This window comes from Undibacterium sp. JH2W (assembly GCF_049340425.1).
Lineage (GTDB): Bacteria > Pseudomonadota > Gammaproteobacteria > Burkholderiales > Burkholderiaceae_D > Undibacterium.
On the sequence record NZ_JBMPOT010000005.1, the window covers coordinates 1 to 56421 of the forward strand.

The window sequence follows — 56421 nt, forward strand, 5'->3', positions numbered from 1 at the left end:
GTTGGTATTGCTTACTGCTGTTTTTATGTACGACTTGGTTTGTTTGTTGCCTGGTACTAATCTTGTTACTGCTAAATTTTTTACTACTGAATTTTCTTGGGTAGAGCAGACAACATTACTTTGTCAGTCTGCTCTTGCCTGAGTCTCTTTATTACTCCAACTTCCAGACATACTGCACTTTCGCCCAGGTCTGCTGTGGCTTGCCATCAACGGTACCTGGTTTGTTTTTGCAGGAACCTGACATCAATTGGGAGCGAACTGCATTGTCGAGACCACGGAAGCCGCTGGATTTGTCGATCTTGACGTCAGCGACCGAGCCATCTGCACCGATCAATACAGACAGGGCGACGGTACCGGTTTCTTCATTACGCAACGAGGCGCGTGGGTATTCCGGTTTGCAGCCACCGACGTTGAAGTCGATCACGCCTGGTACTGTCACAGGGCCAGTGGCCTTGGCTTCGACGGGCGGCGCTGTGGTGGGCGGGGCCTTGGTGAAGACAGGATTGTCTGGCTTGACATTCGACACTGCCGAGATGGTAGGCTGCTGTTGTGCCGGTTGCTGTACCTGGACTTCCGGTGGCGGAATGAACGGTGGTGGCGGTGCCAGCAGTTTTGGTGGCGGTGGTGGTGGCGTGTCTGGTGGCGGTGGCGGTGGCTTCACCTCTTCCACGATCTTGGTTTCCAGTGGCTTGATGACCACTTCCATGGCCTTGCGTGCCAGGCCTGATACCAGGGCCCATACGACAAGTATGTGAAATAATATGACCAGCCCCAAACCGATAAATTTCTTTCCCGGCTCTTGCTGGCGATTTGAAAAATCCATTCCCGCTCCTGTTATTTTATTTTTAAATCCTGGCACTTGCATGCAGTTGACAGCCGACCTTTTCAAGAAAGAACAAGACGGCAGCACTTCGCCTGGTCTTGCGTGATAACTTGGTTTATAAGATATCATCCGCTTTCTAGTGTCTTTTCTTTTGATGCAAAGTTTGTACAAGTTCAGCACATCAACTCGCGAAGACCAGCATGCAATGCCACTTCGTAAAATGCTACACCAATACCATGAATGATAGAGAAAACTCTGCTTTCGCCTCACTTTAGAGTCCTTAAAACTGGTTGTCAAGCGGTATCTATGTGGTATTAATTAAATTCTCTTGAACTGAGAACCACATACGACTCAGAACATCATCACAGCTCTTTATAAACAACTCTGAAATACAGTTTTTTTGTGTTTTTTTACAACTGGTCTTATCTCTTTTTTCCATCAAATCCAGCGATGAGAATGAGGCTTGTAGTCGCAGAAGATATGTGAAATACTTTACTCAGATAACGACCATTTTCATTGAGAAAAATTTCAATTGCAGATGTTCAGGCAAGTCCGGTTTATGTGGGACTTTTTTTCTTATTCGGCTTACCATTGGCAAATAATATGAGAATAAAAAACATTGCGATTATTGGTGGCGGCACAGCGGGTTGGTTAGCTGCAAATCATCTGGCAGTAGAGCTGCGTGCTGAAACTGACATCATCATTACTGTCATTGAATCGCCAGAAATTGGTATTATCGGCGTCGGCGAAGGCACAGTCCCCCATATCAGGAAGTCACTGATGAAATTTGGCATTCCTGAAGCCGAGTTGCTGGCCACCTGCGATACCACATTCAAGAAAGGGATCAAGTTTGTTGACTGGATGACGCCCTCTGCTTCCAACCCGGAAAATAGCTATTACCACCCCTTCTCTTCACCCTACCCCGGAGGCACAGATGTCACTCCTCTGTATCTGAAGAATTCCGAAAGCATGCATTTCTCTGATGTCGCTGAGATGCCTGCGCTTGCAGAGGCAATGAGATCGCCAAAAAGAATTTCTTCCGCAGAATATGAAGGCGTAGTCAATTACGCCTACCATTTTAATGCAGTCAAGTTCGGGCAACTATTGGCAAGCAATGCCAGAGAAAAACTCCGGGTCAAGCATAAATCTGCCACGATAGTCGATGCGCATTTAAATGAACATGACGAAGTTGCTTACCTGATCACCAAAGAAGGTGAGCAATTACATTATGATTTTTATGTCGATTGCTCGGGCTTTCATTCTTTACTCATGGGGAAATTATTCAACACCCCTTTCATTGACAAGTCTGCGCAAATCTTGACGGATACCGCACTTGCAGTGCAAATCCCTACCGAAATCAAGACGGAAATTCCGCCGTACACTTTAGCCAAAGCACATGCTGCCGGCTGGATGTGGGATATCCCGCTCACTAACCGGCGTGGTGTAGGTTTTGTCTATTCAAGTGCGCATATGACAGAAGACAAGGCCATTGAAAACCTGTCCAGCTATTTGCGGCTTGATACAGATAAATTTTCACCTCGCAAGATCCCCATGCGCATGGGTTACAGGGAGAAATTCTGGCAAAAGAATGTGGTGGCCCTGGGCCTGGCACAAGGCTTTGTTGAACCTTTGGAGGCAACCTCTATCTTTGTGACCGACTTCTCTGCCGAACTGTTTGCACGTAATTTCTCGGTCGATAAAGAGACCATGTCGGTAGCTGCTGACTATTGCAATAAGGTGGTGTCATACACCTGGGAACGCGTCATGGATTTTGTGCAAATGCATTATTGCATTTCTGATCGTCAGGATTCCGAATTTTGGCGTTTGAATACCAATGAAGTAAAGCGTTCGGATATTCTGACTGAGAGACTCGCTATGTGGAAAGTCAATCCACCGAAAAAATCTGATTTTTTCAGTCGCTTTGACCTATTCGATGTTGATAATTTTCTCTTTGTGCTCTACGGCATGAAGTACAAAACCAGGATAAAAAATATGACGCAGTATGAAGAAAATTACTTCAAGCGTGAAATTGAAAATACCAAAATGGGGGCGCATAAATTATCAGGGGAATTATTGGGCCATAGGGAATGGCTGGAAAAATTTATGTCAGCCTATACTCATTCTTTGAGGAAATAAGATGGACCATGCATTGGATGCGGCATTTGCTGTGCGCATGCCACCCGACATTCGTAGTGTGACGATAGGTGAACATCAGGCAATTATCATTGATAATTTTTTGCAAGACCCAGGTGCGATGAAAGATGTAGGTATCAATAGCAGCTTTAACCCTTACCCCAATTTTGATAAAAAGAAAGGCTATCCAGGTATTCGTGCCCAGGCCCCTGCTGAGTATTCAAGCTGTATTACCGAATTTCTGGAACCTCTTATCAAACTCAATTTTTCTGTCCCGGAAGAGCTGGCCTTGCGTAAGAGTATGTGTGCATTTTCACTGACCACCATGCAAGCAGATGAGCTCAGCCCCCTGCAAAGGACGCCCCACTTTGATGCCAGCAGTCCGCACCACATGGCAGTATTACTTTATCTTTGCGATGAAAGACATGGTGGTACTGGTTTCTATAGACACAAGGCGACGGGCTTGCAACAAATCACCGAAGCTACGCGCGAACATTATCTCGATGTTTATTACGAAGAAATCAATGCCATACGACCACCCCTGAGGTACTTTGATGATTCCAATGAGCATTTCAGTTTTTTGGGAATGATACCCGCCAAATTCAATCGACTAGTGATTTACCGCGGCAGCTTATTGCACACCGCCTGCATTAATCCGGCTATCAGCATTAATGACAATCCAGCCACTGGCCGATTGACAGTGAATACTTTTTACGATTTTTGAGCCAGGCGCTCAAGACATGGCGTACGCATTGATTTGATCAATACAAGCCCTGAAAAAAAATCTGCCCAGTCTATAAAATTGGGCAGATTTTTTCATATGACCAGTATAAAAAATGAAAAAGCCTGGCATCAGCCAGGCTTTTTCACCAGAACTCAGATCAAAATTCAGATCAGAATTTTGCGGACAGGCTCAACCTGTATGTAGTTTCCCCAAGGAAAGACCAAGCTGGGTAGCCGCCTTGCAATGGCGTTTTTACAGTAGTGTTAAATGCTGCTGCGCCATACTGTACGTCGTCTTGTTTCAGCAAGTTGATGGCTTCAAACTGCAATCTGAATTGCTTGTTGATATTCCAACCAAAACTTGCATCCAGTGTGCCATATGGATCATGCATACGGTTGCCGTAGTAACCTGTTTCACGAACCATATACTTAGAACGCCAGTTATAAGCCAGACGTGCAGAGTAATCAGCATTTTCCCAGTAACCGACCAGATTGACATTATGTTTGGACGAGAGTGTGAAAACATTCAGTCTGTCTTGATAGCTGATCGCTGGTGCAGTTGCATTTGCCAATGTGTAGTTGGCAACAACACCAAAGCCATTGTCAAAAGCGTGGTTGATCTGCGCTTCTATACCATCGATCTTGCCACCGCCAGCATTGATATAACGATTCACTGTCCAGCTGTCTTTACCAGTATCCGGGCTAACTACGCCTATACTTTGATTCACCTTGGTATCGCTAGTGATGAAATTATTGATGTCTTTATGGAAGTACATCAAGGAAATCAGGTTGCCTTTACCGTAGTAATATTCCACGCCCAAGTCAAACTGTGTTGATTTCATCGGTTTCAAACCAGCAGAACCGAAGTTGATCGTTTCGTTACCTGCTACCGTATCTTTGTAACCGATTTGTGTAGACAGGAACATGTTTTCATAGTTAGGACGTGTCACCGCTTGCGAAGCTGTTGCGCGCAAAATCACATTAGGTTGCAGGTCATAAGCAATATTCAAACTTGGTAATACATCGCTGTAGCTGGCACTATCAGTCACCAAAGTACGGCCCCAGCCATCATTTTGACCTACGTCACCTGCAGCCAAAGGTGTACCATCCAGTTTGTAACCTGTGCTGTTGACTTTGGTCCTGATATAACGCAGACCAGCATTACCATGCAGCTTGTCTTCTTCAAAGTTGAACATGCCGTAGGCAGCAGTATTATCTTCTTTCAAGATACCAAGGCCTGACCTGTCTTCAACCCAACGGCTTACTGCACTCAGTGAGCTAGCCAGCATCGCGTCGGTATTAGGACGTGGGTAAGACCAGCCTGGCGTACCCATTTGTATCGTGCCATCATACAAGCTGGCCGTAGCCACCGACGGTGGATTATTGGCAATAGCACGGTCTGTATGCTTCTCGAAAGTATGCTCAGTTGTGCGGAAACCTGTTTTAAAGGATGTGATCGCACCCCAGTTCAGTTTCAGCGTCAGATCAGCCTGCGCAAAATTTTCTTTATCGGAGTTAGGTCCACGTGCCAAAGCCCAGGTAGATACATCTGAATTTGCAGGCAGGTTTGCCAAACCAACTGATTGATTGGAAGAAGGATTAATCTTGACCAGAGTACTGTTTGCATCGATAGTACCTGTCCATTTAGGCAGGTTGCCACCGCTGTAGCCGTAGTTGGTCGTCAGGGAAGTACCGCCATCTGCCTTGGTTGAACCAGCTACCGCTTCAATTTTATAGTCATTGGTTTTGTAAGAGCCATTCAGTGTAAAACTATCTGAAGTCATCTTGCCACCGCGTGCCCAGGTTTGGACGAATGGTGCCGTGGTGTTTGCCAGAGTAGTATTACTGGACAAGCAAGCACCAGCTGCATTTCTTGCTGTACAGCTATTGCTTTGGAAAATGTAATGGCTGCTATTAGAGTTGTTGGCGTCGAGCTCAAGCTTCATGTAGTTCAAGCCAAGATCCAGACCTTGTACTGGTTTGGCTTGCAGGCTGATATTCAATGCCTTGCGTTCGCGCTCTTGAACAAAAGTGGAAGGCGTAACGTCATCAGACCAACGGGCATCTGCTTCGACGCCACGGCGGATGTAGTCACTCTTCTCTCTGGCACCGGCGACCAGTACACCAAAGGTGTTGGCCTCATTTTTCCAGCTATACAAGCCAGAAACATCCGTACCGATTTTATCTGTCAAACTGCCTTTGCTGGCTTTGACGCCAATATAAGCTGAGCCCGCAGTCAAATCCAAAGGCTTGCGTGTTTTGATGATGACTGTGCCGCCGATACCGCCTTCTGTCAAATCTGCCTGGGAAGATTTATACACTTCCATGCCGCCAATTAATTCGGAAGGTAACAGGGAATAGTTAAAGGAGCGGTCTATCGCTTGTTGATCATACCAGCCTGTCGATGCGACGGTCTGACCATTCAAGGTTGTGTAAGTCATTTGCGGATCAGAACCACGGACAGAAACCGAAGCCCCCTGACCGAATGCACGACCAACGGTAACGCCTGGAATACGGCCCAACGCTTCACCGGCGTCGTTATCAGGCAACTTGCCCACGTCTTCTGCAGATACGGCGTCCACTACAGAATTCGCATTACGCTTGATATTAACTGCATTTTGTAATGCTGAGCGTATGCCTGTGACAGTTACTTGCTGAACTTCATCTTTTGAAGCTTTTTTCGCATCAGTTTCCTGTGCTTGCGCAGTCATCGCTACGCTCATCACCATCACAGCAACTGCGGCTGCGATAGGTGTCAAATTATTTGCCGCTTTACGTTTCATATACTCCCCCAAGAAATTCCTAATCAAAGTTTCAGCCTTACACGAAGACTGAAGATTCCAAAAATTAGACCTGTACGCTTACATAAAATCCACTTCAATACCACAAGTAAAACCACCCCTCTAATCCAGTTTTACCTTTCCCAGGAATGCAAGGATATTGCGACCCGGTTGTGTTTTTTTTTCTCGCGGCGACTGCGGTATCGGTCATGGATCTCACGCCACAGTATCAGCTGCGGCCACGTCAGGCGTACTCTGAAGCCATCCCCTATTGCGTAATTTCACAAACAAATATCGACATGTGGAAAATACTTAATAGCGAATGAGGCTCACTTTAAGGAGCACAAAAGTGGTTGTCAAGCGGTATCTACGTGGTATTACCACTACTAGTATTGGTATTGTTATAGAGTGCCACCAAACATGATTAAGTCATTGTTTTTTATAATTAATTTATATTCACATAGAAAATTCACACTCAAGTGGACTGTATCCAACAGCCAACAAAATAAGATTAAACAATATGTACGCGCAAAAGCAAAAGTCGCGCCCTTGTTTTTTTGAAGATGCGACTCAGAGCGGCACTAAATACGTCCTGCGAGTGCAATCAAAGCCCGGCAAGCTTGAAACAAACAGATAAATCGGAAGGGGGATAAGCTAATAAAGAAATGGTATTGGATTGGTCGACACAATGTACACACGATGCCTGCAATTGACGGCCGGAATCACTGGTTTTATCTCTGTCGAGGATTGCCAGCCCCAGAATGCCCAGCTTATCTATCCAACAAAGGATTGATGATTAAGCGCGTCGAACGTAAATATTGCCGCCGCCATTCATGCAGAGGTGCTTGCCGTATATTTTTGTCACACAATTTCGATTAAACTGAGAAGTACACGAACAAAACCATGTCCCTGGCGCATGCCCTTACATTACTTGTCAAATCTAACATCTCCCAAACGTACGCCACAGGCAAATCGTCATCTGGGAGTAACGCTGGCCTGCGTGGCAGGGGCATTGAATGCGGGTGGGTTTCTGGCAGTAGGGCAATACACATCCCATATGACAGGCATGCTGTCATCAGCAGCAGACGATCTGATTTTAGGGAAAATTTTGCCCGCCTTTGCCGCCCTCTTCATGCTGTTCGCCTTTGCCTGGGGATCTGCCTGTACGGCGTTGATCGTCAACTATGCCAAACGCAATGGCTTTCGGCATATCTACACCCCGGTATTGCTGCTGGAAGCCATCTTGCTACTGGTATTTGGCCTGGTGGGTACAGAATTGCAGGAGCATGCAGTAATCACGGTATCCTTCACGACCGTGTTACTGTGTTATGTCATGGGCTTGCAAAATGCCTTGATTACCAAGATATCCAACGCTGAAATACGCACCACTCATGTTACCGGCCTGGTCACAGACATAGGCATAGAACTGGGTAAGATGATTTACTGGAACAGGAATAAAGACGAAATTCATCACCAGGACGAAGTCGGTGCCAATTTAAAAAAATTGCAGTTGCATGGCTTGCTGGTCTTTGCCTTTTTTTCTGGCGGCTTGCTTGGGGCTTACGGTTTCAAACACCTGGGTTTTGTCTCGACACTCCCTATCGCCACTGCACTGGTCGTCTTATCGCTGGCCCCACGATTCAAAAAAATCTGATGCTGCATACCTGTTTCGATATTTTTTACGACAAACTTCTCGCTGCCAGCGTTTTCTTCACGCAGCATGTATCTATCGGCACTCCAATTGAACATTATGTCCATATCTGATCCAGCAAATTTATTCCAGCGCGTACCAGAATTGCGTAGCTTCAGTGACGATCCCAAGATCAGTCGTGCTATAGAGTCAGGCGACCCATTTAAAGTGTACCGGTCACTGGTATTGGCGCGCCTGTTCCGCCGCCTGCCAGAACATAAAGCGCTATTGAAAGAGTTGACCAGAGAGCGGCGTCTTTTTGCCAAATCTCTGAAAGGTACACCCTCCTTAGGAACCATCAATTCCTTCGGCTTTAGCTTTGTGGGGGAATCCGAGCGGGATACTGATGGTAGCCATATTGCCTTGCATGCCTTTGTCGTACTATTCGCCATCCCGCTCATCCCCATGGGCTCCTATGTAGTGCGCAGTACTGGGGACAGGCAATGGCAGATTTATGCGCGTGCGCCACTCGGCATCATGGGCTGGCTGTACACTCGCGGCTTGGCACTGGCGCTGGTCCTGATGGTCTTATCGGGGGCGGCAGCCAGCTACCATGAAGCCAGCAATCAGGATTTGACGATATTGAATGGTTTTGACGTGCCCGTGCAAGTCAAAATTGGCGAGCAAATGGCCATGATACCTGCGCAGGGAAGAACTACCTTAACTGTGCACGTCGGGCATTTGCGAGGCGAAGCACGAGCGGATAAAGCGGGCATCATTGATACCTATGAGCAGACCCTGGAAAGCAGTGAACGCTACAGCATCTGGAATATCGCCGGGGCTGCACCGTTGGTACAAAATACCATCATCTATAGTAAAGTAAAACCAGCCCAGCCCGACCAGGCTGGGCGGCAAACTGTTTATTGCGGCAAGCGTCTGCTTGAACTTGGCAATATCAAATACCCATTCACAGAGCCGCCGCAATCCATGAGCATGAGCAAGTATGAGAGCTCAGTCAGTGTGAATCAATTGACAGTCGCCACCCAGACAAATACGCCCGGCGTCATGTCCTGCCTCGACTATGCCTTCGCACATGGCCAGGAAAAAGACATGCTGCAAGCAGTCGAAGCGTTTGCATCCACCAAAGACTGGGATGCCCGCATGACGGAAGTGGCCTTGTATATAGCCCGTAATATTTCCAATGCGGAAGCCTTGCGTCTGAGCCGCAAAGTCTTGAAGCTGCATCCTGAAAACGTCATGCTGGAACGCAGCATCCAGGATTTGCGTGATGAACTTGGCGAGCGTGAACTCATGCTCAAGGAATATGCGCAACGCGCCAGCCAACATGCAAGCTCATCCTCGGAACAATATTTATACGTCTCGCTATTGAGTGGAATGGAAGGTTTGCGTGCCATGAAGGACCTGGCGCAAAAATTCCCTGAGGATGTGAATATTTTGCGCAGCCTGGCCTGGCGCAAGTCTGTACATGGTGATAGCCGTGGTGCCATGCAGGACTTGCAACGCCTGCACCAGTTATCACCAGAAAATGCCCGCCGTTTATTTGACTCTGAAATCAGACTACTCACCGCGCAGCAACGTGGCAATGAGGCCCTAAAATTACTGGACACAGCCGTCAATAATAGCAAGGGTGTGGAAAGGGCAATGCATGCTTTTGAATTCAGCGAAATTGCCCGCCAGATTGCGGGAGGAGACGTCGAAAAATATTTGCGCAGCATGCCAGACGAGGATGACAGTAAATTGCTCGACACCTATCGTGCAAAAGCGGGCTTAAGTCCGAACAATATGGTCAATCGAGATCTGCCCATAATCAAACTTTCGCTAAGCCTGCGCAATGCGCCTGAACAGTCATTGGACTTGATTAAACATATTGATCCCCTGCAAATACGCATGCATCTGGGTATGGATCAACTGGCCTTACTATATGGTGAAGCCAGTCGTGTGAATGACAAAGCATCAAAAGATAAATTAAACAGGCTGATGCATATGCGCAAAACGGATTTATCTTTGTTCGAACAATTTGTACGCGGCGAGAATGCCAATCTGGAAGAAGCTGATCTGGAGATGGATATACTGGCTGCAGCCTATTTCATCCGCTCACGCAATACTCATCTCTCGACGCAGGAAAGACAAAATTTGCGCCAGCTGGCATCAAAAACTGATGCGCTGCAAGGCATAGTCAGTACTGCAATCAAGCAATGGCAAAGCTGAGATTACTATGAAAACAGAACAAAAACGCGCACCACAAAACACCAATCTGACACGCCGCGCCGGCCTGGTCGTCGCCCTGTGGCTGGGTTTCTGGATACTTGCTCTTGGTCTGGTCATCCTACTGGCCTGGGTACCGCTGACACAGATGAATCATCGCTCCTCTCTGCAATTTTCTGGCGTGGTCGCCGGGATAGCTGCGCTGACACTGGCATATTCACTACGGCCGCGCCGCAAGGAAAAGAATAGCGGTGAAACGGTCAAGCCCCTGTCACGCCAAACTGCCGCATCCTTATATGAGATGGTGGAACGCATCGCCAGGGAATTGAAAATTGATGCACCTGTCCATATCCATTTGATAGGCGCTGCTTCGGCCTTCATCAGTGGCAAGAAAAACTGGCGCGGCAAAGTCAAGGGACTGGAAGTGGGCCTGGGCTTGCCACTGCTGGGAACCCTGTCGGAAGCTGAACTGGGTTCGGTCATTGCCCATGAATTCGGTCACTTCATCGCTGGTGACTTGTCACTCGGCCCCTGGGTTTACCGCACCCGTAATTCCATCGCTCATACCGTGACTGACCTGGATGATTCCATGTTTTTCCTGGATGTACTGTTCCGCTATTACGGCAAATGGTTCTTGAAATTATCGGCGGCAGTATCGCGTGAGCAGGAATTTGCTGCCGATGCCCTGGCGGCAAAGAAATTTGGCTCGGTAGCTACCCGGGCAGCACTGGAAAAAGTCCATTTGATTTCGCCCATGTGGTCCAGTTATCTCGATTACGAACTGGGTCCGGCGCTGAATCGTGGTGCGCGCATGCCCATCTTTGAAGGCTTCCGCCGTTTTTGCAAACCCGGTGTAAAACGCGCTGACGTGCAGACAGCAATTACTTATGCTGAGTCACATAGCAGTTCCGAATATGACACCCATCCCACTCTGGAAGAACGGGTGGCAGCGGTCGTTCCAGGAGCCAAGCCCAGCTTTCCTCCACTATCGCAATGCCTGCATTTGCTGGGTGGAGAAACAGAAACCGAGAATGCCTGGTATGCCTTGTTTGAAAAAGACAAACTACAAAATTGTGACTGGGACAGTTATGCCAGCAAGGTCATGCAGGAGCTGAACAAACAACGCTTTGCCGGTAGCTGGATGGACCCGCAAACCCTGGCCTTGAGTGAACTGGTCAAAATGGCGGAGAACCCCAATGACTTGTGGGAAAGACTGAGGCCAGAAGGCGTGAGTTTTCTGTCGCCACTGGGCAAGCGTTTCTATGTACTGGAAATCGTTGAGTCCTGGATCATTGCCTGCCTGACCCATTCTGGTTATCTGGCCAGTCTGATACCCGGCCAGGCTTTAACCATGACGCGGGGCGAGGTCAGGGTGTTGCCTTCAGAATTATTGCAGTCTGCGCTACAGTCAAAACTAACGGTATCCTATCTGAGTGGACTGCAGGCGGCCACGCCTAAATAAAATTCATACTTGATGGGCTTTTTGCAGGCGTTTTTCCAACCGCCTTTGCACCACCTCAAAACACAGGCTGAGTGCCCAGTAAACGCCGGCAGCGGCGATATACAGGGGTAAGGGACGAAAGCTGGTGGCGATGACTTCCTTGGTTGCCAGCATGAGTTCTGTCACGGTGATGACGGATACCAGCGAAGTATCCTTGATCAGGCTGATGAGAGTATTGCTCATGGAAGGCACAGCCACACGCATGGCTTGTGGCACCACGATATAACGCAAGGTTTGCGCATAGTTCAAACCCAGGCTGGAACTGGCAGCCCACTGGCCACGGCTGACACCGACAATCGCACCGCGTATGCTTTCCGACAGATAGGCACCAGCATTCAGACTCAGTGCCAGTATGCCTGCCGAGGTCGCCGAAAACTCTATGCCTATGCCGGGAAAGCCGTAATAGATGACAAAAATCTGTACCAGCAAGGGTGTGCCGCGTATCAGGCTGACATACACGGCTGCCGGGGTGCTGATTAATTTGCTTGGTATGATGCGCGCAATCGCCAGCAAGAACCCCAATATTAATCCTCCTATCATGGCACCGACGGCGAACAACAAGGTATAGGCCACGCCCTTGAGCATGACCGGTGCTGCCATCTGCAGCAATTCTAGAATTTCCATGGCGACTTTAAAAAGAAATATCCCCGTGGAAAACGGGGATAATAGTGACATCAAGTAGAGTCCATCCACTTAATCATACAGCTTATCTTGCTGACTTTGCACGCTGCAAGGCAATATCAACAAGTTTGTGGCTTACTGTGCTGAAGGGGCTTTGCTGACGTCCTTGCCAAACCATTTATTGGATACTTTGGCAAAGCTGCCATCCTTGATGATATCGGCCAGTGCTGTATTCAAAGCAGCAGCAAATTTGGGATTGCCCTTTGGGAAGGGGATGCCATTTTTTGCAATTTCACCGATAGGTGCGCCAGCCTTGACTGGCAGCTTGCTGGTTTTCAAGAGGTAGGCAACCATGAGGCTATCGTTCAATGCCGCATCAACACGGCCTGCCGCCAGATCTTGCAAGTATTCTGGTGCGCCTGGGTAGCTCTTGACTTCGATACCGGCCACGGCCTTGGCACGCTCTTCATAATTGCTGCCCTGCCCTACGCCCAGTTTTTTTCCTTTTAAGTCTTCCAGGCTCTTGAATTCACGTTTGTCATCTTTTTTGACGATGAGCTGTGCGCTGGACACAGTATAGGGATCAGAAAAATCAAAGGTTTCCTGGCGCTTGACTGTCACACCAACCTGGTTGACGATGACATCAAATTTACCAGCTGACAGGCCCGCAAGTATGCCGCTCCATTCAGATGTCACGAATTCTGGTTTGACGCCAAGTTTTGCGGCCAGCAGCTTGGCCACATCAACATCAAAGCCAGCCAATTCATTGGTCTTGGTGTCTTTGAAATTGAAAGGTGGATAGGTTCCTTCCAGTGCAATTTTCAGGGTGCCGCGTGCTTTGACAGTATCAAGCAAGTCGGCTGCGCTGGCAATCAGGGAAACACCAGCCAGTATCAAGCCGACCAGCAAAGTGGAGATTGTTTTTCTTTTAGCGATGTTCATCATATTCCTGAAAAGTGATCAGAGTATCCCCTTAGAGGAAGGCCCACATATTGAAACATGCCAGATGGAAAGATTATCCGGCGACCTGGGTATGATATGGAGTCAGGGTACTGGAGGACAAGGAAGCATTTCTTATTTGCATATACCAAGTGGTTCTATATGCGAAAAACAAGGAAGATACGAAAAGCGAAAAGACACGCCTCTGAGGGCAAAGGCGTGTCAAGAGAATTAGAAAGAAGGCAGGTCGTTAAGGCTATGGCCGGGGACATCATGACTGGCTGTGCCCAGGCCATGCACACCATCTTCATACTGTATGCCTACCACTTTTGGTCCCAGTATGATGCCGTTGTCACTCTGGAACTTGGGCAAAACTTCATCGCCATTGGCTATGGTATCCAAGACCGCCTGTACATCGGCTTCCTGAGGGTCATCAACCATGGCAGGCGGCATGACTTGTCCACCTTTGCTCTTGCCCCAGCGCACCTTGGCGATACGCTGTCCACTATCATCAAAACGGACGGCTTCAATAAAAAATAATGCCATGATCACGCTCCTCATCTAAGTTGCAAAGAAAATCGGGAAGAAAATGGAAATAGCCTGCGCTAATTTCTGGTTTACAAATCTTCTGCATGCTTGCCTGATACTTTATCTTGCGCCCTTAGTATGACAGCTATATGTCATGATGTCGTGCAAAAAAAGCACCTTAAATCAACATGTTAGCAAATTAAAATCTGCATTCAAGTGAAATTTATTAAGCCCAATAGCAAAGCGGCTGACAGAAGCTTTTCGCTCTGCCAGCCGCTAGATTGCTCTGTTTGACTTATTTAGCCAAGTTTCGCCGCATGTTCCCGCGTTGCATGGAAAGTTACACCAGGCCAACGTTCTTGCGTCAATTTCAAATTCACACCTGATGTCGCCAGATAAGCCATATTGCCAGCAGCATCATAGGCAATATTGCCACCGGCGCTGGAGCGTTCAAAGTCAGCCAGCATTTTCTTGTCATCACAACTGATCCAGCGGGCGCTGCTGATACTGGTGCCTTCAAACACGGCATCAACGCCATATTCATTTTTAAGGCGACTGGCAACCACTTCAAACTGCAGGACACCAACAGCACCCAGCACCAGGTCACTGCTGACGACAGGTTTGAATACCTGTACTGCCCCCTCTTCACCCAGTTGCTGCAAGCCTTTTTGCAATTGCTTGATCTTCAGCGGGTTCAAGATACGTGCTGTACGGAAGAAGTCAGGTGCGAAATAAGGGATGCCGGTAAATTGCAGCAATTCGCCTTCCGAGAAACTATCACCTATCTGCATATTGCCATGATTAGGTAAACCGATAATGTCGCCAGCATATGCTTCTTCTACCTGCTCACGCGAAGATGCCATGAAGGTGACGACGGAAGATACCTTGATCTCTCGGTTCAGACGCAAATGCTTGAGTTTCATGCCGCGCTCAAAACGACCTGAGCACACGCGCAGGAAGGCAATACGGTCACGGTGAGCCGGGTCCATATTCGCCTGGATTTTGAAAATAAAACCAGAAAATGGCGTTTCTTTGGGTTCGACTGAGCGGATAGTGGCATCACGTTCACGTGGTGCCGGTGCCCAGTCCAGCAAAGCATTCAAAATCTCGCGTACGCCAAAGTTATTAATGGCAGAGCCAAAGAATACCGGCGTTTGCACACCAGCCAAAAAGTCTTCCAGGCTGAATGGATGGGAAGCACCATGCACCAGTTCGACTTCCATCTTCAGTTGTTCAATTTCCAGCGGGAACATTTCTACCAGGCGCGGATTATTGATACCTTTGATGACTTCAAATTCCTGATCCGCGCGCTCGCTACCTGGGGTAAACAGCAAAATCTCATCTTTCAGGATGTGATACACACCGCGGAAAGTCTTACCCATACCTATAGGCCAGGTCACTGGTGCGCACTGTATCTTCAGTACAGATTCCAGCTCATCGAGCAACTCCAGCGGGTCGCGGGTTTCGCGATCCATCTTGTTGACGAAGGTGATGATGGGGGTATTGCGCATGCGGCAAACGTTCAGCAGCTTGATGGTCTGTTCTTCCACACCCTTGGCAGCATCGATCACCATCAGGGCAGAGTCGACCGCAGTCAATACGCGGTAGGTATCTTCAGAAAAGTCCTGGTGACCCGGGGTGTCGAGCAGGTTGACCACGTGATCGCGGTATTCAAACTGCATGACGGAGGAAGCAACCGAGATGCCGCGCTGCTTTTCTATCTCCATCCAGTCGGATGTCGCATGGCGGCCACTCTTGCGCGCCTTGACCGTACCGGCCAACTGGATCGCGCCCGAGAACATCAGCAGCTTTTCAGTCAGTGTGGTTTTACCCGCATCCGGATGGGAAATAATGCCAAAGGTGCGGCGGCGTGCCACTTCGCGGCTGATCAGGTCTTTCGATGGCGCACTGACCGTGCTTGCTTCTGCAGCAAGCTCGTGATCAGATTCCGGGCTATCGTCTGGGGATGTATTTATGGTGTTCATTACTGATGCCGCAAAAATGGAAGGAAAACGTGCAAGTTTAGCTGGTATTGAGATCGAAGTCGAATGCAAGCTAGGACAAAACCGGGGAGCTTGATATACATATGCAAGAAAATGAGATAAATAGCAATTTCTGCGAGATTTTCTTGCACTTTCCCGTAGCAATGCCATGATACGAGCATGACCATGCCCGTGATTGTCTTTCTTGGCCGACCATGAAGAAATTTGCTCTTACTGCAACATTCTCTCTTTGCTTGCTCACTGCGCCGACTGCTCATGCAGGTTCTGGCTATTATCTGGTCAGTATCTATGAGAATGAGGGTGAAAAGACCATCGATTTCAAAACCTGGTCTTCATTTATCGACAATCGGCCTACTTCGACAGTACCTGAGCTGGGTTTCAGTTACATGCCTAACAAGACCTGGTATACCGAGGTGTATGCCAGCTGGTTCAGGAGGGGTGCAGCTTCACTGGCCAATAGTGCCTGGACCTGGCAAAACGACTTTTTGCTTACCCATGGCCAATATCCGGTTGATTTGGCCTTGCATACCAGCCTGAACAAGAATACCGATAGCAGCCGGGGGGTGGATTTTGAATTTGGGCCCGCCATGCAAACTGAATTTGGCCATTTACAGGTGAATACCAACCTGTTCCTGGAGCGCACTTATCGCATTAATCCGGCAACACGCATGCAAATGAAATACCAGTGGCAAACCAAGTACCGTTATCGCCCTGAGCTGGAATTTGGCGTGCAAGGCTTTGGCGAGCTGGGCAATTGGGACAATTGGTCAACGCTAGCCCTGCAATCACACCGCGCCGGCCCCATGGTATCTGGCACTTTCAGACTGGGGGGCACGGTGGATAGCCAGCAAGCCCTCGGGTATGAAGCCTCGTATGTCGTCGGCAAGCTCAATACCCGCCACGCCGGCGTCTTCAGCATGCGACTGCAATACGCATTCTGATCTGCACACAATTTGCCTGGTTTGCTATATCCTCGTCATCTTTACTGATTACCATCTTTGGTATTAATTACCCTTATCCCGTATTTATATGAAAAAGCTACTGATATCTGCTTTCATGCTGGCGCTGGCCAGTCTGCCACAACTGAGTTTTGCCTGGGGTGCCGATGGCCACCAAACCGTGGGGGCTGTCGCCGAAAATCTGCTGGCAGGCAGCAAGGCCGGTGCCCAGGTCAAAGCCCTGCTGGGGGACAATACCTTGGAAAAAATGGCGGTCTGGGGCGATTGCGTCAAGGGCATAGCACCTGAAAAAGACTTCGCCTATACGTCTACTGGCCGCTATCCTGAGTGCGCGCCCTTCGAGACAGCGGCAGGCATCGCCGCCATGGCTGACTATGTGAAGCGGAATAACACCAATTGCAACCCGGCTTTTGACGAAGAAAACTGTCACAAGCAATATCATTATGCTGATGTAGCCTTGCAGCATGACCACTACAAAACCGGTTATGTAGGCACCAGCGACCATGATGTGGTCAATGCGATACGCGCTGCCGTGGCAGTTTTGCAAGGCAAGCCCCAGCCAAAACCCTTTAATTTCAAGGATAAACAGGAAGCTCTGGCCTTGCTGACCCATTATGTCGGTGACTTGCACCAGCCTCTGCATGTAGGTTCCATCTTCTTGAATGCCGATGGCAAGATCATTAACCCTGACGAGGGTCAGTATGACCGTGGTAGCAATACCGTAGGCGGCAATGCCCTGCAATGCCCCTGTGGCAACTTGCATTCGCTGTGGGATGATCTGCCGCAGCAATACAAACGTGGCCGCATGAATGATGCTTTGACTAAAAAAGCCAAGGCACTGACACTGGCGCAAGCCCCCATAGAAGACTTGCCCGTATTGTGGGCTGACGATGCCATACGCGACGCCAGGCAATTATTCGCAGGCACACAATTCAGCAAAAGCACCCCGAACCAAAAGGGCAATAACTGGTCTATCGCCTTACCACTTGAATATGAAAAAACCATGCTGAACATCAAGGAAGATGCGCTGGCACGCGCCGGGGCGCATCTGGCCCAGATATTGAAAACCGTCTGGCCTGAATAATTTCGCTCATTTTTCAGCACCCTTATTATCTTAGGAAATTTGCCATGGCTTTTACCCCCGTACGCTGGATAGGAAAAGGTTTTAAATACCTGTGGACAGCGCTGGATTTCAGTCGCCGTATATTATTAAACCTGTTGATGCTGGTCATCCTGATCGCTATTGCTGTCAGCCTGTTCAGTGGTGGGACCAAAAAAATCGAAGACAAGACTGCTCTCTTGCTGGATTTAAAAGGCACACTGGTAGAGCAGCACTCAGGCAGCGCCCGTGAAACCTTGCTGGCCGAGGCACGCGGTGACATCAAGAAAACCACGCAATTGCGCGACATATTGGCGGTGCTGGACCAGGCTGCCAAAGACCCGCAAATCAGTAGCGCCGTATTATTACTGGATGACATGAGCGGCACCGGTCTGCCCATGCTGAGGGAAGTTGCCGCAGCCATAGACCGATTCAAAGCGGCAGGCAAACCTGTCATCGCCTGGGGTTCCAGCTTTGACCAACGCCAGTATTATCTGGCTGCCCATGCCAATGAGGTTTATTTGCATCCTATGGGTTCAGTCATGATTACCGGTTTTGGCCGCTACCAAAACTATTATCGCGATGCCCTGGATAAATTGGGCGTGACAGTCACCGTACTGAAAGCAGGTAATTTCAAAAGCTTTGGTGAACCCTATGTGGCCAATGCGCCTTCTGCAGAAGCAGCAGAAGCAGAAAGCTTTTTATACAATGCCATGTGGAAGACTTATACAGGTGACGTAGAAAAAGCCCGCAAACTGCCCGCTGGCAGCATCATGAATGGCATCAATGATCTCAGCAATCTGCTCACCGCGGCAGGCGGCGATATCGCCAAACTTGCAGTCAATACCAAACTCGTCGATGGCTTGAAAACCCGCGATGAAATCCGTGAACTCATGCTCAAGCGTGGGATCAGGGATGAGCAAATCAAGAGCTTCCGTCAAATCCCGTTTGAAGATTACCTGGCCCGTATCAAGCCTAAACTCTTTGGCGATGCAGTGGGCGTAGTGGTAGCCTCTGGTGAAATCAGCGAAGGCATGGCGCCACCCGGCTCCATCGGTGGTTTGTCCACTGCCAGCCTGATACGCAAGGCACGTGAAGACGATAGCATCAAGGCCGTCGTCTTACGCGTGGATTCGCCTGGTGGTAGTGCCTTTGGTTCAGAACTCATACGCCGCGAACTTGAGCTGACGCGCAAGGCGGGCAAACCGGTCGTGGTTTCCATGGGTAATGTGGCTGCCTCTGGCGGTTACTGGATATCCATGGCAGCAGATGAAGTGATTGCTGATGAAGCGACTATCACTGGCTCCATCGGCGTCATCGCGATTTTGCCTACGGCGGACAAAGCAGTGGAAAAACTCGGCGTGCATACTGCTGGTTCACCCACTACCTGGCTGGCCGATCCCTTTAATCCCCTGCGCCCTTTGAACCCGCGTTTTGCTGAAGTCTTACAAGGCAGCATCAACCACACTTATGCAGACTTTACTGGCAAGGCTGCAGCAGCACGCAAAACCACGCCAGAAAAAATCAATGAAGTTGCCCAAGGTCGTGTCTGGACAGGCACACAAGCCAAGGAACGTGGCCTGGTCGATAATATAGGCAGTTTTGCCGACGCCTTGAAGTCAGCGTCCACGCGTGCCAAACTGCCGACGGATTATCGCGTCAGTTACATAGAGCGCGAACCTTCCAAGTTTGACCGCATCTTCTCCATCTTTGGCGCACAAACCGCCCAGGTCTTGCAAGAGCAGTTCAAACTGGCATCCGTACCTAGCGGCCTGCCGCCCACGGCAGCCACGCAAATACTGAATGACCTGAGCTGGTTGAATGAAGTCAATAAGGAAGGCAAGAGCTTTACCGCATTGACACATTGCTTGTGCACGACACCCTAGCCTGCTTGTTTTTCAAACAAAAATCCCGCACCATGCGGGATTTTTTTTTCCAGCATCCATGTCAGCATGTCAAGGCATGCCTTAGGGACATGACAAATGTCATAAAAAATTGATGGCATTTGTTTCTGTTTTGTTCTTCCCTCATGCGTCAAGATAATAACAACTTATAACAAGGAGAAATCATGCAAAAAAACATACTCGCCCTGGCTCTCGCCCTCTGCGTTGGCAGCATCCAATTCCCCGCAAGCGCTGCCGGTTTTCTGGTTGAACATGTACGCGTGTTTGACGGACAAAAAATCCAGCCCGATAGAAATGTGCTCATCGTCGATGGCAAGATCAAGGACGATAACTTCAAAGGCAAGCCTGCCGCCGACATCAGCATCATCGATGGTGCTGGCCGCACTTTACTTCCTGGCTTGATTGATGCCCACGTACATGCCTATCAGTACCAGGATTTGCCGCTCGTGTATGGCGTGACCACGCAAATCGATATGTTTACCAATGTCGATCAGATGAAAGAAATCAATGAGAAAATGCGTAAGGGCGAGAACCGCGACCGCGCCGACCTGATTTCAGCGGGTGTGCTGGCCACCGCGCCTGGTGGCCATGGAACTGAATTTGGCCTGGCCATCCCTACCCTGAGCAAGCCGGAAGAAGCACAAGCCTGGGTAGATGCACGCATTGTCGAAGGCTCGCATTTCATCAAAATCGTCATTGAGCATGGCAGTGAAAAACGTCCTTTCAACAGCCTGGACAATGCCACCGTAAAAGCGCTGGTGAAAGCAGCCCATGTGCGCCATAAACTTGCGGTAGTTCACATAGGAACACTGCAAGAAGCACAAGACGCGCTGGCAGCGGGGGCGGACGGTCTGGTCCATCTGTTTGAAGGTAAGCAAATCAGTGATGCAGAAGTCGCTGATCTGATAAATACAGCAAAGCGCAATCATGCCTTCATCATCCCGACTTTTTCTGTGCTTGAAAGCATCGCCGGCATGAAGGAAGAAGATGTACTGGCAGACAAGCGCATGACTGTCTACTTAAACAAAACACAAATACAAACCCTACATGCCCCATATGGCAAACAAGCTCATCCCGACTGGCTGAGTGTCCCCAAAAAACTGACTGTCGCCATGCAAGCTGCGGGCATACCGATACTGGCAGGCACCGATGCAGGTAACTCTGGCACTCAATATGGTATCAGCCTGCATCATGAGTTGGCTGCGATGGTCGACGCCGGTTTAAGCCCGGCTGAGGTATTGGCCTCAGCCACTTCAGTGCCGGCCAAGGCGTTCAACTTGAAAGACCGCGGGCATATCGCCAAAGGTTACAAAGCCGACCTGGTACTGGTCACCGGCGAACCAGACAAGAATATTACTGACACTCGTAATATCGTCGAGGTGTGGAAAGATGGTGAACGCGTGACCGCACAACGCGAACAAAAACAGCAGGAAATCGCTCTACAGAATTCACAAAAGACCGAGGCACTCGAACTCCCTGCCAATGGTCGCATAGGCTTGTTCAACAAGAGCAAACTGGCCAGCCCTTTTGGCGCAGACTGGGGCGCATCAACCGATGCCTTCATGGGTGGCAAATCCAGCATGACAATTAAACTGGCTGAAACAGAAACTGCGAATGAACAAGCCGTGTTGAATATTGAAGCAGAAGTCAGGCCTGGCTTTGCCTATCCATGGGCAGGACTAAGCGTTTTTACTGGCAAGACGCCAATGGAGGCTAGCGACCTGAGCAAGTTCAACACCTTAAAGTTCAGGGTCAGGGGCGATGGCAATCAATACGCAGTAGGTATCAGTGTCAAGGGCAGTTATATCCCCATCGCTGTCCCATTCAAGGCGACAGAAGAATGGCGGGAAGTTAGCTTGCCCTTCAGTAAATTTCAGGGCCTTGATCCAGCTGCCATCACTGTAATTGCTTTCAATGCAGGTCCACAAGCTGGCTCATATCGTTTTCAGATTGCCGATATCCGCCTTTTAAAGGAATAATGTCGTACTCTGAGTAATCATGTCATTCCAGGTCGAACCTAAGTAGAAAAGTGATGAAGCAAATCCTGTCAAAACTCACCACACCCTGGGTGCCTGCCCGTTATGGCAAGGCACCCTATTTCTGGCTATTTTCTTTTGCCATCATGGGCTGGAAATATTTTTATGTCAGGCCAGATGTGCAGGAAATTGGTTTCCTGACGGCCAGCATACTGGTTTTCCTGCCTCTTTATTTTTATAGTTTTTGGCACAATGGCTGGAGAAACTGGCTGTGCATCGCCGTGATCTGTGCCATCGGTATCGCCTGGGCTCCATATAACTATGGAGGATCGACATTCTGCATTTTCGCCGCCACCATGTGCTCACGCACGCCAGAGACCAGGCATGCCTATCTCAGCCTGCTGGCTCTTGCCCTGACAGTTGTGATCAGCAGCTTTATCTTCCATTTTGAAGCGAGTTTCTGGATACCAGCCATCATTTTCAGTATCCCCAGCGGCGTTGGTGCCATCATAGGTGAGCGTCTGACACGCAGCAATGAGAGCCTGATCAAGAAGCAGGAAGAAGTTGAGTACCTGGCCGCCCTGGCTGAACGTGAACGCATCGCCCGCGACTTGCATGACTTGCTGGGCCACACCCTCTCTGTCATCACCCTGAAAGCCGAGCTGGCTGGCAAACTGCTGGGGCGCAATCCGGTGGCTGCAAAAAAGGAAATCCATGATATCGAGCATACCGCCAGGCAAGCCTTGACTGAGGTCAGAGCTGCCGTCATCGGTTACCGCGCAACGGGACTGGGTCATGAATTACAATCAGCCAAAAATGCACTGGATGCGGCTCAAGTCTCGCTGGTCACCGATATACAGCAAGTCAATATTTCAAGCGCTACGGAGAATGTGCTGGCACTGGCGGTACGTGAAGCTGTCACCAATATCATACGCCATGCCGAGGCCAGTCTCTGCCACATCCGCCTGAGCATTCTCGATCATCATATTTTGCTGAGCATCAGCGACAATGGAGTTGCCGGGAAAGATAATGCCATTCACAAAGGTAGCGGACTCAAAGGCATGAGCGAGCGCGTGCAGGCCCTGGGCGGCAGTTTGCAGATACTCACCCGCCCCGATACTGCCGGCTTACAATTGGAATTGTCTTTGCCCTTGAAAGAAAAAATATGATACGTATCATCATCGCTGAAGATCAGGCCCTGGTATCTGGCGCACTGGCCGCCCTGCTAGGTTTGGAAGGCGACTTGCAGGTCATAGGTCTGGCAAAAAATGGGCAGGAAGCCCTCACTCTATGCGAGAAAGAATTGCCAGACATAGTGATCACCGATATAGAAATGCCCATCATGACGGGGCTGGAATTGGCTGCCGCCATCGCAGAAAAAAAATTACCCAGCAAAGTCGTAGTCCTGACCACCTTTGCCCGCAGCGGTTACCTGCGTCGTGCCATGGCCAGTGGTGTGCGCGGTTACATGCTCAAGGATGCCCCGGCAGATACCCTGGCGGCAGCCATACGCACGGTGCATGCGGGTGGTCGCGCCATCGCACCAGAGTTGGCCATGGAAAGTTGGGGTGGAGAGCAAGACCCGCTCAGCGAGCGCGAGCGCCAGGTTTTACGCCTGGCCGGTACTGGCTCCACCAGTACGGAAATTGCCAAACTCATGCACTTGTCTGAAGGCACGGTGCGCAATTACCTGTCTGAAGCCATTAGTAAATTGCATGCAAAGAATCGTGTCGAAGCTTATAGGATGGCGCGCGATCAGGGCTGGTTATAAGTTCGCCCAATACAATGAATTGATTAGCATCCGGCAACTTGAACAATCCCGGAGACGATACCTGCAAAGTGGCAGAAAAAACATCCCATCCATGCAAGACCGTTTTTCTCTGGGCGAGCACCAGATCAGCATAGGCCCGGACGAATTACTGCGCCGCGCCAATGATGCCATGTACAGGGCAAAACATAGCTGGAAAAATCGCTGGAGCGTTTAAAATGCATGCCTGCCTGATATAGAAATGTGTCCTGACTAAAGGCTTTGCAAAAAGCTTTACAATACTGCCTGTCACAGTGAAACAGGACAGTTTGAAGTGCCAGACTCTCTCTTACCACATTCCAGCTACGCTCCCCATCCGCTGTTAGCGGACATTTGCACGCATTTCCTGGTCAAGGAAGTGCCTTCCTGCTGGTATACGGTACCAGCCAGCCCACTGCCCATGCTGATCTTGACGATCAAAGGAGCCGTAGAAATGGGAAATGGCCGGGCTTTACCAGCCATGAGCATACTCGGTGCTAGCCGCTGTCATTACCGTGGCAGGGCAGAACCAGGCTCACGCTTCATGTCAACTGCTTTCAAACCAGGCAAACTCAGTGCCATACTTGGTTGCCCTGTGGATGAATTCAGCGACCAGATCGTAGACCTCCATGACATATTGCCTTCATCTACCTGTCATGAGCTCAGTGAAAGACTGGAATCCGCCCAGGACACAGCCACCAAGGTCAGGGTCGTGCAAGATATGTTGATACGCTTGCGTCTGCTAGAAAAGCCACATGCCCCCCCTTTGATCTTGCCACATCTATGGCTAAGCAAACCTGCTGATGAACTGGCAACTTGCCTGGGCTTGGGTACACGACAGTTTGAACGGCGTTTCCTGGCCACCTTCGGCCAGAGTCTGCGCAGTTTCAAGCAGCAATCACGCTTCGGTGTATCCCTGCTGCAAATATTGCTGGGGCAATTACCCGCTAAAACCTGGGCGGAGTGCGCACTGAGCTTTGGCTATGCCGACCAAGCCCATATGAACCGGGACTTCATACGCTTTACCAACCACACACCCGCGCAATTAATGCGTGGCATTGCCGGACAAGATCCGGCACTCTGGGCTTTCAGCTTCAATGTTGCAGACTTGGGGAAATTCTTTATCCCCTCCGACGACCTCCATGTCGTTTCGGTTCAAGACCAGACAGCTGCTTGAATTCATAATCAGGGCATCTCATCGCTGGAGCCCCAAAAATGGAAGAGCAAAACGGTTTATTTCAGGATTCCTACATCCTGACCAATGTCAATGACTTGATGAACAAGGTACAGAGCAATAGCATGTGGTATCTGTCTTTTGGCCTGGCTTGCTGTGCTGTGGAAATGATGCAGGCTGCCAGCGCCCGTTACGACATGGACAGATTTGGTTTCATGCCACGCGCCAGCCCCCGCCATGCCGACTTGATGATCGTTGCGGGCACGCTCACCAATAAAATGGCCCCTGCCCTGCGCAAGGTATATGACCAGATGGCAGAACCTCGCTATGTGATCTCCATGGGCTCTTGTGCCAATGGCGGTGGTTACTACCATTACTCATATTCAGTAGTGCGTGGCTGCGATCGTATCGTGCCCGTCGACATCTATATCCCTGGCTGCCCACCAACTGCCGAGGCTCTGATTTACGGACTGCTGCAATTACAAAACAAGATCAAACGCAGCAACAGCATTGCCCGCTAAAAATGCCACACATACCAGCAGACAGTAATCTGCGTTATGCTAGCTTAATTGTCGTCACTGCAATCAAGCAGGTTCTCCCGGGAAATTTTACTCATGTACCACAAGCACAGCACTCTGACTGTCGCCTGGCTTTTCAAGGATGAACCGGCAAGCTGGGGCTTGCGGGGTGATCCATATCTATGGAGGGAATTACAGCAATACTTTGCTACTACCACCTTGCCAGAAAGTGCCATCCTTTTACAAGAAAAAATTGAACAGGCATTTAGGGATTTAACCGGCTTGTCCATACACGAGCAGGAAAATTTTCTTGTTCCACGGTTTGCCCATGGAGGTATGTCTTCAGGTCAGATCTGTACAAAATTCTGGCGTGATAGTGCAGTTCCCTTGCTCATGCAACGCCATCAGGCCAGTTTTCGCAAAGACAATAGCATCGATTGAATCTATTTTTTGCTACCCTTGGTCAAGATTTCTGGTGCGTTCAATTCACGCATGCTGTTAATCGCTTCCTGTGAAACCCAGATAAGCGTATTCATGTAACTGTCCAGCCTATCCACCAGTTCTTTTCTGGGGCCATATTTCCATTCACTGGAAGCGTAAAAAGCATTTTGCTCACAGTCCAGCGCTTCACGATTTTCATACGAACGTATCAAAAAATAAGTCGCTTCCTCGTGATCTGTATGCCCATAGGCAACCACATCCGTATCCCACTTCTTCAGCATGGGTACAGCCAGGCTGTGCATGGCATGATGGAAAGCATCTGCTACGCCTGGTTTTAAGCGATAAGTGCGTATTTCTATCAATCGTTTCATAGCGATCAGCAATCTCTCTCAAATACTTCAGGAAAATAGAATCTCTTCGTTCTCACTACGGGAGCAAGGGTTTTTCTGTTTTACTTCCTGGAGCGCAAATCACGTATATAAGCCAGTTCATTGAGCGCAACCTTGTTACCTGGCTCCACTTGCAGCGATTCCAGCAATCTCAGCTCTGCATCCTCAAGACGCTTCAAATCTATCAGTGCGAAACCCATGCCGCGCAATGCAGCAGCGCGGAAAGGGCCTTGTGATGCATAAGCACGCGCAAGCTCATTGGCCTCGGTGTAGGCAATCAAAGCCTCGGCAGACTTGCCACTCTGGTTCAGGATATAGCCCGTCTCCGCGGCTGTTGCAGCTGAAATCGGTGCCAGTACATTCATCTCTTTGGCGAATGCCAGGGCAGTGACGAAGTCACGCTTTTCTGCAGCGATGAAAGTTTGCATTTGCAAGCATTGCTGATAGCCCCAGTCTATCCATTCGAAATTTTCAGGATGCGTTTTCCTGAACTCGTCATATTCGGTTTTTGTCTGAAATGAATATTGTTTCAGGCTACGATCAAATATAGCCTCATACTCCTTACGCAAAGAGGCAGCCGTGCGCTCAGCCTCGGCAAGTTGTTTGGCACTAACCAGCTCTACCAGCGCTTTTGAGCGCGGCCTGAGCTCTGCACCTTTGGCCTTGCTTATTTCGATTTGTAGCTGGATCGCCACACCGTTGGCCCCATCCTGCGCATGCCCATGCATGCTTACAGCCAATCCCAAAAGTAGCAAGACGTTCTTTACACAATTCTTTTTCATGGTTTTTTCTAAAAGGAAGTGACAAAATTCATCATGCATTATTTTATGATGCATGAAAGTTTGCAGTTTTATATCGTGCTTCAGGAGTTTTTTGCAGCATAATGCATACTTTCCTATTTAACCAGAGAATTATCTAATTTGGATTGCCATGTCATTTCAGCATGGTTCAGCGACAAAAAGCACAAGCTTGACCAAGGGTCAAAAGCTGGCTTCCACCATCGATTCATCACCTTTATTTCCCATCATGAACATGAAAAATTTGAGCCTGGCATCCCTGCTTATCCTTGCGACCACACTGAGCCACGCGCAAAAGCCGCTGGAACATAAGGCCTTTCAGTACGCCACAATTGACGCGCTACTGGCGGGTGCCTATGAAGGTGAACTGACGGTAGATGAACTCAAGCGCAAGGGTGACTTTGGCATTGGCACTTTTAATCGTGTTGATGGAGAGATGATCGTGCTTGATGGTGAAGTCTTCCAGTTCAAAGCTGACGGCACTGTAGCAAAAGCCAGTGGCAAGCAATTGACGCCATTTGCTGTTGTCACCAAATTCAATACCGACTACAGGTATGAAGTCAGTAAGGAAACCAGCATGAAAGAACTGGAAGAAATGCTGGACCAGCGTTTGGAAAACAAGAATCTTTTCTATGCGATCCGGGTCGAGGCTGAGTTCAAAGAATTGACAACACGTGCCATATCACCTCAAGATAAACCCTACAAGCCACTGGCCGAAGTCACCAAGACACAGACATTGTTTAATTTCAGCAATACCAGGGGCGTACTGGTTGCTTTCCGTAGCCCCGCTTTTTCCAAAGGCTTCAATGTGCCAGGTTACCATTGGCATTATCTCTCAAATGATCACAAAGCCGGTGGCCACGTATTGGCGCTCAGCCTTAGTCAGGCTGTGATCAAAGTCGGCGCTGTATCAGATATAGAAATCAAACTGCCCACCAATAATATGTTTGCCAATACCAACCAGGCTATTGATCGCTCGACTGAACTGAAAGCAGTTGAGGGCCTGCGCAAGGATTAGCTTGCAAGGCGGGCGCTAGTGGTGCCGTACATGCCGGAGTCTCTTTTCAACTTTCGACTCTGGCGGTTTATTCTCCAGCAATCGCCCAATATTCAAAGCGTCCATCAGTCTGGCTGAACTGGCCCTGGCATTCAGTAAGACCATAGTGGCTTTCTTGCCCGCCATTTTTACACGCATGATGAGGCAACTCCCTGCCTCATTGGTGAAACCGGTTTTGGATAACAAGACATCCCAGCCTTTTTTACCTACCAGGCGATTGGTGTTATGGAATTCACGACTACGACCATCCTTGAGGGAAATAGTGTCTTCACTGTCGGTGGTGATATCGGCGATCTCAGGATAACGCGATGCAGCTTGCGCCATCTTGACCAGGTCCGCTGCTGTCGAGGTGTTTTCTGGTGACAAGCCGGTGGCTTCGCGAATAAAGGTATGCCCCATACCCAGCGCGATCAGTTTGGATTTGACCGCCACCAGGAAGGCGCCATTACCACCGGGGTAAGTACGTGCCAGCGAAGCCGCCGCACGATTATCGGAAGACATCAGTGCCAGTTGCAAGGCTTCCCGGCGCGTGATACTTGAGCCTATTGGCACATGGGAACGGCTATGCTTGAGCTGGTCTTTATCCTCTTCTTCTATGGAGATTTTTTCGTCCATATTGGCCTTGCTGTCGAGCAGCACCATGGCTGTCATGAGTTTGGTCAGCGAGGCAATCGGGACAACCGTATCTGCATTTTTTGCCAACAAAACCTGACCATTGCGCTCATCAACAACAATGGCATTTTGGGAATTCAACTGCATGGCAGACAGGCTGCCACAATACAACATCAGTACAACAAGCAACTTGGGCTTCAACATCTGGGCACATCAATTCTGTCACGGGATTAAATAAATAAGGCTGACGAAAAATCGCTACGGTAGTGCCACAGAAGCATGGCAACAGGCCGCAACAACTTTGCGCCAGCATTATAAAACCAGCTGGCATTAATTAGTAAGATTTTAGTAAGATTTCACTATCAGACACAAGCTGGTTTTCAGGCCATTTTTTAGCACTGTTAACAATTATTTGCTTGAGTAGAGTATATCTGCACGACGGTTTTCTGCCCAGGATGCTTCATCGCTGCCCATCGCTTTTGGCTTTTCCTTGCCCAGAGAAACTGCTTCCATTTGCGCTTCTGGCACACCCAGCAAAGCCATGGATTTACGCACAGCTTCAGCACGTTTCTGGCCCAGCGCCAGATTGTATTCACGGCCACCACGTTCGTCGGTATTACCCTGAATCAGGATTTTTTTACCTTTGTTGGCGCTCAGATATTTAGAGTGAGCGTTAACCGTGCCACTGTATTCAGTTTTGACGACATATTGGTCGAAATCAAAATAGACGCTGCGTTTTGCCAATGGGCTATTAGGATCATCCAACTCATCTTTCACGACTAAGGATTTTATATCACGATCATTTTTAGCGGCAGGCTCTTCCTTTTTAGCAGGCGGAGGTGGTGGTGTTTGCTCAGGCGGTTTGATCGGTGTACTGCAAGCTGCCAATAAAACTGCAACTGCTACCAGACCGGCGGCGCTTTTGATTGTGTTGATTGCACGCATGTAAATACCCTCTAAATTTTTAATTGGTCGATTCAGACCTGGCGCATAAGCGAGACGCTACCAGGTAGTATGAAGCAACGCCATCTTGCCTCAGGAAACTTAGGCGAATCTTAAAAAACCAGATTGCTATCAATCAAACACAGAATTTTTTCAAAAATGTGAGCATTTTTTCAGCCTGACAGTGTATGTGAAGCCGGAAACAGGATAATCACCTCCAGCCCGCCCAGGGCGGCATCCGCCAGGCTGATAGTGGCATGGTGGCGGTCAGCAATCGCCTTGGCGATGGCCAGGCCCAGGCCACTGCCGCTTTTGTTCGTCCCTGCGACGCGATAAAATCGATCAAAGATGCGTTCACGCTCTTCTGGCGCAATGCCATCCCCAGTGTCCTGTATGCCAAGCCGCAAGCCGTCCTTGTCATGGCTGAGACTGATCTGTACCCTGCCCTCTTCCTGTATATAGCGAACGGCATTGTCGAGCAGATTGCGTATCATGATGCGCAGGCTTTCGCTGTCACCTTGCAGTTCAGTAGGCTTATCCATTTCCGCATTGATGGTGATTTTTCTCGATTGCGCAAAGGGCATGACATCACTGACCGCCTGCTCTATGCAAGTGTTCAGCGTGATGTTTTGAAAACTAAGGCTGGCTTGTGAAGTAGGGTCTTGCCTGGCCAGCGCCAGCAATTGTTCAACCAGGCGCGAGGCGCGATCTACGCCACCAAGCAGGCGCTGGATGGCTTGCTCGTGATTTTTTTCATCTTTGACCCTGCCGAGATTTTGCACTTGCAAGCGCAAGGCAGTGATAGGTGACCTGAGTTCATGGGCTGCATCCGCAACAAAACGTTGTTGCGACTGTATCGCCAGGCCCATGCGATTCAATAGGGAATTCAATTCTGTCACCAGCAAGGATACTTCTTTTGGAACGCCGTCTGACGATACTGGCTCAGTAGAATTGGCATTGCGGTTGGCCAGCTCTTTGCCTATGCGATTCAATGGTGCCAGCACAGAATTAATACCCCACCAGACTGCGCAAAACAGGAGCAAGGAGACAGGTATCACCGGCCACAAGGTACTCAGTGCAAAAGATATGGCACGGTCCCTGCGTGAAGCCATCTTTTGCGCCACCTGGATGACACGCTTGTTTTCTTCTGCGGCATACACGCGCCAGTCGCCGTTTTCCAGCGTCACCGTTGAATAGCCTAGCGCAGCTTGCTTAGGCAGGCTGCGGTGCTGCCGTGACTGGTAAACCCTGGCACCATCTTCTGACCAGACTTGCACGACAAAATCAAAGTCATCAAGTTCAGTGCCGGGCAAATTATGCCAGTCCACCTGCTCAAAATCACCATCCTGCAAGGCCAGTGCCATTTGCTGCATGTGATAATCAAACAGCTTGTTGGCTTCACCGATGGCGGCATGCAGTGAGCTGGCAAACTGCAAGGCAGCCGCAGCCAGGATGGCGATGCCGAACAAGAGCATCATTTGCAGGCGCAAAGACTTCATGTGCTTTTCTCTGCCACGCTTTTCTCAACCACGCTTTTCTCAACCATATAACCCACGCCACGCACATTGACGATGAATTTTTGTCCCAGTTTTTTCCGCAAGCCGTGGATGTACACTTCGACTGCATTGCTTTCTATTTCTGAAGTGGCACCAAACAATTGGTCTTCCAGACGACTGCGCGAGAGTATGGCACCAGGGCGGGCCACCAGGGCATCGAGTATGGTCCACTCGCGGGATGAGAGTATGACTTGTTCAGCACCGTTAAACACTTGCCGGGTGGTGGTGTCAACGACAATCTCGCCACAAATATAAGACGTATCGGTACGGCCGCGGGCACGCCGCACCAGGGCATGCATGCGGGCTATCAACTCATCAAGATCAAAGGGTTTGATCAGATAATCATCAGCGCCAGCGTGCAGGCCACGCACTCTGTCAGGCACCGCATCACGGGCAGTCATGACCAGCACTGGCAAGGTATCGCCACGCTTGCGCAGGGCTTTTAAAATTTCCATGCCGTCACGTTGTGGCAGGCTCAGGTCCAGCAACATCACATCATAGCTATGAAATTGCAAGGCAGTCTCGGCAGCGTCACCATTGCTGAGCCAGTCAACCAGATTGGCCTCGTTTTCGAGGGCTATCTGTATGTTTTCGCCTATCATGGGGTCGTCTTCGACGAGCAGGACTTTCATTTTTTTATGCGCTTGGTTTGTGGAAGATGGATGCAGCGTGGATTGTACGCCATGGCTTGACCAGAAAGATATGCCGTAAATTGCTTGACATACGCCCTTAATTAATCTTTAATTTCTGTAACGACAGAAATTAAAGAAATAAAGGAAAATTAATGCCATTATCACAACAGCATCTCAGACCATGGTTGATCCGCTGGCTGTATGCAGCTGCTTTTATCCATTTCATTATCGGCGTCTTGCTACCGTGGCTCAGCAGCACTGGTCTGGTTGAGGTTTATCATCAGCTCATAGAAAGTCACTTCTGGCCGCAGGCTGCGCCGGATGCGGCGCGCCATATGCAGGTCTGGTGGATGAGCCTGTTTGGTGCCACCGTACAAACCGTAGGCTTGTGGATGGGTGCATTGATTTACTTGGGAAATCAACATCGCAGCCGCTTTGCCTGGCTATGGCTGATGATAGGCATCCTGGTATGGGCACCGCAGGACATGTTGATTTCCATGCAGGCAGATATGCAGATCAATGTCTGGATAGATGCATTTGCTGTGCTGGGTATGATCTCTCCTCTGTTCATTTTATGGAAAATGGATGCGCCTGCAACCGAAAGAAAAGCATGAAGCAAGATATCAACTCCATCCCGTCTGAAGGCGAATTATTCAGAAAAATCCTGGGCAAGGAATGGCTGAAACTGCACCCGGATATCCAGGCCCGGTTTGCCAAGAATCCTGAACCTGGAAAACCACTGTATTACACAGGCGTGCTTAGTGAATTAAGTTGCTCCAAAATAGGCAAACTCCTGGGCCACCTGACCAAACCCATGATAGCCGGAGCCTTGATTCCGTATACCGATCATGACTTCCCGGTCGATATCATGGTGTATTCCAAACCAGATTGCCCTTCGATTTTCAAACAAAGGATATACCGCTTGCACAATAGGCCGCCGATACAGTTCACCTCGTATATGCAGGAAAGTGAAAAAGGCGAGGTACTCGAATATGTGGGCATGGGCCTGGGTATGAAGCTCGTCCTGCATGTGCATGAGGGCAATCTCTACTTCACCAGTGATGGCTATTTCTGGGATGTGCTGGGCTACAGGATTCCCATACCCGGCATTTTCACACCCGGCAAAACTTATCTATGTCATCGCAATGACAACCCTGAGCAATTCAATATTCGTATAGAAATCAAACATGCCTTGTTTGGCCGCACCTTTACCCAGGTCGGCGTTTTCAAGGAAATCCATACTGAGGCTGCATCATGAACACCCATTTAATCGCCCTGCAATTAATGGCCGCACAAGGCTTGCTTGGCGCTTTCGATACCCTGTATCACCACGAACTGACAGAGGCCTTGCCGCAACGTGCCAGTGCCCGCAAAGAACTGGGCATACATGCCACCCGCGCCCTTATCTACAGCCTGCTCTTCGTCGGTTTGTCAGCCTGGACATGGCAAGGCGCATGGGCCATCGTGCTATTACTGGTATTTGGCATAGAGATCATTCTGACCTTATGGGACTTTGTGATTGAAGACCAGACCCGGCTCTTGCCCGCCACTGAACGCGTGACCCACACGATACTTGCCATCAATGGTGGAGCCTTCATCACCTTGCTGGTAGTGAATACTCCAGACTGGCTACATGCACCTACACAAATGTTATGGCAGCCGCAGGGCTGGCTCAGTGTGTTTCTGGCTCTGTGCGGCGTGGGTGTAGGTCTTTCCGGTATACGCGATGGCCTTGCGGCTTTGCGCCTGGGCAGGCTATCCGTCAGGGAAAAGCAGATGACACCCATCCATTTCAGCGATAAATCTGAACAGGTGCTGGTCACCGGGGCCACCGGTTTTATTGGCAGCCTGCTGGTCAAGGCTCTCTTGGCAGATGGCCAGCAAGTGACCATACTCAGCCGCAAACCCAAACAAGCCAGCTGGAAATTTGATGGCAAAGTCAGGGCCATAACCAGCATGCGGGAACTGCCAGCCAATCAACGCGTGGATGTCATCATCAACCTGGCTGGCGAACGCATACTGGGCTGGCGCTGGTCAGAAAAGCGCAAGGCCGAGTTGCGCCAGAGCCGTACCGGCCTGACCAGGCAAATCACGGAATGGATCAGTCGTGCAGAACACAAACCCAGGCTTTTGCTGGCAGCCTCTGCCATCGGCTACTACGGCATACAAGCACCGGGCGATGACAGGGAACTGGATGAAACTGCCCCGCCACAAGCCATCTTCATGTCTGAGTTATGCCAGGAATGGGAACAGGCCAACCAGGCTGCCGCTCACGATGGTGTCAAGGTCGCCAAACTGCGTCTGGGGGTGGTACTGGGCCAGCAAGGTGCACTGGGCATGATGCTCTTGCCCATCAAGCTGGGCCTGGGTGGCGCACTAGGCAGTGGCAAACAATGGCAGTCGTGGATACATGTGCATGATGTGCTACGTGGCATTGCCCATGTCTGGCAGCATGAAGCAACACTGGACAATGACAATGCTATCAACTTCACAGCTCCGCAGGCTGTCAGGCAAAAGCAGTTCAGCCAGATTGCTGCCAGGGTATTGCACAGGCCCAGCTTTTTCCCTACACCAGGCTGGCCCATGCGACTGGCTCTTGGTGAACAGGCAGATTTGCTGCTGGAAGGCCAGCGCGTCGTACCCAAGCGCTTGCTCGAATTGGGCTTTGTGTTTAGCTACCCAGACTTAGGTATGGCTCTGACTGAACTGGCTTAAGAAACGATAAGGATGCTGTTAGACTATTGTTTTTAAGATATCCATCCTCGCTTGCTATGTCTACATCTATCATCCGAATATCTGCCAGCAAGTACATGCATATGTGTGCATTGCTGCTGAGTTTATCCTTGCTGCTAGCAATACCTGGCATAAGCCGGGCGCAAGATGGCAAGTTACTTGACACAAGTACAGTAGAGTTAAAAGAAGAAGATGTAAAAAAACTGCAAGCGAACATGCCTGACCTGCCGCAAATCCTGGCTGCGGTTGACATACAAGCCATCACTTACCTGAGCGATGGCTTGAAGATCAAGGGCTATATGCTGTCACCCAGGGTTGGCAGCAAACTACCGGCCATCATCTTCAATCGCGGTGGCAATGGCACGCTGGGAGCAGTCACCGACACGGCAGCAGCGGCTGTATTAGCCCGCATCGCCTCCTGGGGGTATGTGGTGGTAGCCAGCAATTACCGTGGCAGCATGGGTAGTGAAGGCAAGGACGAGTTTGGAGGCAGGGATGTCAATGACGTCCTCAATCTGCTGCCTTTGCTAAAAGAAAATCCACAAGTCGATAGCAGCCGCATAGGCATGGTCGGGCGCAGCCGCGGTGCCATCAATACCTACCTGGCCTTGACCAGGACCGATCAGATTACCGCCGCCGTCGTGGATGCAGGCGTCACAGATCTGAGCGGCATGCTCAAGGACAGGCCTGAGATGGGACAAGTGCTGGAAGACTTGATACCAGACTATGCCAAAGACAAAACCGCAGCCGAGGCCAGCCGCTCTGCCATCTTATGGGTGGATAAGCTGAACAAGAAAACTCCCTTGCTGTTGACGCAAGGCAGTGCCGACTGGCGTGTCAACCCTGCCCGTACACTGACCATGGCCAGCAAGCTGCTGGAAAACAAGCATCCATTTCGCCTGGTCATGTTTGATGGTGGCGACCACTCCCTGACTGAACATAGAAAAGAAGCCGATCGTCTTATGCGGGAATGGCTGGACCGTTATGTACGTGATAAAGAAGCTTTACCAAACCTGGAGCCACATGGCCGCTGAATGACTGAGAACTGGGACAACATAGATGGCAGGCAGAAAGCAAATCAAGAATCTGGCTGCAGGCCTGGCCAGTTCATTCAATAGTCGCAACAATGACCTCGCTGGTTACTGGGCGATAGGCAAGCTTTGCAGTTTTGCCATTGCGCAGTCAGTGACTGTGATACAGCTTGATGTGTTAAACATCGCATGTATGCCCGCGAGTACTGCGTTTGACGCTGTCATGCATGACTACAGAGTGAGACTGGCAGCACGCATGACAAGACAGGAGCTCCCGCCAAGCTGGCTGGAAAAAGTAGAGATAGTCATCAATTTCCTGCCAGACCATGACAAAGACATGGACTATTTTCGTTACGGCTCTGGCAATCCTTATATCGTCACTGTCAACCTGACTACAGATTTAGGCCAACAATATAGCAGCAAGGCTGGTGGCAAATGCCACCCTCATGATCCTTTGAGAGAAAGCAAGCGCGCCTGAGTACAGAAAACATCTGGCTTGAAATTGTATACAAAATCCCCATCTGCCTCTTCAATTCAAGGAGCAAGCCATGTTCTTCTTACGACATCCTCAACCTGTCAGACCCAGAAAAGCCGTGCCAGAACTAAAGGTCAGCAGCCAAAGCCAGACAACTGATACCAGGACTATTGTCGTTGCACATAGCGCCAAGGACTTGCAGACGCTGCAAATGCAGGTAAAAGACAAGATTTCTGGCAAGAGCAAATAGAGTATAAAAAAACTGCGACTTTCCGGGAAGTGTTAGAAAGTCGCAGAAAAGCACAAAACTGGTTTAATCAGGTAGCGGCTCGTTTCCTTGCCTCTTCTTCATATAATTCTTTTTTCGATAATTTCCCTACCGGGGTTTTCGGCAACTCTGCGCGTATATCCATGGCTTGCGGCATCTCATGCTTGCCCAGCCTGTCTTTGAGGAAGTCTTTCAATTCATCAAAACTGAAAGCCACCTGCCCTGCCTTGAGTTTGATAAAGGCCTTGGCAGCCTGCCCGCGATAAGTGTCGGGAATGCCAATGACGCTGACTTCAGCTACCGCCGGGTGTTCATAAATTGCTTCTTCGATATTGCGTGGATAAACGTTATAACCACCCGACAAAATCATATCCTTGGTGCGGTCGACGATATACACGAAACCATCGGCATCCATATAACCCACGTCACCAGTGCGGAAGTAAGCATCCGCAGTGAAGGCTTCACGAGTGGCATCTGGCTTGTTCCAGTAGCCCTTCATGATATTCGCCCCAGCCACACAGATTTCACCGCGCTCACCCAAGGCCACTTCCTGGCGTGGGTCATCGATACTGACAAATTTGAAGCTGATGCCTGGCGTGGGCAAACCGCAGGAACCCGTCTTGCGCACGCCACTCAGGGGAGTGAAAGTACCGGTAGGTGAAGTCTCGGTCATGCCCCAGCCTTCCAGCAAGGTACAGCCCGTCACAGCCTGGAATTGTTGCAATACTTCTGCAGGCAAAGGTGCGCCGCCAGAATTACAGAACTTCAAAGCGCTGAGATCATATTCCCTGATCTGCGGATGATTGATGATGGCGGTATACATGGTGGGCACGCCTGGAAAGACGGTGATCTTCTTGCTTGCCAGATCTTTGACCACGGCATCTACATCAAAGCGGGTGTGTAAAACTATTTCTGCCCCCAGGCGTATCCCAAACAACATATCCACCGTCAAGGCGTAGATGTGGAATAAGGGCAGTACAGCCAATACTTTTTCCTTGCCCTCTTGCAGCACACGCGGCTCGATATTGGTGGTTTCCATGATCTGGCTGCAAGCTGCAGTCAGGTTGCCATGGGTGAGCATTGCGCCCTTGGGCAAACCAGTAGTGCCGCCAGTATATTGCAAGGTAGCGACGGCGGCTTTCGGGTCTATGGCAGCGATAGACGTGTAATCACCGTCATTGTCCAGCAGTTTTGCGAACAGCAGATGTTGCGCATCGTCAGGGATAACACTCAACTGCGTCGCATTGTCCAGGTTGGCTCTGACTGCATCCGGATAAGGCGTCATTTCCGGGATATTGCCGATGATGAGTTTTTGCAGACGGGTATGCCCCAACATCTTGGCCATTTGTGGATACAGCATGACCATGTCCAGCGTCACCAGCATGTCGGTATGGCTGTCGGCAATTTTATGCTCCAGCACTTTCTCGGCATCCAGCGGAGAATAATTTACCACTGTGCCACCCGCCTGCAAAATCGCAAAGAAGCTGATGACGTAATGCGGGGTATTGGGCAGATACAGGCCCACATGCACGCCCGGCTTGACGCCCAGTTGCTGGAAACCTTTGGTAGCCTGGTCCACCAGTTTTTGCAATTCTGCATAGCTGGTCTTTTTGCCCATGAATTCCAGAGCGGGCAAGTCTGGCCATTTGGCGACGGCATCATGCAGCAATTGCGGCACACTGCTGATGGGCAGATCAGCGTCCCAGTGTACGCCTGCGGGGTAAGATTTGATCCAGGGTTGTAAGTCGCGCATTTTTGTCTCTCTTTATAAGAATAATTTGAAAATGTCAGCCAACCAGGAAGTTAACGTCGGAAAAGCCCTGCCTCAGAAAGAGGAAGAGCCAATCCGGAACTACCCGTAAATCGCACTTATGAAACTACAAGTAATTATTTTTTCTCCGTATATTTCTTCAACTCCATCTTGCCGATTTGATTCCTGTGCACTTCATCCGGGCCATCTGCCAGGCGCAAAGTACGGGCTTGTGCATAGGAATATGCCAGACCAAAATCGTCAGACACACCACCACCACCATGCGCCTGTATCGCCCAGTCTATGACCTGGCAAGCCATGGTTGGAGCTGCTACCTTGATCATGGCGATTTCTTTGGCTGCTGCCTTATTGCCCACTGCGTCCATCATCTGTGCCGCATTCAAGACCAGGAAACGTGCCTGGTCGATGAGGATGCGGGCATTAGCGATACGCTCCAGCGTCACGCCCTGCTCTGCCACCCGTTTGCCAAAGGCCACTCGTGTCAAAGAGCGTTTGCACATGTCTTCGAGTGCACGCTCTGCCAGACCAATCAAACGCATGCAGTGATGGATGCGACCAGGTCCCAGACGGCCTTGGGCAATTTCAAAGCCACGGCCTTCACCCAGCAAAATATTGGAGGTGGGCACGCGCACGTTTTCAAACAGCACTTCGCCATGACCATGCGGTGCATCGTCATAACCAAATACCGGCAAGGCACGCAAGATAGTCACACCCGGCGTATCACGCGGCACGACAATCATGGATTGCTGTTTGTGACGATCAGCATTATCAGGATCACTCTTGCCCATGAAAATAAACACTTTGCAGCGTGGATCATTGGCACCGGACGACCACCATTTACGACCATTGATGACATACTCATCGCCATCACGGACGATGGATGATTCAATATTGGTGGCATCAGACGAGGCGACTGCGGGTTCTGTCATGGCAAAGCAGGAACGAATTTCGCCACGCAATAAGGGCTTCAGCCATTGCTCCTGATGTTCAGGCGTGCCGTAACGGGCAAACACTTCCATGTTGCCGGTGTCGGGTGCTGAACAATTGAATACTTCGGGCGCCCAGACGGCACGGCCCATGATTTCACAGAGTGGTGCATATTCGAGATTGGTCAAACCTGCGCCATGGCCAGACTCTGGCAGGAAGAGATTCCACAAACCGGCATCGCGTGCCTTGGCTTTCAGTTGCTCAACCACCTTGGTCGGTATCCAGGCATTGCCTGTCTTGCGGTTGGCAGCGATCTCGCCAAAGAAAGTTTTTTCATTTGGATAGACATGCTCATCCATGAAGGCGATCAGGCGTGCCTGCAAATCTTTGACCTTGGGGCTGTATTGAAAATCCATGATGTGTCCTTTTCCTTGTTTATTCAGTTTGCTCGGTTTTCTTAAATGGACATGCTTATGTCCGCTTTACTTTCTTTGTAGCTCAAAATTGCGCGCTGTCAGCAAGGCTGTTGCGCATAAAACTTCTTCGCCATTGCGCACAGAAAAAACCTCTGCAGCGCTGACAGTCAACAACTTGCTGTGTGAAACCACACGCCCACGTGCCAGCAATTTTTCACCATCGGCGGGTGCGACTATCTTCAAATTGCAATCGATACTGGCATTGATCCAGCCTGCTGGTAACAGAGTGCCAGCGGCAGAGACGCCAGCAAAATCTGCGGCTGCAAAGATGGCGGTAGCCTGCATCTTCCCTGGTACGAAACTGAGTTCTTCGCGGCAGGCAATCCCCAGTTCCACTTCACCCGGCGCTATCTTTAAAAATTCTATCCCCAGCAATTGCGCCATGGGCATGGCCAGCACCAGACTCTTTAGCTGTATTGCGTAATCTGGATTGCTTGCCACATATGCCGGTGTCATGATCGAATCCTTTCCCTTGCCGCATTAACTGACCAGATAACCACCATCAACATTGATACAGGCACCCGTGGTATAGCTGGACGCATTCGATGCCAGGTACAAGACCGTGCCTGCCATTTCATCTGGTTCGGCAATGCGCTTCATGGGTATGCGCGTCAATGCTTTTTCGAGAATGACAGGATTGTGGAACAGGGCCGAGGCAAACTTGGTATCAGTCGCGCCTGGCAGCAAGGCATTCACACGTACACCCATGGGCGCACATTCCTGTGCGAAGGATTTGGTCATGGCGATGACTGCTGCCTTGGTGATGGAGTAAATCCCTTGCATCGCACCTGGCACCACGCCATTGACGGAAGCCACATTGATGATGCTGCCGCCGCCATGTTTTGCCATCAGTTTGGCACCGGCTGAAGACATGAAGAAATAGCCGCGTATGTTGACATCAACGGTCTTCTGGAAGGCGCTGACATCGGTCTCGGTGATATGCCCGAAATGCGGGTTGGTAGCAGCATTATTGACCAGAATATCAAGCTTGCCATGAGTGGCTGTAATGTCGGCAAACAGCGCATCAATCTGCGCCATTTCACCTATATGGCAGGCTCGTGCTTCTGCCTTGCCACCAGCAGCAATAATCGCAGCCACCACGGCTTCGCAAGCTTCTGCCTTGCGGCTGCTCACGATGACATAGGCACCGTTGGCAGCCAGGGTTTTGGCGACGGCTTCACCTATGCCACGGCTTGCGCCAGTGACCAGTGCGACCTTACCGGTCAAATCAAACATTGCTGTCATCTGTCTCTCTCGTTTCTCTTATTTCTTTAAACGTAGGTGATTGCTTTGGGATTGTTCAATACTTCAAGATGTGAAAAATTATTCAGGTAAGCCAGTGTGGGACGCAATACGCCTTCTGCTGTCGGCTGTAAATGAAAACGAGTGACCCCACTGTTCACCAGCGACCAGTTGAGTTCAGCGAAACGTGGATCAGGAAAGCCTAATACATGCTGGCATAAGGCTGAGATCGTGCCGCCAGACGTAAAGACGACAATGTTCTTGGCATCATCAGTTATCGCCAGTTGCTTGTGCATGGCAGTAACACAGCGCTGGCGAAATGCATTCCAGCTTTCTACATACTCAGCATCATGTTCGCCTGACATCCAGCGGCTGATGGCCTGGGCAAAAATATCCTGAAAGGCCTGCTTGCCATTCGGCGTATTCATGAGGAAATGCTTGACCGCTGCCGGGTCATCAAAGGCTGGGACATGGCGTGCCAGGACTTCGTGATGGTTGTACTCGTTGAAACCGGCATCAGAATGCCAGGCAGACATATCCAGCGAATCCAGGTCTTGTTGCAGCATTTCGGACAGACAGGCTTGCGCGGTTTGTTGATGCCGTTTCAGGGCACCAGTGACGACACGAGATACCTGCATGTCGCGCTCGGCCCACCAGCGGCCCAATTGCCTTGCCTGTTGTTCGCCCAGTTCAGACAATTGGTCATAGTTCTGGTTGCCGAAAGAAGCCTGCCCGTGCCTGACCAGATATAAAGCTGCCATTACTTCCTCTGTGAGATTTCACTTATAAATTAATGAACAAAGTGTAAGCCTGCACCTATAATTGATCAAATGAATAGTTATTATCCATATTAATTAATCTTATGCATCTATCTCGCGTTGACCTAAACCTATTCACCGTCTTTGTTGCCATCTATACCGAGAGCAGCGTGACCCGCGCCAGCCAGCAATTGAACCTGACTCAACCAGCCATCAGTCATGCATTGAACCGCTTGCGGCAACTCTTCAATGACCCTTTGTTTGTACGCCAGGGGCAGATGATGGTTTCGACCCCACTGGCGCGCAACATCATAGAACCGGTGCGGCAAGCCCTGCGCGGACTGGAAGTGACCCTGACCGAGAATGACAAGTTTGACCCGGCACTGGCAAGCAAACAGTTCAACCTGGCTTTGCGCGATGTATTGGAATCGACCGCCCTGCCACCGCTGATGGAAAGCATTACCCGGCAGGCGCCACAAATCAATCTGGCGGCGATACAGGTGGAAAGACGGGAACTGGTCAGCGAACTGGCCGCTGGCAGCCTGGATCTGGCGATTGATATGTTGTTGCCATTGCCAAACGAGATACATCGCCAGATGGTAGTGCAAGGCAATACCGTCGTCCTGGCAAGACGCGATCACCCCGTCATACAGGGCAAGCTGGATCTGGACACGTATATGCAGGCAGAACACATACTCGCCAGCTCAAGGCGTAAAGGCATGGGGCTGGAAGATTTTGAGCTGAGCCGTCTGGGCTTGCAAAGACGCATACGCCTGCGCTGCCAGCATTATTTTGCCGCTTGCCGGGTAGTCAGCCAGACTGATTTGCTGCTGACCATGCCGGAAGGCTATGCGCGTATTGCGAATGAACAATTCAATAATCAGATATTGCCGCTACCAGCGGCCATGCCTTCGTGGGATGTGTATTTGTACTGGCACCAGAATGTAGAGAACGACCCGGCTAACCGTTGGCTAAGACAGCAGGTGATAGAGGCGTTTCAAAACCAGACAGTGTGATAGTGTAAAGACATGAGGCTGGTTTGATCCAGCATCAAGCATGATGGTGCTTATTTGCCAGCCTTGGGCTCGTCTGGCAACAAACAGGCATCGATAATTTGCAAATCATTATCTTTGGCAAAGCTAAGGACAAAATGATAAGCCAGTGGCTCAATTTCACGTATGGCTTCATTCACCACGACAGAACGTACGCCATTCAACAAGATGGGGCGCACGTATGGTGAATACTGCAAGTGGGAATTCCTGCCGCCATCAGGACTGAAACAGGACATGGCTCCGCACAGGCGCTCTGCCCAATCACTGGGGCGAAATTGTTTGCCATCACTGGTAATACCTTGGATGAAAAACTCGCGGACTTGTTGCGTTTTAGTGGATTCGGCCATGTGCTCGGCTTGCTGAAGCAAGAGTGAATTAAGCTTAACATCATTATGTGACACCAAGCTTTCAATATACTTCCATATTATATCTTATAGAAGACTTGAATCAAAACCGGCATCGCTGATATATCTGGCTTTGATGCAAAGCATGCAATCTTACTCTGCCAATATAGTGCATTTCGCGGGCTAGTAAAGAAAAGAGCGGGCCAGAGTTTATGTGATTGACAATCACATAGTGGGTTGAATGTTTAAATTGACATGCATGATTGATCACTATTCATAAATAAAATGCAAGGTGGGCGATGAGCCTCTGCCTTGCTGTTGCTGTTGCTGTTGCTGTTGCTGTTGCTGTTGCTGTTGCTGTTGCTGTTGCTGTTGCTGTTGCTGTTGCTGTTGGGTTTGACTTTGGGGTTGCTTTTGACTTTCCGCAGTTCCCATGTGTAGCCGCCATTTGTGCTGTACAGAAAATGGAAAAAGAAGAGCCGCTGTTTGAGGTGTAGCAGGGGTTTTCGAAGTGCATGCACTTCGCCTGCGTAACGGCAATCGCTTGCAAGCGATTGTGCGCCCTGCAAGGGAAGCGAGTTTCGGATCTTCCCATTTTTTGTACTGCACAAATGGGCACCCCGTAGGGGCGGCTACGCCTGGGTCGCCTTTCTTTGAATTCTTTCTTTGGCGACGCAAAGAAAGAATTTCGGCCGCCGGGCCGAGACCCGGCTTGCATCCATGGAGGGAAGTCGTGTTAACCAAAGTGAGTCATGCAACGAGCAATACGGCATATCACGAACGCCACTGGAGCGCAAGCCCGCTAGATTCCAGCCAACCCCACGCTGGAATGACGTAGCTTGGGAGAATGAATATCGACCATTTAAGCTTCGATGCAGGTCACTCTTATAGTATTTTATACAATCAATTACACATCCCAAGCAAAATCACCAGTCATTGCACTACTGTTATCTTCAAACAAAACTCCCCGCACCTCACAAACTAATAATAAACCTCGCCCCACCACCCACACTAGCCGCATACCTCACCGTCCCCCCATTACCCTGCACTAGCTGCCTGACCAGAGCCAAACCTATGCCACTGCCATGTTCACGGGTAGAAAAGAAAGGGGTGAAAATGTGCGCGATCAAATCCTTGGGCACCCCTGGTCCATTGTCACTGACTTCTATGCGCAAACGCGCACCACGACTGAGTTGGGCGCGTATATGGACAGTGGCAGGTTTGACTGCGGCTGTGGCTTCAAAGGCATTTTGAATCAGGTTGATGAGTGCCTGTTCCAGTTGTGCAGGGTCGAGCATGGCCTCCAGATTGGCGGGTGCTACACTGAACTGCATTTCCCCTCCTCTGGCCTGCCACATGGGGCTAACCAGTGAAGAAATGCGTGCCAGCAAAGCCTGCAATTGCACTCTCTCAGTCTGCGCGACAGGCACATTGGCCAGACTGCGGTAGCTGCCGACAAAATTGACCAGGCCATGTGCACGCCTGCTGATGGCATCCATTGCCAGCGCCAGGTCGGCGGTGCTTTGCTGAGGCAATTGTAGATCACTCAACATGTCTTGCGCAGTGCTGGATAAAGAAGCGACAGGTGTCAGCGAATTCATGATTTCATGCGTGAGTACGCGTATGAGTTTTTGCCAGGCCTGTTGCGCCTCTATTTGCAGCTCTGTCTCTACCGGCATCAATGCAACGATGAGTTGTGTCTGGCTTTGCAATGTGAGACTGCTGCTGGCCAATAAGGCGCGCTCCTGGCCTTGTTCTGTTTCAAAACAAATCATGCTGCGCTTGCCCACAGCCTGGGCAATAATCTGTTCATAGAGCTGGCTGACCTCAAAGACACGGCCCGGTGCGATCAGGCGGCGGGCGTTGCCATTCAAGGGGCTGACATTTTTTTCCTGCCCTCTACTCCCTACACAAAACAGGGCAATGGGGGCGTGTTCCAGCCGGCTTTCCAGTGTCAGTACCACTTGCTGCAGCCCGTCACGCTGCATGGCTGGCGGTAAATAGCCAGCGTCTGGTCTGGCCTTAGGGGCAGTAAGGCTGGTCAAGCCAAGAGTGAACATCAGCAAACCAACAACAGCCAGCAAGGCAAAGACTATAGACCAGCGCAGTAAATGTTGACTTTGTCCGGCTGTATGCAAGTACGTCATGGCCATGGCAGCACCGACGATGATGAGCATGCCACAGGTACTCAGCAATTTCCTGCGCCAGACCAGGTTCAGCTCAAATGTCATGTTTTTCCAGCTTGCGGTAGAGTGCGGCGCGGCTCAGGCCCAGCAATTTGGCGGCCTGGCTGATATTTCCTTCTGCCTTGCTCATGGCATTGGCGATTGTTTGGCGCTCCAGCGCGGCCAGTGTATATTCAGAGCTGGTAATAATGGTTTCTGTTACCCCTACTGGTATGGCAGGTGGCTTTATCTCGTCTATGGCTGCCAATGGCAAACCAAAATCTGCCAGCACATAGTTTTCCTGGGTCGCCAGTATCACCGCTCTCTCACAAGCATGACGCAATTCCCTGACATTGCCTGGCCAGGCATAGACAGACAGGGCGGCTACTGCATTGCTGTCAATATTTCGCGCAGGTCTTTGATATTGTTGCTGATAGCTTTGCAGGTAATGCGCCAGCAGCATAGGGATATCAGCCACCCGCTCACGCAATGCGGGTATGCGCAGGACGATGGTATTGAGGCGAAACAAGAGGTCAGGGCGAAACACAGTGGCATCGAACAAACTGGCTTCATTGAGGTTGGTGGCGCTGATGATACGCACATCGACTTTCTCAGCCCGGTCTGCACCTATAGGGGTGACTTCGCGGCGCTCCAGCGCATGTAGTAATTTTGCCTGCGCCCCCAAAGGTAAATTACCAATTTCATCGAGAAAAAGCACGCCACCTGCAGCAGTTTGAAAACGACCTGCCCGGTCTTGCCTGGCATCGGTGAATGCCCCTTTTTTGTGGCCATACATTTCACTTTCAAAAGTCGACTCGGGTATACTACCCATGTCGACAGGCAAAAATGTCGCCTCCCTGCGGGCAGAATGCTGGTGTATGGCACGCGCCACCAATTCCTTGCCTGTGCCGTTTTCACCAAGGATGAGGACATTTGCCTCAGTCGGCGCCACGCTCCTGATGATGGATTTCAACTCGCGCATGCTGGCCGCATGTCCCATCAATTCCGGAAAATCCTCGTCCTGCAAAGACAGGCCTTGCTTGTCATAGCGACTTGCCGCGCTCTGCACTGTCGCCACCAGTCTTTCATTATTCCAGGGTTTGGTAATAAAGTCGCAGGCTCCGCGTTTCAAGGCTTCTACAGCCAGAGGTACATCAGCATAGGCAGTCATCATGATGATGGCTGGGGCCGGATTGAGTGCGCGTAACTGGCTCAGCAAGGACAGTCCCTCGGCACCATCGGTACGACCCGGGGTGAAATTCATGTCCAGCAAAACCACTTCCGGCATCGCCGCTTGCAGACTGGCCCTCAGTTGCGCTGTATCGGTCAGCGCACTGACATGCCGACAATGCCGGCGTAATAAGAGCTGGGCTGCGCATGCAACATCAGGATCATCGTCAATGATGAGTATGGAAATATTGAGTGCCGGGGTTTGTACAGTAGTGGAGGCAGGCATGAAAAAAAAGGAACTCAGGTCAACGATCGCGGGCATATATGATTTCAGCCCATTGTAATCCTGCATGCTGGCTGCAGCAAACAAAGCCAGGATTTAACAGGTCGATACTGAGCCAGAGTGGACATAAGCTTTGTTTTGTCCATTTATGAACAGCGATAGTGTGCGGAAACGGACGCTCAGTGCCCACTTACATCTTGGTACGCAGCTTGGGAATATGTGTTGCAGGCAAGAGCAAGGCATGCAGGAACTTGCTCTTTTTAACCAGGCTCAACAAAAGCAAGGGCAACAACAATCCTGCCAGTAATGCAATGCTGGCGTTCAGATAATCAAATGAACTCCAGCGCGCCAGGATGACGAATATCTTCCATTCAATCCATGAGTGAAAAATCATGATGAATAAACTGCTGCTACCCAAATAGGCCAGTGCCTTGCCCACCTTGCCAGCGTATTGCAAACAAGTCGAAATCGATAAAAGTAAATAAATACCCAGCAAGGCCTGGGCTGTTGATATCCACCAATTTCCATACAGGCGCATATTCAAATCTATGGTTTCATCAAAAAAGAAATGCAGGGCTGCAAACGACATGAGCACAATGGCAAATATCCAGGGCTGGAAGCGGAAGCGCATGACATGCTCATGCATGATATAGCCGAGCAAGATGAAGGCTGTGCTGATGCCGGTCAGGTCCAGACTCCATGGCAAGCCCGGGAAATTGCCTTGATGATTACCAAGCAAGAGATTCAAGCCGGCGAATTGTTGCACATCCAATTGGCTCAATATGTGTGTTATGGCAATCCCCGCAGCCAACAAGATCGCCATACAAAACGCTGGCAACATTAACCCGGCATGCAAGCGATTTGCCAAGCGCAAGACCAGCCAGGCCAACAGCATGGCCAGGAACAAATGCGGTAAATACCACAGCGGCACCCACTCTATGGTATTACCCGTCGCATACAGCATACCCAGCAAATAGGTGCGAGTGTCCACCCCCGAGAAGACTATGCGCGCCAGCCCCCAGGCGGACAATACGACAAAGAAAGGCTTCAATAAGGCATCGGCCTTGAAAACCAGAAAATCCCTGAAGGCGGTGTCGTGGTGGAGGACAGCTCCCGATAAAAAAAAAACAGGGGCATGTGAAAGGAAAAGATGATGCGAAATAGCTCACCATGCTCATGCGCAATGATCCAGTTATGCCCAAAGACCACCAGGATGATACCCAGGCCCTTGGCAATATCTATACTGGTATTTCGCTCGGACATAGACCCTCACCCCAGCCTTCGATTAAGGAAATGCAGTTGAATTCTATTTAGTACTACTTTTGCACATCATAAGTCAGACTGGCCTGCCAGTCTTCTCGCAGCAAGGAATGTACTGCGGCTGTCACAGGTAAGCCACCGACGATAAGGCGATTACGGGCCATGCATTCCAGTTGCGCACCGACTTTTTTTGCCACTGCCATGCTGGCGGTATTACTTTCAGCAGCGACGATTTCTATACGGTTGAAACCCAGCTGCATGAAACCGGCATCTGCCAGCAACATGGTCGTTCTGGTGGCGATACCCTTCCCTTGCTCAGACTGTCTGATCCAGTACCCAAGATTACAGTAATTATGCAATTTGCTGATCATGTTCAGTCCGGCCCCGCCCAGCAATTCCTTGCCATCTTCACTGAAGATACCAAACTCATAGGCCGTGCCTTCTTCTCGCCCCTTATCGCAAACAGTAAACCAATCACGGGCATGGTCGCTATTGAAGTCAGCATGACACCAGCCCATCCAACGGCCTACGGTTTCTACTGATTCACGGACCACGGCGGCAAATACGTCAGCATCATCAGGCTCATAGACGCGCAGGCAAATGCCGGGGGCAATAATTTTTTTCATTATAAATAATTAGTATGAAGATATGACCAGTATAGCCTGATCACAGTCTGCAGCGATGAAGTGAGCGGGCAAAAAAAAGCCCTGTATTTTAACAGGGCCAATTTTTAAATCCAGACTGCGAAAGACAACAGTAAGAGCAGCAGCATCCACAACAACAAGGCTCGCCAAACCAGGCCGACGGCGCTTTGCAAGGCGCGTGGCGAAGCTTCTGCACCAGGCTGGCTTTCCAGCTCCAGGCTATCAACATCAACGGCTGTCGCATCTGCTTGCAGGATCATGGCTTTTTCTTCTGGCTCACCGAGGCGCACGCCAAGGGCACCGCCACCGGCAGACAGGATAATACCGACCAGCTCATCCGACCAACGATCAGCATAATTGCGCCAGGAGTACACGGCATCTTCAAAATTACCAACCACGGCAAAGGCGACTGCTGTCAGGCGGGCTGGTATCCAGTCTATCCAATAAAAGACCTTGGCCGCATAGATACCGAACTCTTCATTTTTCATGTGCTCGGGCTCATTCCAGGCGCGTGACAGATATTCAGCTGCGCGATACATGACGGCACAAGCCGGGCCTACCGGCATCAAAAACCAGAAGAACACACCGAAAACATTGCGGTGAGTGGCAATCAAGGAGCGCTCCACTGCCAGTCTGGAGATTTCCGAGACATCCATGCCCGTGGTGTCAAGATGCGTCCATTCTGCCAGATAGCGCCTGGCAGCATCCTCGTCACCAGAACTCAGGGCCAGTTGTATTGAGGTGAAATAATGGCTGTAACGGCGAAAACCCAGAGTCAAATAAACGATGAGTACATTCCACAACAAGGCAGCAATCGGGTTCAGGCGCAGGCACAGCCAGTAAATCAGCGCAGTTGGCAGCGTGAGCGAGGCGATGACTATCCACCAGCCCAGTCGGCCATGCTTGACCTTGCCTGCATTGAAGGATGCTTCGATTTTGTCAGCCAGTGTCTGGATTTGCGTATAGATAGGGTTATCTGCCCGCAAGGGCTTGAGCTGCTCAATCAACAGCGCTAACAGGATGGAAATAAAGGTCATGGTAGACTGGGCTTATGTTGCAGCGCAATGCTGCAAACAATCAATTTGCAAATGCGGCAAGTGTAAACCGATTTGCCCAGATTATGAAGCTTTGTTCTTCAAGGCAAGAACTTAAGACTCATGCACGCAGGAAATGAAACAGATTGCGCAGCATGCCCGCCGTTGCCCCCCAGATGAAATGCTGCTCGTAGGGCATGGCATAAAAGTGCCGTTTGCCTGCATTGTCGGGCAAATCAAAGCTACGGCGCTGGTGGTTTTTACCGTTCATCAAAAAGTCCAGCGGCACTTCAAAAATCGAGGCGACTTCTGAAGGATCGGTACGTACCTGAAAGCCAGGGCTGATCAAGGATACGATGGGACTGACCTGGTAGCCTGTGCCGGTCTTGTATTCTGGCAGTTGTCCCAGAATTTCGACGAATTCGCGTTGCAGGCCAATTTCTTCTTCTGCCTCACGCAAGGCAGTGGTCACGGGGTCGATATCTTCTTCCTCAAAACGCCCGCCAGGAAAGCTGATTTGGCCGGGATGATGATTCAGGTGCGCAGCCCGCTCAGTGAGTAGCATGGTCAGGCCCTCATCACGCATGACGATAGGTATCAATACCGAAGCTGGCCGGAAAGGCAGGTTTTTTGAAAAAAAACTTTCATCGACAACTTCTGGCGTCCATTCGTGCTGCCGAAGAAAACGTTGGCGCAACCAGGCTGGTGACAGATGAGCTGCAGGTACAGCAGCCTCCTCACCCAAGGATTGGACAGGGAAAGTCTGGGGATCGAAAACCGGTTTACTCACAATGACTATTCGTTTTTATTGTTGATTTGCATACAGGAAAAAGTTTGCCATGCGCCTGACAAAATTTCCAATAAAAAAAGGATGCCGGAGCATCCTTTTTCAATACGGCTAGAACAGATATTACTCTGCTTTTGCTGCAACAACTTTACGTGCTGGCAATTTCTCTTTGATACGAGCAGATTTACCAGAGCGTTCACGCAGATAGTACAGTTTTGCACGACGTACATCACCGCGACGTTTCACTTCGATAGAAGCGATCAGTGGGGAGTACAACTGGAATGTACGCTCAACGCCTTCGCCGGAAGAAATCTTACGGACGATGAAGTTGGAATTCAAACCACGGTTACGACGGGAGATAACTACACCTTCGTAAGCCTGTGCACGTTTGCGAGTACCTTCAACAACGTTGACGCTCACAACTACTGTATCACCTGGCGCAAAGTCAGGGATGTTCTTGCCGAGGCGAGCAATTTCTTCTTGCTCTAATTTTTGGATCAGATCCATTTTTTACTCCTATGACCATCTTGCCGACGCTGCAGAATCTGGTTCTGGCTGATGCCCGGTAGAGGATGGGGTTTAACATGTGAATCATTGAAGATTCACGCTTATATATTTCAGCTCAAGAGCTGAAAATTACTACAAACTGCTTAAAAACTTTTCGTCGGCACGGCTCAACAAGCCTGCCGCACGCGCTGCGATGATTAAATCCGGACGCTTTAACTGACTGGCCTCCAGTGCACGTTGACGCCGCCACTTTTCGATTTCGGCATGATTACCACCCATTAACACGGTTGGCACAGCCTGGTCTTCAAAGACTTCTGGCCTTGTGTAATGCGGACAATCCAGCAAACCATTGACAAAACTGTCTTGCACTGCCGAGGCATCATCATGCAAGACGCCAGGGATTTGCCGTATGACAGCATCCATCAGGGCCATGGCTGGCAATTCACCGCCAGACAAGACAAAATCGCCGAGGCTGATTTCTTCATCGACGTAATTATCCAGCAGACGCTGATCTACCGCCTCATACCTGCCACACAACAAGACCAGGCCCGGCGTTGCCGCCAGTTGCATAACCTTTTCATGTGTCAGCGGCTTACCCTGTGGTGACAGATAGATCACTTTGGGCGCCACTGCAGACAAGGCAGTCTGGCGTGCCTTGGCAGACTCGATTGCGGTCTGCAAGGGTTTTGCCAGCATCACCATACCCGGGCCACCACCATAAGGCCGGTCATCCACGGTACGGTGCCTGTCAGTCGTAAAATCACGCGGATTCCACAGCTTTAATTCGCATTTTTGTTGCTCGAAAGCCCGCCTCGTTACACCTGATTGTGTAATGGCAGCGAACATTTCGGGGAACAGTGTAATGACATCAAACTGCATGTTCATGCCTTCTGAGAACCTATTTACGATCTTACTGCGCGAGCGTGATCGGGGCTCATGTGCTGCTCAAAATGCTCATGTACTTAAGTACATTCCGCTTTTTGCGCTGCTCTTCACCCCGCTGACGCACGCTCGCTACAGATCGCAAACAGGTTCTGAGTTCATCACATTAATAATCACTACCCCAGTCAACCTGGATTTTGCCTGCTTTTTGATCGACTTCCTTGACGAAAGCCTCCACAAAAGGGATCAGGCGCTCGTGCTTCGCCAGTTCATTTTCAGGCATATCCGCTGCCGCCACCCGTAAAATCGGATGCGCACCGTTGTCCATCAAATCCCTGACCACACCTAAATTCTCACCCTGAAGATTATCTACCTGCAAACCTATCAGATCAAGCCAATAGAATTCACCGGACGCCAAAGCAGGAAAATGCTTGCGAGAAATTTGCACAGTCGCACCTTTCAGTGCTTCTGCGGCATTTCTGTCAGGCACACCCACCAGCCGCGCAACCACGTCTTCCCCCTGAATTTTAACTTCCAGACGGTCAACATCACGCAACTCAGGCTTATCCAACCACCAGGTTTTTACTGACATCAATGCGTCAGCATCAGCAGAATAAGGACGTATCCTTACCCAGCCGTGAATACCAAATGCTCCCGAGATATAGCCAACCAGGACCAGATCATCAGGAGCATGGACTGCAGCAGTCATAAATAAAGCTTAGCAGCGATTAAGCTGCTGCTTTACCGGACTGAGCTACCAGGCGAGCAACTGCTGGAGACAATTGAGCGCCAACACCTTGCCAGTAAGCCAGGCGATCTGCTGCAACGCGTACTGTTTCTGCATTACCAGTAGCTACTGGGTTGTAGAAACCGATGCGCTCGATAAAGCGACCATCGCGACGATTACGGGAATCAGTTGCAACGATGTTGTAAAAAGGGCGCTTTTTTGCGCCACCACGAGCTAAACGAATAACGACCATAATATTTCCAAAAAATGTCTGAACGCGGAAAAAGCTGTAGATTATAGCCCGCTTCTTGAGCAAGTCGCAAGAACTATCCCACTTTTCGCTTCCATGGCGCTGTTTTTATCTGTCAGCGTGACGATTGAGACACACTATCACCTCATCGCATACAATCACAGCTTCAACTTTGATGGTTTTTGCAATGACTTCCAACAATACAAGTAAGGCTATGGGCAACAATATAGCACCGCATAAAAATAAAACCCTGGCGACTTTACTGGCTGCGGTCTTTGGTGCCATAGGTTTGCACCGCTTTTATCTGGACGGCAAAAAAGATAAGTGGGGCTGGCTGCACTTCATTACGCTGCCGCTCAGCATGATTATTCACTATTTCTATTTCGGCAAACCCGAGATTGTGCAATATGGCTTCCTGTTGCTGTCTTTCCTGATTGCCACACTGGAAGCATTGGTCATGGGACTGACGCCCGATGAAAAATGGGATGCCAGACACAATAGCAAATCCGGCCAGGCCAGCGAATCCAATTGGCCGCTGGCGCTATTATTGGTATTGACGTTGGGTGTAGGTGCATTTGTGCTAATTGCGGTCATCGCCCGTAGCTTTGATCTTTTATATACGGGCGGCGCTTACGGCTGATAAACCAGCCCATAAATAAATGTAAGGACGTAAGCAAATAGGACTTACGCAAAATTGCCCCGGCAAGGCTATCGCCTTAATAAACATCCCTTACAGGGGATGTTCGTTTCGTCGGCAGACAACATGTTGTCTGAAACCCCGACTACACCGTAGCGGCGAAGACAGTACTTTTAGTACGGCCAGGAGCTAACAACACAGTTGGGGTAGTTTTTCGCAAGTCCCAGCAAATTTAAAAAGCCTCTTGAAACTATACAAGAGGCTTTTTAACATATCAACACACCAACTACGAACGATCTGCCTCTGTCCCCACCACTTCTTTGTATGCATGCCATGTCGCATGACCTATGACGGGCATGATGATCAGGAAACCTATATTCCAGCTCATGAATCCCAGCACGACACTGGCGATAATGATGACAGACCAGACCATGGTCACAGGCACATTAATGAACAGGGCGACACAGCTGATAATCATGGCAGTAATCGCATCGGTGTCGCGATCCAGCATCAGGGGTATCGATACCCAACTGATGGCAAATACCAGGCTGGCAAAGACAAAGCCTATACAAATGTAGACCGCCAGGAACTCCAGATTACTCAAGGAAAATAACTGCGCGAGAAAACCCTGCATGCTTGGCATGCCCTTGTTATAGAACAGCGCAAAAATCACCAGCGAAGCCCGCGCCCAGACCATCATGATGACGGCCAGCACCAGCGCCAGCACGCCTACATTGCTCCAGCGCCCCTGCATGGAAAACACACTGCCCAATAAACCAGAACGTACATTTTCAAGGCGACGGCTGATATCGTACAGCCCCAGCGCCAGCAAAGGCCCGACCAAAAGAAAACCGCAAGTCAGGGCAGATAGATATTCAGGCGCATTGTTCAACACCAATTGCAAGACCAGGCCCATGGCAGCAAAACATACGCCATAAAAGATGCTGGAGCCACCAGATGCCCGGAAATCCCGCCAACCCAGCCTCAACCATACAAACGGCCGCAACATGCCTACCCGCCGCAATGGCGGAAACACCGCCTCGTTGTCGATGACGGTCTTGATGTCAGGTGGCGCACTGTCTCCTCCCCTGCCCTGCATTTGATCTGCCATGCTGCCCCCAATTGTCTACGCCCGCTTCTTTGATGCGGATCAACATCCATCCTAAGACAGTATGAAATGAATGGCAAACAATCTGAGCACAATCAGACGAATTATCCAGCCTGGAACAAGGCTACCTGGAGTGATGTTTCAAAAATCCTGTAACGCCTTCGACTAATTCTGCAGGCAGTGGCAAGGAGGGGTCACCATAAGCTGCAAGATTTTTGGCAATATCACCTGTGACTATTTTTGATACATGATTCATATTGTGGACCAGGAGCATATCAGCATCGGGCCGCGCTGCTTTCAAAGCAGCAATCTGCTTCACATCCACTTGGATATCATTGTCGCCAAGAATCAACATCACATGACAATTTAATTTCACTATTTCTTTTTCAGGTGTAAATCTAAAATAAGAAATCAAAAAAGGCTGAACGCTACTTCGGTACAGAAAATTCAATTCGGGCGGTGGATTTTCGTATAACTTACCAGCTTGCAAGGAAGTAAGCGCCTCATCACTAATACTCATCTGTTGCGGAGTCAGCTTCCCTTGCAATTGCTGGCGTATGAGTTCAGCAGCATTTTTTGCGGGTCCGGCAAGGGATATCAAACCCTGCACAGATTCTTTCTGCGCAGCCAGAATAGCAATCAGAGAACCTTCACTATGTCCCAGAACAAAGACATTAGAAAAACGCTCATCGCCTTTTAATAATTTTAACCAGGAAGCAGCATCATCAACATAATTTTCAAACCGCAATTCAGATTCCTGTTTCGTGGCAGCCAAACTGGCTCCAACACCACGCTTATCAAATCGCACAGTAGCAATCCCAGCTTGCGAGAGTGACTCAGCCAACATTTTAAAGGCGTTATTTTTGCCTTTAATGCCGAGTGAATTTCCATCCCTGTCTGTAGCTCCCGAGCCAGCAATAAGCAAGAGAACCGGAACCTTCCCTTTAGTGGCAGGCAATTGCAGACTCCCCGCAATTTGCCCAGTAGGCGTAGAGAGGGTAATGTCCTGGTCTTTACCTGGTTGCTCAGCAGTCGCAAATGCCATGCCAAAAGCAAAAGGCACCAGGACAAGCACCGTCTTTAAAAATGCTCTTATCATATGAAAAATACAAAGAGTTGCAAGATCAACATGATAACTCACTCTTCATGCGTCTTCAGTGCTTTTTCTATGCGGCGATCAGGTATCAGCCAGATCAATGCCATGCCCACATACAGTCCCATGGATATGACGGGATACCAGAATGCCAATGGTATTGCAGTGGCATAAGTCAATGGTGACAGCTTGCCCTTCCAGTCTGAACCCACTGCTTTTTTCAGGATGGAATCATTGCCTTGCGTAGCGATAATCTGTTGCTGCAAAATGAAATAGGCAATTGCCGACATCAGCAAGACCAGGCCATACAGGGCCGTAGGAGCTGAAGCAAAGTGATTTTCACCTACCCAGCCAGAAGCAAAGGGAATCAGCGACAGCCAAAACAGCAAATGCAGATTGGCCCACAATATGCCGCCTGTCACTTTGCGGCAGGTGTGCAACATATGATGATGATTATTCCAGTAAATTCCGACGTAGACAAAGCTTAGTACATAGCTCAGAAATACCGGCCAGACGGGTAGCAGCACCTCAAGCGTACCACCATGCGGGACTTTCATTTCCAGCACCATGATGGTGATCAAAATGGCGATGACGCCATCGCTGAACGCTTCCAACCGGGTTTTTCCCATCATTGCCTGCCTCACCTCATAAAGTAGTGTGGCTTATTTTGATGGATATGACGGCCCACGGCAAGCAGCAGAGTTAGCGACGTGCACCTTCGGCTCTGTCGAGACAGATAAGCATGTCAGTCATGGCAGGCATCACTACGCCTGCTCTCTCCAGCATGATTGCAGATTTTACTCAGGCCATGACAAGATCAGGTATGCAGCAAGCGACCACCGGCGAAGGACCAGTTTTCCCAGGAAGTTTCCTTGAAACAGACCATGATGTTTTCCGGATTCATGCTTTTGTCGCAAAGGCGCTTCATCAGGGTGTCCAGTAATTTTCTCTTGACCTGGACACTACGCCCCACCGACCAGAGAATTTCTATCAAGACGAAATCCTGATTCCTGTCTTTGTGCAGATCAGGATAATGCGGGTCAAAACG

At 49.9% G+C, this 56421-nt stretch carries 57 protein-coding genes (1 of these 57 only partly in view); 24 read left to right on the top strand and 33 right to left on the bottom strand.

Annotation, left to right across the window (positions count from 1 at the left end; translation table 11 throughout):
* Nucleotides 1–151 precede the first annotated feature (151 nt).
* Entirely contained in the window at nt 152–823 is a 672-nt protein-coding gene (locus ACO0LC_RS08110) for an energy transducer TonB (protein WP_423002149.1), read from the bottom strand.
* Between the two features lie 603 nt (nt 824–1426).
* Between ACO0LC_RS08110 and ACO0LC_RS08115 the strand changes: the two genes are divergently transcribed.
* On the top strand, nt 1427–2959 hold the full coding sequence (locus tag ACO0LC_RS08115) for a tryptophan halogenase family protein (protein WP_423002150.1): 1533 nt from the start codon (nt 1427–1429) through the stop codon (nt 2957–2959).
* A gap of 1 nt (nt 2960) precedes the next feature.
* Complete coding sequence (locus ACO0LC_RS08120; RefSeq protein ID WP_423002151.1) at nt 2961–3680, top strand: DUF6445 family protein; 720 nt, start codon at nt 2961–2963, stop codon at nt 3678–3680.
* Nucleotides 3681–3849: 169 nt separating this feature from the next.
* On the opposite strand, the gene ACO0LC_RS08125 is transcribed toward ACO0LC_RS08120, so the two are convergent.
* On the bottom strand, nt 3850–6462 hold the full coding sequence (locus ACO0LC_RS08125; protein WP_423002152.1) for a TonB-dependent receptor: 2613 nt from the start codon (nt 6460–6462) through the stop codon (nt 3850–3852).
* 913 nt (nt 6463–7375) lie between these two features.
* On the opposite strand from ACO0LC_RS08125, the gene ACO0LC_RS08130 reads away from it, so the two are divergent.
* From ACO0LC_RS08130 to ACO0LC_RS08140, 3 genes are all read left to right on the top strand, one after another.
* Entirely contained in the window at nt 7376–8113 is a 738-nt protein-coding gene (locus ACO0LC_RS08130) for a YoaK family protein (RefSeq protein ID WP_423002153.1), read from the top strand.
* A gap of 96 nt (nt 8114–8209) precedes the next feature.
* On the top strand, nt 8210–10318 hold the full coding sequence (locus ACO0LC_RS08135) for a hypothetical protein (RefSeq protein WP_423002154.1): 2109 nt from the start codon (nt 8210–8212) through the stop codon (nt 10316–10318).
* Nucleotides 10319–10325: 7 nt separating this feature from the next.
* Complete coding sequence (locus ACO0LC_RS08140; protein WP_423002155.1) at nt 10326–11777, top strand: M48 family metallopeptidase; 1452 nt, start codon at nt 10326–10328, stop codon at nt 11775–11777.
* A 3-nt stretch (nt 11778–11780) separates the two neighbouring features.
* On the opposite strand, the gene ACO0LC_RS08145 is transcribed toward ACO0LC_RS08140, so the two are convergent.
* The 4 genes from ACO0LC_RS08145 to ACO0LC_RS08160 all read right to left on the bottom strand — a co-directional run bounded on the left by ACO0LC_RS08145 (nt 11781) and on the right by ACO0LC_RS08160 (nt 15889).
* Nucleotides 11781–12440, bottom strand: a complete 660-nt coding sequence (locus tag ACO0LC_RS08145) for an amino acid ABC transporter permease (RefSeq protein WP_423002156.1) — start codon at nt 12438–12440, stop codon at nt 11781–11783.
* Between the two features lie 132 nt (nt 12441–12572).
* Complete coding sequence (locus tag ACO0LC_RS08150; RefSeq protein WP_423002157.1) at nt 12573–13379, bottom strand: cystine ABC transporter substrate-binding protein; 807 nt, start codon at nt 13377–13379, stop codon at nt 12573–12575.
* A 228-nt stretch (nt 13380–13607) separates the two neighbouring features.
* Entirely contained in the window at nt 13608–13922 is a 315-nt protein-coding gene (locus ACO0LC_RS08155) for a hypothetical protein (RefSeq protein WP_423002158.1), read from the bottom strand.
* Between the two features lie 281 nt (nt 13923–14203).
* Nucleotides 14204–15889: a peptide chain release factor 3 gene (locus ACO0LC_RS08160; protein WP_423002159.1), complete on the bottom strand. Its 1686-nt coding sequence runs from the start codon at nt 15887–15889 to the stop codon at nt 14204–14206.
* Nucleotides 15890–16101: 212 nt separating this feature from the next.
* On the opposite strand from ACO0LC_RS08160, the gene ACO0LC_RS08165 reads away from it, so the two are divergent.
* The 10 genes from ACO0LC_RS08165 to ACO0LC_RS08210 all read left to right on the top strand — a co-directional run bounded on the left by ACO0LC_RS08165 (nt 16102) and on the right by ACO0LC_RS08210 (nt 25764).
* Complete coding sequence (locus ACO0LC_RS08165) at nt 16102–16848, top strand: hypothetical protein (protein WP_423002160.1); 747 nt, start codon at nt 16102–16104, stop codon at nt 16846–16848.
* Nucleotides 16849–16936: 88 nt separating this feature from the next.
* Nucleotides 16937–17950, top strand: a complete 1014-nt coding sequence (locus ACO0LC_RS08170; RefSeq protein ID WP_423002161.1) for a S1/P1 nuclease — start codon at nt 16937–16939, stop codon at nt 17948–17950.
* A gap of 44 nt (nt 17951–17994) precedes the next feature.
* A complete protein-coding gene (sppA, locus tag ACO0LC_RS08175) occupies nt 17995–19851 on the top strand; it encodes a signal peptide peptidase SppA (RefSeq protein ID WP_423002162.1) in 1857 nt (618 codons plus the stop codon).
* 182 nt (nt 19852–20033) lie between these two features.
* On the top strand, nt 20034–21848 hold the full coding sequence (locus tag ACO0LC_RS08180) for a CIA30 family protein (protein ID WP_423002163.1): 1815 nt from the start codon (nt 20034–20036) through the stop codon (nt 21846–21848).
* A gap of 53 nt (nt 21849–21901) precedes the next feature.
* On the top strand, nt 21902–23014 hold the full coding sequence (locus ACO0LC_RS08185; RefSeq protein ID WP_423002164.1) for a sensor histidine kinase: 1113 nt from the start codon (nt 21902–21904) through the stop codon (nt 23012–23014).
* Entirely contained in the window at nt 23011–23616 is a 606-nt protein-coding gene (locus ACO0LC_RS08190; protein ID WP_423002165.1) for a response regulator transcription factor, read from the top strand. The genes ACO0LC_RS08185 and ACO0LC_RS08190 overlap by 4 nt, the downstream gene beginning before the upstream one ends.
* A 91-nt stretch (nt 23617–23707) precedes the next feature.
* The gene (locus ACO0LC_RS08195) at nt 23708–23830 is read left to right on the top strand and encodes a hypothetical protein (RefSeq protein WP_423002166.1); all 123 of its coding nucleotides are present in this window, start codon (nt 23708–23710) and stop codon (nt 23828–23830) included.
* A 96-nt stretch (nt 23831–23926) separates the two neighbouring features.
* The gene (locus ACO0LC_RS08200) at nt 23927–24808 is read left to right on the top strand and encodes a helix-turn-helix domain-containing protein (protein ID WP_423002167.1); all 882 of its coding nucleotides are present in this window, start codon (nt 23927–23929) and stop codon (nt 24806–24808) included.
* Nucleotides 24809–24846: 38 nt separating this feature from the next.
* The gene (locus ACO0LC_RS08205; RefSeq protein ID WP_423002168.1) at nt 24847–25326 is read left to right on the top strand and encodes a NuoB/complex I 20 kDa subunit family protein; all 480 of its coding nucleotides are present in this window, start codon (nt 24847–24849) and stop codon (nt 25324–25326) included.
* 93 nt (nt 25327–25419) lie between these two features.
* Nucleotides 25420–25764, top strand: a complete 345-nt coding sequence (locus ACO0LC_RS08210) for a MobA protein (protein ID WP_423002169.1) — start codon at nt 25420–25422, stop codon at nt 25762–25764.
* 2 nt (nt 25765–25766) lie between these two features.
* On the opposite strand, the gene ACO0LC_RS08215 is transcribed toward ACO0LC_RS08210, so the two are convergent.
* Both ACO0LC_RS08215 and ACO0LC_RS08220 read right to left on the bottom strand, forming a co-directional pair.
* Complete coding sequence (locus ACO0LC_RS08215) at nt 25767–26135, bottom strand: NIPSNAP family protein (RefSeq protein ID WP_423002170.1); 369 nt, start codon at nt 26133–26135, stop codon at nt 25767–25769.
* A gap of 80 nt (nt 26136–26215) precedes the next feature.
* Nucleotides 26216–26935 (bottom strand): hypothetical protein, encoded by a 720-nt coding sequence (locus ACO0LC_RS08220; RefSeq protein ID WP_423002171.1) that lies wholly within the window; start codon nt 26933–26935, stop codon nt 26216–26218.
* 244 nt (nt 26936–27179) lie between these two features.
* Between ACO0LC_RS08220 and budA the strand changes: the two genes are divergently transcribed.
* Nucleotides 27180–27968, top strand: coding sequence for an acetolactate decarboxylase (gene budA, locus ACO0LC_RS08225; RefSeq protein WP_423002172.1), 789 nt, complete (start codon nt 27180–27182; stop codon nt 27966–27968).
* 15 nt (nt 27969–27983) lie between these two features.
* Here the strand turns inward: budA and ACO0LC_RS08230 are convergent, their stop codons facing one another.
* From ACO0LC_RS08230 to ACO0LC_RS08245, 4 genes are all read right to left on the bottom strand, one after another.
* A complete protein-coding gene (locus ACO0LC_RS08230) occupies nt 27984–28823 on the bottom strand; it encodes a serine hydrolase (RefSeq protein WP_423002173.1) in 840 nt (279 codons plus the stop codon).
* Between the two features lie 204 nt (nt 28824–29027).
* Complete coding sequence (pal, locus tag ACO0LC_RS08235; protein WP_423002439.1) at nt 29028–29555, bottom strand: peptidoglycan-associated lipoprotein Pal; 528 nt, start codon at nt 29553–29555, stop codon at nt 29028–29030.
* 179 nt (nt 29556–29734) lie between these two features.
* Nucleotides 29735–31060, bottom strand: coding sequence for an ATP-binding protein (locus ACO0LC_RS08240; RefSeq protein WP_423002174.1), 1326 nt, complete (start codon nt 31058–31060; stop codon nt 29735–29737).
* Nucleotides 31057–31749 (bottom strand): response regulator, encoded by a 693-nt coding sequence (locus ACO0LC_RS08245; RefSeq protein ID WP_423002175.1) that lies wholly within the window; start codon nt 31747–31749, stop codon nt 31057–31059. The genes ACO0LC_RS08240 and ACO0LC_RS08245 overlap by 4 nt, the downstream gene beginning before the upstream one ends.
* Before the next feature lie 152 nt (nt 31750–31901).
* Here ACO0LC_RS08245 and ACO0LC_RS08250 point away from each other — a divergent pair, with 152 nt between their 5' ends.
* The 6 genes from ACO0LC_RS08250 to ACO0LC_RS08275 all read left to right on the top strand — a co-directional run bounded on the left by ACO0LC_RS08250 (nt 31902) and on the right by ACO0LC_RS08275 (nt 36238).
* Nucleotides 31902–32363 (top strand): cell division protein, encoded by a 462-nt coding sequence (locus ACO0LC_RS08250; RefSeq protein WP_423002176.1) that lies wholly within the window; start codon nt 31902–31904, stop codon nt 32361–32363.
* Nucleotides 32360–33007: a DUF4166 domain-containing protein gene (locus ACO0LC_RS08255; RefSeq protein ID WP_423002177.1), complete on the top strand. Its 648-nt coding sequence runs from the start codon at nt 32360–32362 to the stop codon at nt 33005–33007. Before ACO0LC_RS08250 ends, ACO0LC_RS08255 begins: the two co-directional genes overlap by 4 nt.
* On the top strand, nt 33004–34464 hold the full coding sequence (locus ACO0LC_RS08260; RefSeq protein ID WP_423002178.1) for a TIGR01777 family oxidoreductase: 1461 nt from the start codon (nt 33004–33006) through the stop codon (nt 34462–34464). Before ACO0LC_RS08255 ends, ACO0LC_RS08260 begins: the two co-directional genes overlap by 4 nt.
* A gap of 56 nt (nt 34465–34520) precedes the next feature.
* Nucleotides 34521–35516 (top strand): alpha/beta hydrolase family protein, encoded by a 996-nt coding sequence (locus ACO0LC_RS08265; RefSeq protein WP_423002179.1) that lies wholly within the window; start codon nt 34521–34523, stop codon nt 35514–35516.
* A 25-nt stretch (nt 35517–35541) separates the two neighbouring features.
* Complete coding sequence (locus tag ACO0LC_RS08270) at nt 35542–35991, top strand: hypothetical protein (protein WP_423002180.1); 450 nt, start codon at nt 35542–35544, stop codon at nt 35989–35991.
* Between the two features lie 70 nt (nt 35992–36061).
* Nucleotides 36062–36238 (top strand): hypothetical protein, encoded by a 177-nt coding sequence (locus ACO0LC_RS08275; protein WP_423002181.1) that lies wholly within the window; start codon nt 36062–36064, stop codon nt 36236–36238.
* A 67-nt stretch (nt 36239–36305) separates the two neighbouring features.
* On the opposite strand, the gene ACO0LC_RS08280 is transcribed toward ACO0LC_RS08275, so the two are convergent.
* The 5 genes from ACO0LC_RS08280 to ACO0LC_RS08300 all read right to left on the bottom strand — a co-directional run bounded on the left by ACO0LC_RS08280 (nt 36306) and on the right by ACO0LC_RS08300 (nt 41433).
* Complete coding sequence (locus tag ACO0LC_RS08280) at nt 36306–38009, bottom strand: long-chain-fatty-acid--CoA ligase (RefSeq protein ID WP_423002182.1); 1704 nt, start codon at nt 38007–38009, stop codon at nt 36306–36308.
* A gap of 134 nt (nt 38010–38143) precedes the next feature.
* Nucleotides 38144–39370, bottom strand: a complete 1227-nt coding sequence (locus ACO0LC_RS08285; RefSeq protein WP_423002183.1) for an acyl-CoA dehydrogenase — start codon at nt 39368–39370, stop codon at nt 38144–38146.
* 66 nt (nt 39371–39436) lie between these two features.
* A complete protein-coding gene (locus tag ACO0LC_RS08290; RefSeq protein WP_423002184.1) occupies nt 39437–39886 on the bottom strand; it encodes a PaaI family thioesterase in 450 nt (149 codons plus the stop codon).
* A 24-nt stretch (nt 39887–39910) separates the two neighbouring features.
* Nucleotides 39911–40675, bottom strand: coding sequence for an SDR family oxidoreductase (locus ACO0LC_RS08295; protein WP_423002185.1), 765 nt, complete (start codon nt 40673–40675; stop codon nt 39911–39913).
* A gap of 26 nt (nt 40676–40701) precedes the next feature.
* Nucleotides 40702–41433, bottom strand: coding sequence for a histidine phosphatase family protein (locus ACO0LC_RS08300; RefSeq protein ID WP_423002186.1), 732 nt, complete (start codon nt 41431–41433; stop codon nt 40702–40704).
* Between the two features lie 101 nt (nt 41434–41534).
* On the opposite strand from ACO0LC_RS08300, the gene ACO0LC_RS08305 reads away from it, so the two are divergent.
* Nucleotides 41535–42446, top strand: a complete 912-nt coding sequence (locus ACO0LC_RS08305) for a LysR family transcriptional regulator (protein ID WP_423002187.1) — start codon at nt 41535–41537, stop codon at nt 42444–42446.
* A gap of 50 nt (nt 42447–42496) precedes the next feature.
* On the opposite strand, the gene ACO0LC_RS08310 is transcribed toward ACO0LC_RS08305, so the two are convergent.
* The 12 genes from ACO0LC_RS08310 to rpsP form a co-directional block, all read right to left on the bottom strand.
* A complete protein-coding gene (locus ACO0LC_RS08310) occupies nt 42497–42829 on the bottom strand; it encodes a DUF3579 domain-containing protein (RefSeq protein WP_423002188.1) in 333 nt (110 codons plus the stop codon).
* A gap of 271 nt (nt 42830–43100) precedes the next feature.
* A complete protein-coding gene (locus ACO0LC_RS08315) occupies nt 43101–43343 on the bottom strand; it encodes a hypothetical protein (protein ID WP_423002189.1) in 243 nt (80 codons plus the stop codon).
* Nucleotides 43344–43800: 457 nt separating this feature from the next.
* Nucleotides 43801–45057, bottom strand: a complete 1257-nt coding sequence (locus ACO0LC_RS08320) for a sensor histidine kinase (protein WP_423002190.1) — start codon at nt 45055–45057, stop codon at nt 43801–43803.
* Nucleotides 45047–46483 (bottom strand): sigma-54-dependent transcriptional regulator, encoded by a 1437-nt coding sequence (locus ACO0LC_RS08325; RefSeq protein WP_423002191.1) that lies wholly within the window; start codon nt 46481–46483, stop codon nt 45047–45049. The genes ACO0LC_RS08320 and ACO0LC_RS08325 overlap by 11 nt, the downstream gene beginning before the upstream one ends.
* 151 nt (nt 46484–46634) lie before the next feature.
* Nucleotides 46635–47606: an acyltransferase family protein gene (locus ACO0LC_RS08330; RefSeq protein ID WP_423002440.1), complete on the bottom strand. Its 972-nt coding sequence runs from the start codon at nt 47604–47606 to the stop codon at nt 46635–46637.
* A 154-nt stretch (nt 47607–47760) separates the two neighbouring features.
* Nucleotides 47761–48330 carry a GNAT family N-acetyltransferase gene (locus ACO0LC_RS08335; protein ID WP_423002192.1) on the bottom strand — a complete coding sequence of 190 codons (570 nt, stop codon included), beginning with the start codon at nt 48328–48330 and terminating at the stop codon, nt 47761–47763.
* Nucleotides 48331–48434: 104 nt separating this feature from the next.
* Nucleotides 48435–49385 (bottom strand): CobD/CbiB family protein, encoded by a 951-nt coding sequence (locus tag ACO0LC_RS08340; RefSeq protein WP_423002193.1) that lies wholly within the window; start codon nt 49383–49385, stop codon nt 48435–48437.
* A gap of 118 nt (nt 49386–49503) precedes the next feature.
* Nucleotides 49504–50172 (bottom strand): CoA pyrophosphatase, encoded by a 669-nt coding sequence (locus tag ACO0LC_RS08345; RefSeq protein WP_423002194.1) that lies wholly within the window; start codon nt 50170–50172, stop codon nt 49504–49506.
* 120 nt (nt 50173–50292) lie between these two features.
* The gene (gene rplS, locus ACO0LC_RS08350; protein ID WP_186947495.1) at nt 50293–50676 is read right to left on the bottom strand and encodes a 50S ribosomal protein L19; all 384 of its coding nucleotides are present in this window, start codon (nt 50674–50676) and stop codon (nt 50293–50295) included.
* Nucleotides 50677–50808: 132 nt separating this feature from the next.
* Nucleotides 50809–51555: a tRNA (guanosine(37)-N1)-methyltransferase TrmD gene (trmD, locus tag ACO0LC_RS08355; RefSeq protein ID WP_423002195.1), complete on the bottom strand. Its 747-nt coding sequence runs from the start codon at nt 51553–51555 to the stop codon at nt 50809–50811.
* 169 nt (nt 51556–51724) lie between these two features.
* On the bottom strand, nt 51725–52267 hold the full coding sequence (gene rimM / locus ACO0LC_RS08360) for a ribosome maturation factor RimM (RefSeq protein WP_423002196.1): 543 nt from the start codon (nt 52265–52267) through the stop codon (nt 51725–51727).
* Nucleotides 52268–52286: 19 nt separating this feature from the next.
* Nucleotides 52287–52538 carry a 30S ribosomal protein S16 gene (gene rpsP / locus ACO0LC_RS08365; protein ID WP_110255824.1) on the bottom strand — a complete coding sequence of 84 codons (252 nt, stop codon included), beginning with the start codon at nt 52536–52538 and terminating at the stop codon, nt 52287–52289.
* A 211-nt stretch (nt 52539–52749) separates the two neighbouring features.
* On the opposite strand from rpsP, the gene ACO0LC_RS08370 reads away from it, so the two are divergent.
* On the top strand, nt 52750–53175 hold the full coding sequence (locus ACO0LC_RS08370) for an NINE protein (RefSeq protein ID WP_423002197.1): 426 nt from the start codon (nt 52750–52752) through the stop codon (nt 53173–53175).
* A gap of 283 nt (nt 53176–53458) precedes the next feature.
* Here the strand turns inward: ACO0LC_RS08370 and ACO0LC_RS08375 are convergent, their stop codons facing one another.
* The 4 genes from ACO0LC_RS08375 to ACO0LC_RS08390 all read right to left on the bottom strand — a co-directional run.
* A complete protein-coding gene (locus tag ACO0LC_RS08375) occupies nt 53459–54283 on the bottom strand; it encodes a DUF2189 domain-containing protein (protein WP_423002198.1) in 825 nt (274 codons plus the stop codon).
* Between the two features lie 121 nt (nt 54284–54404).
* Nucleotides 54405–55421 carry an alpha/beta hydrolase family protein gene (locus ACO0LC_RS08380; protein WP_423002199.1) on the bottom strand — a complete coding sequence of 339 codons (1017 nt, stop codon included), beginning with the start codon at nt 55419–55421 and terminating at the stop codon, nt 54405–54407.
* Nucleotides 55418–56002 carry a TMEM175 family protein gene (locus tag ACO0LC_RS08385; protein WP_423002441.1) on the bottom strand — a complete coding sequence of 195 codons (585 nt, stop codon included), beginning with the start codon at nt 56000–56002 and terminating at the stop codon, nt 55418–55420. The genes ACO0LC_RS08380 and ACO0LC_RS08385 overlap by 4 nt, the downstream gene beginning before the upstream one ends.
* Nucleotides 56003–56190: 188 nt before the next feature.
* A protein-coding gene (locus ACO0LC_RS08390; protein WP_423002200.1) for a tautomerase family protein crosses the window boundary here: on the bottom strand, nt 56191–56421 show its 3' portion. It continues 150 nt past the right edge of the window; the window shows 231 of its 381 coding nt (coding positions 151–381); its start codon lies off the right edge, out of view; its stop codon occupies nt 56191–56193.

What these genes read in the sequence shown, in the direction of transcription:
- ACO0LC_RS08230 (WP_423002173.1), bottom strand. Translation starts at nt 28,823, where the DNA reads ATGTTGAAGCCCAAGTTGCTTGTTGTACTGATGTTGTATTGTGGCAGC.
- ACO0LC_RS08375 (WP_423002198.1), bottom strand. Translation starts at nt 54,283, where the DNA reads ATGGCAGATCAAATGCAGGGCAGGGGAGGAGACAGTGCGCCACCTGAC.
- rplS (WP_186947495.1), bottom strand. Translation starts at nt 50,676, where the DNA reads ATGGATCTGATCCAAAAATTAGAGCAAGAAGAAATTGCTCGCCTCGGC.
- ACO0LC_RS08265 (WP_423002179.1), top strand. Translation starts at nt 34,521, where the DNA reads ATGTCTACATCTATCATCCGAATATCTGCCAGCAAGTACATGCATATG.
- ACO0LC_RS08280 (WP_423002182.1), bottom strand. Translation starts at nt 38,009, where the DNA reads ATGCGCGACTTACAACCCTGGATCAAATCTTACCCCGCAGGCGTACAC.
- rimM (WP_423002196.1), bottom strand. Translation starts at nt 52,267, where the DNA reads ATGACTGCTGCAGTCCATGCTCCTGATGATCTGGTCCTGGTTGGCTAT.
- ACO0LC_RS08340 (WP_423002193.1), bottom strand. Translation starts at nt 49,385, where the DNA reads ATGACCTTTATTTCCATCCTGTTAGCGCTGTTGATTGAGCAGCTCAAG.
- ACO0LC_RS08260 (WP_423002178.1), top strand. Translation starts at nt 33,004, where the DNA reads ATGAACACCCATTTAATCGCCCTGCAATTAATGGCCGCACAAGGCTTG.
- rpsP (WP_110255824.1), bottom strand. Translation starts at nt 52,538, where the DNA reads ATGGTCGTTATTCGTTTAGCTCGTGGTGGCGCAAAAAAGCGCCCTTTT.
- ACO0LC_RS08195 (WP_423002166.1), top strand. Translation starts at nt 23,708, where the DNA reads ATGCAAGACCGTTTTTCTCTGGGCGAGCACCAGATCAGCATAGGCCCG.
- ACO0LC_RS08150 (WP_423002157.1), bottom strand. Translation starts at nt 13,379, where the DNA reads ATGAACATCGCTAAAAGAAAAACAATCTCCACTTTGCTGGTCGGCTTG.
- ACO0LC_RS08285 (WP_423002183.1), bottom strand. Translation starts at nt 39,370, where the DNA reads ATGGATTTTCAATACAGCCCCAAGGTCAAAGATTTGCAGGCACGCCTG.
- ACO0LC_RS08190 (WP_423002165.1), top strand. Translation starts at nt 23,011, where the DNA reads ATGATACGTATCATCATCGCTGAAGATCAGGCCCTGGTATCTGGCGCA.
- ACO0LC_RS08385 (WP_423002441.1), bottom strand. Translation starts at nt 56,002, where the DNA reads ATGGGAAAAACCCGGTTGGAAGCGTTCAGCGATGGCGTCATCGCCATT.
- trmD (WP_423002195.1), bottom strand. Translation starts at nt 51,555, where the DNA reads ATGCAGTTTGATGTCATTACACTGTTCCCCGAAATGTTCGCTGCCATT.
- ACO0LC_RS08255 (WP_423002177.1), top strand. Translation starts at nt 32,360, where the DNA reads ATGAAGCAAGATATCAACTCCATCCCGTCTGAAGGCGAATTATTCAGA.
- ACO0LC_RS08135 (WP_423002154.1), top strand. Translation starts at nt 8,210, where the DNA reads ATGTCCATATCTGATCCAGCAAATTTATTCCAGCGCGTACCAGAATTG.
- ACO0LC_RS08275 (WP_423002181.1), top strand. Translation starts at nt 36,062, where the DNA reads ATGTTCTTCTTACGACATCCTCAACCTGTCAGACCCAGAAAAGCCGTG.
- ACO0LC_RS08205 (WP_423002168.1), top strand. Translation starts at nt 24,847, where the DNA reads ATGGAAGAGCAAAACGGTTTATTTCAGGATTCCTACATCCTGACCAAT.
- ACO0LC_RS08165 (WP_423002160.1), top strand. Translation starts at nt 16,102, where the DNA reads ATGAAGAAATTTGCTCTTACTGCAACATTCTCTCTTTGCTTGCTCACT.
- ACO0LC_RS08290 (WP_423002184.1), bottom strand. Translation starts at nt 39,886, where the DNA reads ATGACACCGGCATATGTGGCAAGCAATCCAGATTACGCAATACAGCTA.
- ACO0LC_RS08245 (WP_423002175.1), bottom strand. Translation starts at nt 31,749, where the DNA reads ATGAAAGTCCTGCTCGTCGAAGACGACCCCATGATAGGCGAAAACATA.
- ACO0LC_RS08170 (WP_423002161.1), top strand. Translation starts at nt 16,937, where the DNA reads ATGAAAAAGCTACTGATATCTGCTTTCATGCTGGCGCTGGCCAGTCTG.
- ACO0LC_RS08220 (WP_423002171.1), bottom strand. Translation starts at nt 26,935, where the DNA reads ATGAAAAAGAATTGTGTAAAGAACGTCTTGCTACTTTTGGGATTGGCT.
- ACO0LC_RS08155 (WP_423002158.1), bottom strand. Translation starts at nt 13,922, where the DNA reads ATGGCATTATTTTTTATTGAAGCCGTCCGTTTTGATGATAGTGGACAG.
- ACO0LC_RS08315 (WP_423002189.1), bottom strand. Translation starts at nt 43,343, where the DNA reads ATGCACTTCGAAAACCCCTGCTACACCTCAAACAGCGGCTCTTCTTTT.
- ACO0LC_RS08300 (WP_423002186.1), bottom strand. Translation starts at nt 41,433, where the DNA reads ATGGCAGCTTTATATCTGGTCAGGCACGGGCAGGCTTCTTTCGGCAAC.
- ACO0LC_RS08140 (WP_423002155.1), top strand. Translation starts at nt 10,326, where the DNA reads ATGAAAACAGAACAAAAACGCGCACCACAAAACACCAATCTGACACGC.
- ACO0LC_RS08335 (WP_423002192.1), bottom strand. Translation starts at nt 48,330, where the DNA reads ATGAAAAAAATTATTGCCCCCGGCATTTGCCTGCGCGTCTATGAGCCT.
- ACO0LC_RS08325 (WP_423002191.1), bottom strand. Translation starts at nt 46,483, where the DNA reads ATGCCCGCGATCGTTGACCTGAGTTCCTTTTTTTTCATGCCTGCCTCC.
- ACO0LC_RS08370 (WP_423002197.1), top strand. Translation starts at nt 52,750, where the DNA reads ATGGGCAACAATATAGCACCGCATAAAAATAAAACCCTGGCGACTTTA.
- ACO0LC_RS08115 (WP_423002150.1), top strand. Translation starts at nt 1,427, where the DNA reads ATGAGAATAAAAAACATTGCGATTATTGGTGGCGGCACAGCGGGTTGG.
- ACO0LC_RS08305 (WP_423002187.1), top strand. Translation starts at nt 41,535, where the DNA reads ATGCATCTATCTCGCGTTGACCTAAACCTATTCACCGTCTTTGTTGCC.
- ACO0LC_RS08320 (WP_423002190.1), bottom strand. Translation starts at nt 45,057, where the DNA reads ATGACATTTGAGCTGAACCTGGTCTGGCGCAGGAAATTGCTGAGTACC.
- ACO0LC_RS08270 (WP_423002180.1), top strand. Translation starts at nt 35,542, where the DNA reads ATGGCAGGCAGAAAGCAAATCAAGAATCTGGCTGCAGGCCTGGCCAGT.
- ACO0LC_RS08160 (WP_423002159.1), bottom strand. Translation starts at nt 15,889, where the DNA reads ATGAACACCATAAATACATCCCCAGACGATAGCCCGGAATCTGATCAC.
- budA (WP_423002172.1), top strand. Translation starts at nt 27,180, where the DNA reads ATGAACATGAAAAATTTGAGCCTGGCATCCCTGCTTATCCTTGCGACC.
- ACO0LC_RS08310 (WP_423002188.1), bottom strand. Translation starts at nt 42,829, where the DNA reads ATGGCCGAATCCACTAAAACGCAACAAGTCCGCGAGTTTTTCATCCAA.
- ACO0LC_RS08210 (WP_423002169.1), top strand. Translation starts at nt 25,420, where the DNA reads ATGTACCACAAGCACAGCACTCTGACTGTCGCCTGGCTTTTCAAGGAT.
- ACO0LC_RS08250 (WP_423002176.1), top strand. Translation starts at nt 31,902, where the DNA reads ATGCCATTATCACAACAGCATCTCAGACCATGGTTGATCCGCTGGCTG.
- ACO0LC_RS08185 (WP_423002164.1), top strand. Translation starts at nt 21,902, where the DNA reads ATGAAGCAAATCCTGTCAAAACTCACCACACCCTGGGTGCCTGCCCGT.
- ACO0LC_RS08180 (WP_423002163.1), top strand. Translation starts at nt 20,034, where the DNA reads ATGCAAAAAAACATACTCGCCCTGGCTCTCGCCCTCTGCGTTGGCAGC.
- ACO0LC_RS08110 (WP_423002149.1), bottom strand. Translation starts at nt 823, where the DNA reads ATGGATTTTTCAAATCGCCAGCAAGAGCCGGGAAAGAAATTTATCGGT.
- ACO0LC_RS08145 (WP_423002156.1), bottom strand. Translation starts at nt 12,440, where the DNA reads ATGGAAATTCTAGAATTGCTGCAGATGGCAGCACCGGTCATGCTCAAG.
- ACO0LC_RS08120 (WP_423002151.1), top strand. Translation starts at nt 2,961, where the DNA reads ATGGACCATGCATTGGATGCGGCATTTGCTGTGCGCATGCCACCCGAC.
- ACO0LC_RS08295 (WP_423002185.1), bottom strand. Translation starts at nt 40,675, where the DNA reads ATGACAGCAATGTTTGATTTGACCGGTAAGGTCGCACTGGTCACTGGC.
- ACO0LC_RS08130 (WP_423002153.1), top strand. Translation starts at nt 7,376, where the DNA reads ATGCCCTTACATTACTTGTCAAATCTAACATCTCCCAAACGTACGCCA.
- sppA (WP_423002162.1), top strand. Translation starts at nt 17,995, where the DNA reads ATGGCTTTTACCCCCGTACGCTGGATAGGAAAAGGTTTTAAATACCTG.
- ACO0LC_RS08125 (WP_423002152.1), bottom strand. Translation starts at nt 6,462, where the DNA reads ATGAAACGTAAAGCGGCAAATAATTTGACACCTATCGCAGCCGCAGTT.
- ACO0LC_RS08240 (WP_423002174.1), bottom strand. Translation starts at nt 31,060, where the DNA reads ATGAAGTCTTTGCGCCTGCAAATGATGCTCTTGTTCGGCATCGCCATC.
- ACO0LC_RS08215 (WP_423002170.1), bottom strand. Translation starts at nt 26,135, where the DNA reads ATGAAACGATTGATAGAAATACGCACTTATCGCTTAAAACCAGGCGTA.